Genomic DNA, 56,835 nt, shown 5'->3' with positions numbered 1-56,835 from the left:
CGAGGGGACACCCTTGAAGTACCAGATGTGCGTGACCGGGGCGGCGAGTTCGATGTGGCCCATGCGCTCACGGCGCACCGACGACTTCGTGACCTCGACACCGCAGCGCTCGCACACGATGCCCTTGAAGCGGACCCGCTTGTACTTGCCGCAGGCGCACTCCCAGTCGCGGGAAGGACCGAAGATCTGCTCACCGAACAGACCGTCCTTCTCGGGCTTGAGGGTGCGGTAGTTGATGGTCTCGGGCTTCTTGACCTCTCCGTGCGACCAGGCACGGATGTCGTCTGCGGTGGCCAGACCAATGCGAAGCTCGTCAAAAGTTGTGACGTCGAGCAATGTATCTCCTATGAAAGGTTTCGTCAGTCTCTACAGTGGTCAGGCTTAGATCTCGTCGATGGACGACGACTCGAACCTGGAGGAAATGTTGATCCCGAGCTCCTCGGCGGCGCGGAACGCGTCGTCGTCGGTGTCGCGCAGGCTCACCGCGGTGCCGTCGGCCGAGAGGACCTCGACGTTCAAGCACAGCGACTGCATCTCCTTGATGAGCACCTTGAAGCTCTCGGGGATACCCGGCTCCTGGATGTTCTCGCCCTTGACGATGGCCTCGTACACCTTGACGCGGCCGAGGATGTCGTCGGACTTGATGGTCAGGAGCTCCTGGAGCGCGTACGCGGCTCCATAGGCCTCGAGGGCCCAGACCTCCATCTCACCGAAGCGCTGTCCACCGAACTGAGCCTTACCACCGAGCGGCTGCTGCGTGATCATCGAGTAGGGACCCGTCGAACGCGCGTGGATCTTGTCGTCCACGAGGTGGTGCAGCTTGAGGATGTACATGTAGCCGACCGAGACCGGCGCCGGGAACGGCTCGCCGGAGCGGCCGTCGAACAGACGGGCCTTTCCGGAGGAACCGATGAGGCGGTCGCCGTCGCGGGTGACGTTGGTCGAGTCGAGCAGACCGGCGATCTCCTCCTCGGAGGCGCCGTCGAACACCGGGGTCGCGACCTTGGTGTTCGGCTCGGCCGAGTGCGCGGCAGCCGGGAGCTTCTTGGCCCAGCTGGGCTTGCCCTCGACGTTCCAGCCCTGCTTCGCGATCCACCCCAGGTGGATCTCGAGGACCTGACCGAAGTTCATTCGACCGGGGATGCCGAGCGGGTTGAGGATGACGTCGACCGGCGTGCCGTCCTCGAGGAACGGCATGTCCTCGACGGGCAGGATCTTCGCGATGACACCCTTGTTGCCGTGACGGCCGGCGAGCTTGTCGCCCTCGGTGATCTTGCGCTTCTGGGCGATGTAGACGACCACACGCTGGTTGACGCCCGAGCCGAGCTCGTCGTCGCCGTCCTGTGCGTCGAACACCTTGACGGCGATGATCGTGCCGGCTTCACCGTGGGGAACCTTCAGCGAGGTGTCGCGGACTTCGCGGCTCTTCTCGTTGAAGATGGCGCGGAGCAGGCGCTCCTCGGCGGAGAGCTCGGTCTCACCCTTCGGCGTGACCTTGCCGACGAGGATGTCGCCGGGGCGGACCTCGGCACCGATGCGGATGATGCCGCGCTCGTCGAGGTCCTTGAGCAGCTCCGGGCTGACGTTCGGGAGATCACGGGTGATCTCCTCCTTGCCGAGCTTGGTGTCGCGGGCGTCGACCTCGTACTCCTCGATGTGGATCGAGGAGAGGACGTCGTCCTTCACCAGGTTCTGGCTGAGGATGATCGCGTCCTCGAAGTTGTGACCCTCCCACGTCATGAAGGCGACGAGGAGGTTCTTGCCGAGCGCGAGCTCGCCGTTCTCCGTGGCGGGGCCGTCGGCGATGACCTCGCCGGCCTCGATGCGTGCACCCTCGGAGACGATGACGCGGTTGTTGTAGCTCGTGCCCTGGTTGGAGCGGTCGAACTTGCGCAGGTAGTAGGTCTGCGTGCCACCCTCGTCGAGCTGGACGGTGACGGACTCGGCCGACACCTCCTGGACGACGCCGGCCTTGTCGGCGGTGACGACGTCACCCGCGTCGATGGCTGCGTAGCCCTCCATACCGGTACCGACGAGCGGCGAGTCCGACATGAGGAGCGGGACGGCCTGACGCTGCATGTTGGCACCCATGAGTGCGCGGTTCGCGTCGTCGTGCTCGAGGAACGGGATGAGGGAGGTCGCGACCGACACCATCTGGCGCGGGGAGACGTCCATGTAGCCGATCTCCTCGGACGGGATGAGGTCGACCTCGCCGCCCTTCTTCCGGGCGAGGACGCGGTCCTCCTGGAAGTGGCCGTCGCTCTTCAGCGGAGCGTTGGCCTGCGCGACGATGTAGTTGTCCTCTTCCATCGCGGTCAGGTAGTCGATGTCCTCGGTGACCCGGCCGTCGACGACGCGGCGGTACGGGGTCTCGATGAAACCGAACGAGTTGATCCGCGCGAACGATGCGAGCGAACCGATGAGGCCGATGTTCGGGCCTTCCGGGGTCTCGATCGGGCACATGCGGCCGTAGTGCGACGGGTGGACGTCTCGCACCTCGACGCCTGCACGCTCACGCGACAGACCACCGGGGCCGAGCGCCGAGAGGCGACGCTTGTGGGTCAGACCCGCGAGCGGGTTGTTCTGGTCCATGAACTGCGACAGCTGCGAGGTCCCGAAGAACTCCTTGATCGCGGCGACGACGGGGCGCACGTTGATCAGGGTCTGCGGCGTGATGGCCTCGATGTCCTGCGTGGTCATGCGCTCGCGGACGACGCGCTCCATGCGGGACAGACCGGTGCGGACCTGGTTCTGGATGAGCTCGCCGACGGCGCGGATGCGACGGTTGCCGAAGTTGTCGATGTCGTCCGTGTCGAGACGGAGGTCGACGGGCTTACCGTTGCGGACACCCGGGAGGGTGGCCGTGCCGCGGTGCAGGGCGACGAGGTACTTGATCGTGGCGACGATGTCGTCGGTCGTCAGGACGGAGTCGCTGAGCGGCTTGTCGAGACCGAGCTTGTTGTTGATCTTGTACCGGCCGACCTTCGCGAGGTCGTAGCGCTTCGAGTTGAAGTAGAAGTTGTCGAGGAGCGCACGCGCGGCCTCGGCTGCGACCTGCTCGCCCGGACGGAGCTTGCGGTAGATGTCGCGGAGCGCGTCCTCCTTGGTGAGGATCGTGTCCTTCTCGAGGGTGAGCTCGATCGACTCGTAGCCCTTGAACTCCTCGAGGATCTCCTCGCTCGTCATGCCGAGCGCCTTGAGGAACACGGTGACGGACTGCTTGCGCTTGCGGTCGATGCGGACGCCGACCTGGTCGCGCTTGTCGATCTCGAACTCGAGCCAGGCCCCGCGGCTCGGGATGACCCGAGCGGAGAAGATGTCCTTGTCGGAGGTCTTCTCCTGAGCCGACTCGAAGTACACGCCCGGGCTGCGGACGAGCTGCGAGACGACGACACGCTCGGTGCCGTTGATGATGAAGGTACCGCGCTCGGTCATGAGCGGGAAGTCGCCCATGAAGACCGTCTGCGTCTTGATCTCACCGGTGAGGTGGTTCATGAACTCGGCCTCGACGTAGAGCGGGGCCGCGTACGTCTTGCCGCGCTCCTTGCACTCGTCGATGGAGTACTTCTCGGGCTCGAGGTACGGGTTGGCGAAGGAGAGCTGCATCGTCTCGCCGAGGTCCTCGATGGGCGAGATCTCCTCGAAGATCTCGTCGAGGCCGCTCTTCGTGGGCAGGTCCTGTCGGCCGGCCTGGGTGGCTTCTGCGACGCGTGCCTTCCACACGTCGTTGCCGACCAGCCAGTCGAAGCTCTCGGTCTGCAGAGCCAGGAGGTCTGGAACCGTGAGCGTGTCGGTGATCTTCGCGAACGAGAGGCGGGATGCTCCGCGGCCGTTCTTGGGTGAGTTGGTGGTTGCGTTGCGCGCAGCAGCCAAGGGGATAACCTCCGGAGGCCTGTTGGGGGCCGAGTTACTGGTCGTCAGTGGAGTTACTCACCAGAAAGAGAACATGTGGCGGGTTGGACCCGCACACCAGCCGACCGCAATATGAAGGCATAGAGATTCTGGGAGCGCAAAGAACAACTATAGGACGGAATCTTCGGCGTGTCTACTCTTTCCTTGACGAGTTTTCGACTTTCCGGTATAACCGCCGCGTCGCCCCCGGTGTTCCCGTCAACCCGTGCTGAACCGCAGGCGCTGACCGGGCCGGAGTTGCGCCAGGAGGTCGCGGTCCGCGACACGCACGACCGCGACGACCGGATACCCGCCGGTGACGGGGTGGTCGGCCGCGAGGATCGTCGGCAGACCGCTCGGCGGCACCTGGACCGCCCCGGCGACCATGCCCTCACTCGGCAGTTCACGACCGGGATCGAGTCGCTCGAGCGGCGTCCCGTCGAGGCGCATCCCGATGCGATCGGCGTCGGCCGTCATGCTCCACGGCTGCTCGACGAGGCGTTGCAGGGAGGCGTCGTCGAACCAGTCCCGGCGGGGCCCCGGCGAGACCCGCACGAGACGCTCCCCGGCGTCGGGCCGCGTCCACGGGGCGATGTCGAGCGGAGGGACGCGGCGGCGCGGGGTGGGGAGGACGGGGAGTCGATTGCCGGCGTCGACCGGTGCCGGACCGAGGCCGGCCAGGGTGTCGGTCGACCGCGAGCCGAGGACTTGCGGGCCGTCGAAGCCGCCGCGGACGGCGAGGACGTACCGGAGCCCGTGGGTCGCCGAGCCGAGTTCGAGCCGGGAACCGGCCTGCACGAGGACGGCGCGGTGCCCGTCGGACGGCCTGCCGTCGACGGTGATTGGACCCCACGCACCGGTCACGGCGATCCAGAGGTCGACGTCGGGGACGGCCACGAACGGGCCCAGGACGACCTCGAGCGCCGCACGGCCCTCCGGGTTGCCGACGAGACGGTTGGCGAGGCGCAGGGCGCCGCGGTCGAGCGCGCCGGACGGACTGACCCCGAGGGCCGCGGCCCCAGGTCGACCCAGGTCCTGCACGGTGGTCGCCGGTCCCGCCGCCTCCACGAGCAGGGTCCCGCCCATCATGCGGCGACCTGCACGAAGCGCACCCGGCCGCCGGGGACGAGGAGGGCGGGCGGGTCCGCTGCGTCGTCCCACAGCACGGCGTCGGTCGTCCCGATGATGCGCCACCCGCCCGGGGAGGCTCGCGGGTAGACGCCGCTGAACGTTCCGGCGAGCGCCACCGAACCGGCGGGGACGGTCGTCCGCGGCACGCTCAGGCGCGGGATCTCGAGTGGCCGGCCGATCGCCTCGTCCTCCCGCTCCGGCACGAGGTACGCGAATCCCGGCGCGAAGCCGCTGAAGGCGACGGTCCAGGCGTGAGCGGTGTGCCAGGCGATGAGACCGTCGGCGTCCATGCCGAGCAGCGCCGCCGTCTCGGCGAGGTCCTGGCCGTCGTAGCGGACGTGGATGAGGACGTCCGGCCGCCCCACCTCCTCTTCGACAGCGCCCGTCGAGCCTCCCGCGCCGGGTGCGAGCGCCCGTTCCGCGGTCGCGAGCAACCAGGCCCGCACCGCGGCGAGCGCCGGGCCCCGCGCGTCCGTCGCGGCGAGCACGGTACGGGCGGCCGGGACGAGGTCGACCAGCCCCGCCGGGCGTGAAGCGGCGAGCGCCCGGTGCACGAGCAGGACGTCCTCGAGCGATCCGAGTTCGAGGAGTACGGCCTCCTCCCCCATCGCTCGGAGCACGGGGCCGGTCGAGGTGTCCGCGTTCACCACGGCGCGACCAGTTCGACGCCGGCGTCCAGCAGGGCGGCCCTGACCGCCGTGGCGAGCGATACGGCCCCGGGGGTGTCGCCGTGCACGCAGAGCGAGACCGCGTCGAGTTCGACGTCTGCACCGTCGACACTGGTGATGCGTCGGTCGAGGACGAGGGAGACGGCGCGGCTGGCGGCGGCCGCCTCATCGGTGACCAGTGCCCCGGGGGTATCGCGCGGGACGAGCGAACCGTCGGAGCGGTAGCCGCGGTCGACGAAGGCCTCCGCGACGAAGCGGAGTCCGGCGGCGAGGGTCTCGCGTTCGATCACGGAGCCGGGCATCCCGAGCACGGGAAGTGGTCGCCCGAGCTTCTCGGAGGCCGTGACCACCGCCCGGACGACCGCGCGCGCCTGGACCCGGTCGTGCGCGATCCGGTTGTAGAGGGCACCGTGCGGCTTCACGTAGGCCAGCCGTGCGCCGGCCCCGTCGGCCTCGCCGACCTCGTCGACCTCGTCGACCGCTCGCTGCAGGGCGCGGAGCTGCTCCAGGACCTCGGCCTCGAGCACCTCGGCCGGTACGTCCTGGTCGCGTCGACCGAAGCCCGCCTCGTCCCGGTAGGAGGGGTGGGCGCCGAGCGACACCCCGTGGGCCATCGAGCGGCGGACGGCGTCGCGCATGGACGCGTCGTCCCCGGCGTGGAAGCCGCAGGCGATGTTCGCGCTCGTGATGAGGGCGAACATGGCGTCGTCGTCGGCGGTCGGCGCACCGCGCCAGACCTCGCCGAGGTCGCTGTTGAGGTCCGCCTGCGCCACGGCCGCACCCCTTCCGCTCCGCCTCCCACCACTGCGGGAAAGTCTAGGGTGGGGGTATGGACGAGGCACAGGTACGACTCGGCGTCAGCGGATACCTGGCCAGGATCGAGGCCGACCGCTTCGTGCCGGGCACCTATCAGCTGGTGGTCGACGGCACGCCGCAGTCGCACGTCAACCTCGATCAGCCCGAGGAACTCTTCTTCGAGTACATCCAGCGGATCGGTCACATCATCGACGAGATCGCCGACCCCGGTCAGCCGATCACGGCGGTGCACCTCGGTGCCGGCGCGCTCACCCTCCCCCGTTACGTGGAGGCGACGAGGCCGGGCTCGCGGCAGCAGGTCGTCGAACTCGAGCGCGAACTCATCGATCTCGTGCGCGAGCACCTCCCCTGGTCGAAGCGCGCCCAGATCCGCGTCCGATACGGCGACGCCCGCGAGATCGTGGCGAAGCTACCGCCCGGCCTCCGCGGCACCGTCGACCTCGTCGTCGTCGACATCTTCAGCGGCGCCAACACGCCGGCCCATGTCACGAGCACGGAGTTCTATGCCTCGGCGGTCGAGCTGCTGTCGCCGACCGGCGTCATCGTCGTGAACGTCGCCGACGGCCGCGGACTCGCGTTCGCCCGCGGACAGGCCGCGACGCTCGCCGACTCCGTGTCGCACGTCGCCGCCCTCGCGGAGACGCAGATCCTCAAAGGCCGCCGCTTCGGCAACGTCGTCCTCGTCGGATCGAACACCGCCCTCCCGCTCGACTTCCTGCCGAGGCTCCTCGCGGCCGGACCCCACCCCGCCAAGGCGGTGGCGGGCGCCGAGCTGCGAGCCTTCATCGCGGGGGCACAGGTCGTGACGGACACGACCGCCGTCCCCTCCCCGAACCCCGCCCAGGGCATCTTCCAGACGAAGGGCTGACCATGGCCACCACGCAGACGCCGCGACGACGGGGCCTGCGTGCGCCCGCCTCGCTCACCACTCTGCTCGCCGCCACCGCCCTGGCGCTCGTGGCCTGCACCGACGGGGAGCCACGATCACCGGGTACGGCCTCCCTCTCGCCCTCCCCCGAGCCGAGCGCGTCCGCATCGACGCCCACATCCGCGGTCCCCACCGGACCGGTCGCCCCGACCGGTGAGGCCACCACGGTCGTCGGCGGCCTCGATGCGCCCTGGTCGATGGTGCGACTCGCCTCGGGCAGCACGCTGGTGAGCCAGCGCGACGCGGGCGACGTCCTCGAGGTCGTCAGCGGCGGCGCGGTGCGGCAGGTGGGCGTGGTCCCCGGGGTGGCCGCGGGAGGCGAGGGCGGGCTGCTCGGGCTCGCCGTCCTCGCCCCGGCCGGATCGGAGACCACGGAAACCTGGCTCTACGCCTACCTGACGACCTCGTCCGACAACCGCATCGTGCGGTTCCCGCTCACGGGAGCGGCCGGGTCGTACGCGCTCGGCGGCGTCGAGGAGGTCCTCGTCGGCATCCCCCGGGCCGGGAACCACAACGGCGGACGCATCGCGTTCGGACCGGACGGCATGCTCTACGCCACCGCGGGTGACGCCGGTGACCGCAGCCTGGCTCAGGACGTGGACAGCCTCGGCGGGAAGATCCTGCGGCTCACACCCGACGGTGCGGTGCCGGGCGACAACCCGTTCCCGGGGTCGCCCGTCTACTCCCTCGGCCACCGCAACCCGCAGGGCATCGCGTGGGATCGCGACGGCGGCCTGTGGGCGAGTGAGTTCGGGCAGAACACCTGGGACGAGCTCAACCGGATCACCCCCGGTGGCAACTACGGCTGGCCGGTCGCCGAGGGCATCGCCGGAGCACCGGGCATGATCGACCCGGTCGCGCAGTGGGCAACGGAGGACGCGAGCCCGAGCGGTCTCGCGATCATCGACGACACGATCTTCATGGCCTCGCTCCGTGGCGAGCGCCTGTACGGCATCACCGACGGCGTGCACGTGCCGGCGGGGAGCAGCGCGCTCGTGGGCGTGATCGACGCGGTGCCCTACCTCGTCGGCGAGTTCGGACGGATCCGCGACGTCGTGGCCGGCCCGGCGGGGACCGCCTGGATCCTCACGAACAACACCGACGGCCGCGGTTCGCCCGGAACCGAGGACGACCGGATCGTCGAACTCCCCCTCGCCCCGCTCGCAGCCCGCTGAAGGTCCACCGCCACACCTGTGGGTCATCCCGCGCCTGCGGTCCGGTGTCGGTCGCCGGGAGTACCATCCAGGCATGGCAGAACTCAGTCGGGTCACGGCGTGGGCACAGGCGCTCATCGTGCTGCACCTCGACCCGACGGTCTGGACCTTTGGCTTCGACAACGCCAAGCGACGCGCCGGCCTGTGCAACTTCACGACGAAGCGCATCACCGTCTCGCGCTATCTCGCTGCACGCTACGACGACGACGAGATCCACCAGATCCTCCTCCACGAGGTCGCGCACGCCCTCGCAGGGGCGCGCGCCGGGCACGGACCCAAGTGGCGCAAGGTCGCCGAGGAGATCGGCTACGAGGGCTCGCGTCTCCACGAGGGCCAGACGGCCGACGAACTCGCCCCGTGGGTCGGCACCTGCCCCTCGGGCCATGTCCTCTACCGGCATCGGCGCCCGAGCCGGGCGACCTCCTGTGGCAAGTGCTCGCGCTCCTGGGACGAACGCTTCCTCCTCAGCTGGGTGCACCGGGAGGTCACGCCGGCCATGCGGCGTCGGGCGGCCGCGTTCGACGGCTCCACCCAGCCCGAACCGGGCACCGGGTCATGACCGCCGGAGCGGTTCCCACCGACAGCTGGATCGCGCTCCTGCGCGGGGTCAACGTCGGCGGCGTCACGATCCGCTCCGCCGACCTCGCCGAGGTGTTCCGATCGGCCGGGTTCTCGGGAGTCCGCACCGTCCTCGCGAGCGGCAACGTCGTCTTCGACGACCCCGAGCACGTGCCAGGCGAGACGTCGCACGATGCACGCGGTGCGCTGAAACGGCGCATCGAGCGGTCGCTCGCGGAGGCCTTCGGTTACGAGGCGTGGATCGTGCTCACGCATCAGCGCGCACTCGCCGACGTCATCGAGGCCTACCCCTGGCCGGAGGCCGAGCAGGTCCAGCCGTACGTCATGTTCTCCTCCGAGCAGAGGTCGCTCGACGCCCTGCTCGCGTTCTCGGCGGGAGCCGGGGAGCAGCCCGACCGCGTCGCACCCGGCGACGGCGTCCTCTACTGGGAGGTCCCGAAGGGGTCGAGCACCGACACCGCCTTCGCGAAGGAGTCCTCGAAGGCCCGGTTCAAGCCGCACGTCACCACGCGCAACCTGCGGACGCTGCGCAAACTCCTCTGAGCAGGCTGTTCCGCGGCACTGGCGCAAGCCCCTGCGAGGTGCTCCACGGTGGCGTACGCTGAATTGATCAGCTAGCTGCACAATTCTGGAGGCACCGTCATGACCGGCACCGATTCACCCACCACCGCGGACCGCGTCCGGCAGATCGCCGTCGCCGTCAGCGCGGTCCTCGCGATCATCGGCTCCTACATCGGGTCGGGAGCCGCCGGGGGGACGCAGGTCCAGAACGCGGCGAACGGCGCATTGAGCGCCTCGTCGACGCCGATCGCACCGGACGGGCCCGCGTTCTCCATCTGGAGCATCATCTACCTCGGGCTCGTCGCCTATGCGGTCTGGCAGTTCCTGCCCTCGCAGACGACCCGTGAGCGCCACCGTCGTCTCGGTTACTGGGTCGTGGCGAGCCTGCTGCTGAACGCGGCATGGATCCTCGTGGTGCAGGCGGGGTTCCTGATCCTGAGCGTGTTCGTGATCATCGCCCTCCTCGGTGTCCTGGCCCGCATCTTCGTGATCGTGCTCCGGACCAGGCCGTCCGGCGTGGTCGACACGATCATCACGGACGGCACGATGGGCCTCTACCTCGGGTGGGTGTGCGTCGCGACGGCGGCGAACATCACCGCAGCACTCGTCGGATCCGGGATCGGGAGCGCGGACGGCCCGGCCGCCGGTGTCTGGGCGATCATCGTCCTCGCGGTCGCCGGAGCGGTCGGGATCCTGCTCGCGGTCACCGGCCGTGGACGTATCGCCCCCATGCTGTCGCTCTGCTGGGGGCTCGCGTGGGTGGCCGTGGGCCGATTCACCGGCGAACTGCTCTCGACCGAAGCCGGGGTCACGGCGCTGATCGTCGCGGTCGTGGTGGCCGTCGTCACCGTGGTCGTCCGCGTCTCGCGGGGACGCGACCGAGCCGCGCTCGTGAGCGCCTGACGCTCCGCACGCTCGACGGCCGCGGCGCTACTTGCCCGTGCGGCCGTCGAGCTGTTCGCGGAGGACGTCGATGTGCCCGAGATGCCGAGCCGTCTCCTCGATCATGTGGAGCTCGATCCACCGCAGCGTGAACCGTTGGTCGTTGCCGAGGCAGACATCGTCGAGCTGATACCGCGACGCCACCTCGCGGGACTCCGCACAGGCCGCCTCGTAGTCGGCGATGATCTCGGCCAGGCTGTCGTCGGCCGTGACGCGCCATTCGCCGTCCGGGTCGTCGTCGGTCCACCGTGCCGGGACGTCCGACTGCCCGTCCATGTCCTCGCGGAACCAGCTGCGCTCGACATCGGCGAGGTGTCGGATGACGCCCGAGACGGTCGTGATGCTCGGCAACAGCCGCTTGGCCGCGAGCTCGTCGGTGAGTCCGCGCGCCTTCCAGACGATGCTCGCGCGCTGCAGATCGAGGAAACCCTCGATCGTCTCGCGCTCGCCGCCGCGCTCAGGCGGCTGCGGGCGGTCGCCCCAGTCGGCCATCAGTCGACGACCTCGACCTCGTTCCCGAAGGCGACGTAGCCGGAGAAGTCCTTGCCGACCCGGTCGAACGCGGTCGGATACGGGGTCGGGTACGACCAGGCCACATCGGGCTTGACCTCGCCGCCGTCGGTGACGCCCCAGTACTGGGCGTCGCCCTTCCACGGGCAGTGGTACTGGGTGTCGGTCTCGACGAAGCGCTCGCGGTTGAGGCTCGACGGCGGGAAGTACCAGTTGCCCTCGATCTTGATGAGCTCCGATTCGGGGGCTTCGGCGAGGACGGTGGTTCCGAGGAGTGCGCGCATGCGCCGAGACTACGCCCGGAACACGGCTCCGTCCAGGACCGGGACGACGCTTGACACGTCGACCGCGCGTGCCGCCTGGACGTGCTGCGTGGCACCCGCCTGCGCGAGCTGCTGGGCGGTGGCGGACGCGGACAGCAGGTGCCCGACGCCGTTGCGCAGGCCCTCGTATGCGGCGGCGGCAGCAGCGGCCTCCGGTGAGGTGAAGTCGATACCGCGGAGTCCCAGCGCCTCGATCACGGCGCCGGCCCCGAAGAGGTCCTCGACGGCGAACCGGGTCTCGGCCGTGTCGTCGAGTTCGCCGACCGCGATGACGACGATGCTCGTGCGCCGACGGAGCTCGGCCTGCTTCGCGATGATCCAGTCCGCGACCGCCGACCGGTTGCGCAGGCACCCGGCGACGACCGTCGCACCCGCGTCGGCGAGGAGCGTGGCGATCTGCGCCGTCTCACCGCGGTCGTCCAGCTCGGCGACGGCGACGGTCTCCCCGCCGCTCACGCGCTGCTCGACGGAGGTCGTCGCGTGGAGCACGTCCACGACGACCGCGACGTCCGCCGTCTCGACCCGCCCGGCTCCTGCGACGCCCCAGTCGAACCTGACCTGGTACTTGGTCTGGGCGAACGGCGGGTGGACGGGCGGCGGTGTGGCGGCTGCGGTACTCACCCGTTCATCGTATCCACGCGCACCCACCCACCCCACGACTGTTGCGCCCGAAGACCTCCGTGGGGGGGGGGGGTGGTCGCCAGCGCGGTGCGCTGACGCGAGCGCGGGTCATCGTACGTGAGCGCGGGCCTCCGGAGGGGCGCGCTCACGCGCCAGACACGCGGTGACGTCAGCGCACCGCGCTGGCGTCAGGCCAGCAGGGGGTCAGCGGGAGGCGGTGGGGAAACGACGGTCGTCGGGGTGGGGCGGGCGCATCTCGTTGCGGATGAGCTCGAAGTCGTGACGACTGAGCTCGAGGAAGCCCCGGCGGAGCTGGACACCCCAGTTCCGGGTGAAGCTCGTGAAGTCGAGGAGCGCGAGCATCGGACGGATGGGCGCCTCGACCGCGTCCGGGTACCAGTCGACACTCCGCCGCCAGGGCCGCCAATCGGCACCGTCGGGTCGCGGTACAGCCGCCTGGTAGACGGTGTCGTCGGAGACCCGCCCGATCGCGGTGAACGCCTTGAGCGGCTCGCCGTCCGGAGTGCTGACCCGCGGCGAGTAGTACACGAACCCGTCGGACTCCCGCATCTGGTCGAGCCCGCCGCGCTGCCCGTGGTTGATCTGCACGAAGCCCTGCCGGACGCCGAGGACGACGTGATCCCGCTGGATCACGCCCAGCCAGTACCGGATCGCCATAGGCACAGTCTTCCCTACCGGCGCACCCCCTGCAGCCGCCGAGCCGCACATGCGACACTGAGGCATGCGCGTGATGCTGAAACTCGTCCTGGACTGTGATGTCGACGTCGCCTGGCGGGCACTCCGCTCCCCGGCCGTCCTGCGGGAGCTCTACAGCCCCGTCATGGGACTCGAGGCGCTCGACGCCGACGGGTTCCCGACCATCTGGGAGCCGGGAGCGCACCGCGTCCGCGTGAAGGCCGCCGGCGCGATCCCGGTCGGCGACCAGATCATCGACCTCGAGTTCATCGAGCGCCGCGACGGCACCCGCATCCTCCACGACCAGGGCGACCCGGTCAGCGGGCCGCTCAGCAAGCTCGCCGGGTGGGACCACCAGATGGCGGTCGCCCGCGACAAGCACGACCCGACGAAGACCCTGTACCGCGACCGACTCGTGATCACCGGCGCGATCGCCCCGCTCTACTGGTACCCGCTGTGGGCGACGTGGCAATGGCGCGGTGCCCGCATCAAGGCGCTCGCGCCGAGCTGGGCCTACGACCCGCCGCTCCCCGGCGATGAGGAGGACGACGAAGTCGGCGCGACGGTCGAGGGCGCCATCTGACGCCTCGCCGTCCGGAAGCCCGGCCGGCCGCGCGTCAGCGCTGAGCCGCCTCGCCCCAGTGCGTCGACTCGCCCGCGGGTGCGACCGTGCGCGGGACACCCGCGGCCGACGACCGCAGCACCTCCGGCAGGAACCGGTCCGGCATGTTCTGGAACGCGACCGGCCGCAGGAAGCGGGTGATCGCGGCAGTCCCCACCGAGGTGCTCGAGTCGTTCGTCGTCGCCGGCCACGGTCCGCCGTGCTGCATGGCGGGCGTGACCGCGACCCCGGTGGGCCAACCGCCGAACAGCACCCGGCCGGCGTGCGCCGAGAGCTGCTGGACGAGCTCCACGAGGTCGTCGCTCGTCTCGTCGGCACCGGCGTGCAGGGTGGCCGTCAGGTTGCCCTCGCAGAACTCCGGCACGAGCGGTGCGAACGCCGTACCGGCCGGGACCTCGACAAGGATCGACAACGGACCGAAGGCCTCGTCGAGCAGGGCGTCCCGACCGGCCCGCAGCGCGTCGAGTGGGACCGCGACGATCGTGGGGGTCGCCCAGCCGTCGCCGTCCTCGTCGACCCGCAACGAACCCTCGGCGATGACCCGCACGCCGTCGGTGCCGAGGATCGTGTCGCGCCTCGCCTGGTACCCGGCCGTGATGCGGTCGTTCAGGAGTCGGTGCTCGGGGACCGCGGCAGCAGCCTCGCGGATCGACTCGTCGAGCCCCGCGCTGTCCGGCAGGTAGACGAAGCCGGGCTTCGTGCACAGCTGACCCGCCGAGCCCGCGACACTCGTGACGAATCCCGTCGCGATGGCCGTTGCGGACTCGTCGAGGGCGGTCTGCGTCACGAACACGGGGTTGACGCTGCCGAGCTCGCCGAAGAACGGGATCGGGACGGGGCGTGCCGCCGCGAGGTCCGCGAGGATCCGGCCGGCCCGGAGGGAGCCCGTGAAGGAACCGGCCCGGACGCGCTCGTCCTGCAGGGCGACGACGCCGGCCTCCTGGCCGATGATCGACTGGAAGACGCCGTCAGGAGCCCCGGACGCCCGCAGCGCGGCCTCGACGACGGCCGCCGTCGCGAGCGAGAGCCGCGGGTGCCCGTCGTGCACCTTGAGGATCACCGGGCATCCGGCCGCGAGGATCGACGCGGTGTCACCACCGGCGACGGAGAATGCGAAGGGGAAGTTGCTCGCCGCGAAGTTCACGACGGGGCCGAGCGGCACGAGGACGCGCCGGAGTTCCGGGCGTGCCCCGAGGGCGAAGTCCGGGTCGGCCTCGTCGATCCGGACGTCGAGGTAGGAGCCGTCGACGATCGTCTCCGCGAAGAGCCGCAACTGCACGGCGGTGCGGAGGAGTTCGCCGCGGAGCCGGGCCTCGGCGAGCCCCGTCTCCACCATGCCGACGGGGATGAGCTCGTCCGCGTGGGCCTGCAGGGCGTCGGCGACGGCGACGAGCGCTCGCGCACGGGCGTCCGCCGGCGTCGCAGCCCACGCGGGTGCCGCAACGGCGGCCCGACGGAGGACCTCCTCGAGCTCCTCGGGGGTGGTCTCAGCGATGGTGGCGTCGGGGGCTGGCGTGGTCGTCATGTGATCCTCCGGGATCGTGATGTGGTTCAGAACTGGAAGCCGGTCGGGAACGGATCGGCGGGGTCGAGGAGGTAGGAGCCGATTCCGGTGACCCAGGCCCGACCGGAGATGGTCGGGATGACGGCCGACCTGCCCGCCACCGTCGTCTCGGCGATCAGCCGGCCAGTGAACCGGCTGCCGATGAAGGACTCGTTGACGAAGTCCTGGTCGAGCGGCAGCTCACCGCGGGCCCAGAGCTCGGCCATGCGCGCCGAGGTTCCGGTTCCGCATGGCGAGCGGTCGAACCACCCCGGGAAGATGGCCATCGCATGCCGGGACAGCACGGCGTCGGATCCCGGTGCGATGAACTCGACGTGGTGGCAGTGGTCGAGCCCGGCGATCTCGGGGTGCACGGGCGGCGCCTGCTCGTTGATCGCCGCCATGATGCGCAGTCCTGCGTCGAGGATGTCCTGCTGGCGGTCGCGGTCGAAGGGCAGGCCCACGTCGTCGAGGTCGACCATCGCGTAGAAGTTGCCACCGAACGCGAGGCTGTACGGCACGGCGCCGAGGCCCGGCACCTCGATCGTGGCGTCGAGGCGGTCGACGTAGCTCGGGACGTTCTCGATCGTCACGCGGTCGGCGTGCCCGTCGCTGACGTCGACCCGCGCGATCACGAGTCCGGCGGGGGTGTCGAGCCGGATCGTCGTGACCGGCTCGACCACCTCCACCATGCCGGTCTCCACGAGGACCGTCGCGACCCCGATGGTGCCGTGCCCGCACATCGGCAGGCATCCGGACACCTCGATGTACACGACGCCCCAGTCGCAGTCCGCACGCGTGGACGGCTGCAGGATCGCCCCGCTCATCGCCGCATGACCGCGTGGCTCGTTCATGAGGAAGAGCCGCAGGTCGTCGAGGTGCTCCATGAAGTGCAGGCGCTTCTCGTTCATGGTCGCGCCGGGGATCACGCCGACCCCGCCGGTGACGACGCGGGTCGGCATGCCCTCGGTGTGCGAGTCGACCGCACTGATCATGCGGGAGGACTTCATGGTGTGCCTCTCAGGACTGGTGGTCGTGGTCGGGGTGTCGCGTCGGCCGCCAGGCTCAGCGTGCCGCGAGGTAGTCGAGTGCGCGACGCGTCTGCATCGTGACCTGCTCCGTCTGGAGCGCGTTCAGCGGACCGCGCGGCGGACGCGTCGGACCACCGTAGCTCTCGCCGGCGATGTCGATCGACAGCTTGATGGCCTGGACGAACTCCGTCTTCGAGTCCCACCCGAAGACGGGCACGAGCTCGCGGTAGAGGGTGCGGGCCTCGTCGACACGTCCCGAGGTGACGAGCGTGTACAGCTCGACGGCCTCGCGCGGGAAGGCGTTCGGGTAGCCGGCGAACCAGCCGACCGCGCCGGCGACGAGGGACTCGAAGAGGAGGTCGTCCGCCCCCGCGATGACGTCGAGGTCGGTCTTGTCCTGGATCTCGAGCACACGACGGATGTCGGCCGAGAACTCCTTCACGGCGACGACGTGCTCGAGCTTGGCGAGCTCGACGAGCAGGTCGGGCGTGAGGTCGACCTTGGTGTCGATCGGGTTGTTGTAGGCCATGATCGGCAGGCCGACCTCGTCCACGCGGCTGTAGTGCTCGATGACCTCGTCGTCGTTCGCCCGGTAGATGGTGGGCGGCAGGAGCAGGACGCCGTCCGCGCCGTCCTCCTTCGCGTACTCGGCCCACTGCTGGGCCTGGTGCCAGCCGACGCCGTGCACCCCGGCGACGACGAGGCCGCGGTCGCCGACGGTGTCGACCGCGACCTGGATGACCTTGCGACGCTCGGCGTCCGTCAGCGACGAGTACTCGCCGAGCGAGCCGTTCGGGCCGACGCCGCGGCAGCCGTTCTCGATGAGCCAGTTGCAGTGCTCGGCGAAGCGGTCGTAGTCGACGGCGAGGCCTGCGGGCGCCGAGGCGTCCTCCTTGAACGCGAGGGTGGTCGCGACGATGACGCCGCCGAGGTCGAACTGCTTGGCCATGGGTGGTTCCTTTCCGAGGGAGTGGTGCGGAGACCGGTCGGTCATCCTGGGTGTTCGGCCGTCGGGGTCGACGGCGGTTCGTGGGGAGGGTGTCCCGGTGCCTGCGCGGCGAGTTCGCCGATGCGCAGCGGGGAGGCGATGGGCCGGCGGTCGCTCGAGACGCCGTCGATGAGGCCGTCACCGCCGGATTCGGAGGCGACGCGGTGGAGGAGCTCCTCGACGGTGCGACCGCACATGCGGCCCTGGCAGATCCCGAGCCCGGCACGCGTGCTGAGTTTGAGCGAGCGCAGGCCGGTCGCGCAGGTGGCTGTCGCCGTCGCTCGCAGGGAGCCGTAGTCGACCTCCTCGCAGCGGCAGATGGTGGTGTCGTCGTCGAGCCAGTCGCTCCAGCCGGCGCGGATGCCGTGGGCGCGTTCGAGCCGGTCGGCGAAGGCGAGGAACGTGTCGCGTCGACTCACGGCGGCACGGATCCCGGAGGCACCGGGGAGTCCGCCGGCCGCGGCGTGTCCCGCGATCGCGCCCTCGGCGAGCGCGGCGTCGACGCCCCCGATCCCGGTGATCTCGCCGGCCGCGAAGACGGTCGGGACGCTCGTGCGCTGCTCGGCGTCGACCTGGACGAACCGGGCGTCGGTGAGCGCGCAGCCGACCGCGACGGGCAGTTCGAGCCGCGGGGTGAACCCGTGGCTGACGCACACGGCGTCCGCTTCGACCGTGCGCTCGGTCCCGGGGATCGGCGACCAGTCGGCGTCGACGGCGGCGATGGTCACACGCTCGACCCGGTCGGTGCCGTGCGCGGCGACCACGGCGTGACCGACGCGGTACGGGATCCGGTGGCGGAGGTGGCCGCCGACGTAGCCGAGCAGCTCTCCGGCCTTCCCGGTCACGCCGAGCAGTTGCCAGGGCTTGGGGAGCCAGCCCCTGGCGAGTCCGCCGACGGTCGTGGCCTCGTAGACCCCGAGGACGCGTGATCCGGTCGCGGTCAAGGACGCGGCCACCGGCAACAGGAACGGTCCGGCACCGGCCACGACCACCCGCTGACCGACGGCGACCCGCTCGCCCTTCGCGAGGGCCTGGGCGGCACCGGCCGAGAACACGCCGGGGAGGTCCCAGCCGGGGAACGGCAGCGTGCGGTCGTGCGCGCCGGTCGCGAGGACGAGCGCGTCCGGCCGAAGGGTGAGCGGCGTGCGGTCGGTGCCGTCCGGCGATCCGACCAGGACGTGCAGACGCAGGCCGGTCGCCCCGGAGGTGTCGTCGGAGCCGTGGTCGGCGGCGGCACGGTCGACGTCGATCGCCCACACCTGCGCCTCGGTGATCACCGTGCAGCCGTCGTCGGCGTCGAGCGCCGCGCGCATGGCGACGAAGCGCTCGAACCCGTGATGCAGCGAGGCCTCGGCCGCGGACGGCCGGCTGGCCGGCAGGTGCCGCCAGTACTGACCGCCGAGCTCGTCCGAGGCGTCGAGCAGCGTGACGGACGCGCCGAGGGCTCGGGCGGCCAGCGCGGCCTGGAGGCCGGCGGGACCTGCACCGACGACGACGACCTCACGCTGCCGGGCGCTCATGTCCGGTCCCCGAACGGGTCGTTCTCCGTCGTGGGTTCCGGGAGGGCGTCGTGCTGTGTCTCGATGCGGTCGCCGTCCGCGGCGCGACGCTGGCAGGCACGGACGTCCCGCTGGCCGTTCACCGTGACGATGCAGTCGAAGCAGACCCCGATGCCGCAGAAGACGCCGCGCGGCTTCCCGGACCCACTGGTGCGGCGCCAGGCGAGGACGCCGGAGCCCAACAGGACACCGGCGATCGTCTGGCCGCGGAGTCCGTCGAGGGGCGTCCCGTCGAGGTCGATGCGCAGCGCGTCCTCCGTACCGGGCACGATCCGGTCGTCCGTCGCGGGCAGTCGTCTCGAGACCATCAGGCCACCTCCGCCGGCCGGTCGACGCGCAGGTGCGGGGCGAGCCCCGGGCGGTCGAGTTGGAACGGGGCGTCGTCGAGGTCGGTGGATCCACCGAGCAGGCGGGCGGCGATGAGTTCAGCGGTCGCGAGGGCCAGTCCGATGCCGGCGCCCTCGTGGCCCGTCGCGTGCCACAGGCCGTCGACGCGGTGGTCGGGGCCGATGACCGGGAGGTGGTCGGGCATGTACGGCCGGAAGCCGCCGTAGCTGCGCATGACCGAGGCGTCGCGGAGGAACGGGAAGAGGCGCAGCGACTTCGCCGCGACCTCGCGGAGCACGTCGACGTCGAGGCGCGCGTCGAATCCGATCTGCTGCCGGCTCGAGCCGATGAGGACAGTGCCCGCGGCGGTCGACTCGACGACGCTCGAGGTCTGGAGCGAGGCGTCGCTCGACTGCGTGGCCCCGAAGTAGTCGCCGTCGTAGACCTTGTGGTGCACGCGGTGCGGCATGCGGGTGGTGACGAGGACCATGCCGCGTCGGGGACGGACCGGGACGGGTGCCCCGAGCAGGTCGCCGAGCTCGGCCGACCACGGTCCGGCGCAGACGAGGACCGCGTCGCCCGAGACGTCGCCCACGGAGGTCCGGACACCCGTGAGGCGTCCGGTCGCGCTCCGGACGCCGCCCGTCACGGTGACGCCGGTGCGCACGACAGCGCCCGCCCGCCGGGCCGAGGCGAGCAGGGCCTCCGTGGCGATGACGGGCTGGACCTGTGCATCCTCGGGATAGTGGACGGCCGCCGTGGACGAGCGGGTGATCGACGGCTCCGCCGCGAGCAGCTCGTCCTCGGTGAGGGGTCTGGCGTCGACACCGGCCGCGCGCTGGGCGGCGGCGAAGTCGAGCAGGGGCTGCGCGCCGGCCTCGGTGGTGGCGACCACGATGCCGCCCTTGCGCTCGAACTCGATGCTCGGGAAGGTCGGTCCCAGTTCGGCCACGAGTTCGGCGGTGACGACGGGCCAGAGGCGCGAGGCGTACCGGGCGAGGTCGAGTTCGGGGCCCGGCCCCTTGTCGGAGACGAGGAGGTTCCCCTCCCCCGAGCCGCTCGTGCCGCCGGCGGCCGCCGAACGGTCGAGCACGACGACCTCGGCACCGCGTCGGGCGAGGATCCGCGCGCAGGCCGCACCGACGATGCCGGCGCCGACGATGACGATGCGGGTCACGTGCGGTCCTCTCGGTCGATGCGGGGAAGGGCTTTCAGTAATGTGTCACACATTCAATGAACAGGCAAGCGTGCACCATCGCGGGTCCTGGTCGAGGTCCGCGCACGCACGCCCGGGGCTACTCGGCGTCGGATTCGGGCTTGCCGGCCCACCAGCCGGTGGTGTGCCCGATGTGTCGGTGCATGAGCTCGCGCGCGGCGACCCCGTCACCCCGCTCGAGGGCGTCGAGGAGCTCGTGGTGCTCCACGGCCGAGCGGTCGAGCTGCTGCGAATCGAGCATGGCGGCCAACCCCACGAGGCGGGTACGTCCGCGGAGGTCCGCGACGAGCTCGACGAGCAGCGGGTTGCCGAGTTTCGCGGTGAGCGCGAGGTGGAACGCCTGATCGGCTTCGAGGTATCGGGTCAGGTCGCCGTCGCGGGCACCGGCCACGATGTCGTCAGCCTGCTGCCGGAGCTCGGGCAGTGACCCGTGGTCGAAGACCTCCGCCAGGTCCGCCATCGCGGGCGGCTCGAGGAGCTGGCGGATCTGCGCCGTGTTGCGGAGCGAGGCCTCGCTGACGACCGTGACGCGGAACCCCTTGTTCCGGACCGCCTCCACGAAGTCGCGCTTCTCGAGGTCGAGCATCGCTTCGCGGACGGGCGTCGCCGAGACGTTGAACTGCACCGCCAGCGTCGGTACCGAGATCATCGTCCCCGGCGCGAGCTCGCCCGAGATGATCGCCGCGGACACCGCCCGCTCCACCTGCGCCCGCAGGCTCAGGCGCTGCTCGGCCGGTCGGATCGCCGACATGCTCATCGCGACTCCCATCCTTCGTCTCCCACCACGGTCCGCTCAGGTTACTGGGCGCGCATCCACGCTTCGATCCCCGACGCGTCGATGGGCAGCGCATCCGACAGCACCTCGGCGCCGCCGGCCGTCACGAGGAGGTCGTCCTCGAGCCGGACGCCGATACCGCGCAGTTCCGGCGGCACCGTCTCGTCGAAGGCGTGGAAGTACAGCCCCGGCTCGACCGTGAGCACCATACCGGGCGCCATCGAGCCACCCTGGTAGGCCTCATAGGAGGACTTCGCGCAGTCGTGCACGTCGAGGCCGAGGTGGTGACCGATGCCGCACACGAGGTACCGCCGGTGCTGTTGCCCCATCGGGCTGAGCGCCTCGTCGACGGACACCGGCAGGAGGTCCCAGTCGTGGAGTCCTTGCGCGATGACCTCCATGGCGGCGTGGTGGAAGTCGGTGAAGTCGCGGCCCGGACGGACGGCGGCCATCCCGGCGCGGTGGGACGCCTCGACGAGGTCGTGGACGCGCCGCTGCTCCGGGCTGAAGGTGCCCGAGACGGGGAAGGTCCGGGTGACGTCCGCCGTGTAGAACGCACGCGTCTCCACGCCCATGTCGAGCAGGATCGCGTCCTCGGGTCGGACCGGGCCGTCGCAGCGCACCCAGTGGAGCGTCGGTGCGTGCGCGCCGCTCCCGACGATGGTCGAGTAGCCGGGGCCGTTCCCGGTGGTGCGGGCGTGTCGGTCGAAGGTCCCCTGCAGCCAGCGCTCACCGCCGCCGGCGACGGCTGTCGGCAGCTCCCGGATCACGGCGGAGAACCCACCGACGGTCGCGTCGACCGCTCGCCGCAGCTCCACGATCTCCCACGCGTCCTTGATCATGCGCAGTTCCGAGAGCACGCGGCCGAGTTCCGGCGCGACCGTCAGCGGCTCGAGCGCGCGGTGCCGCGAGGTCAGGGTCCCCGCCAGGAGCGGTCGTTCGACGCCTCGGAGCGCGTCGGGCAGCGCGGCGAGCACCTCGACGCGGAGGTCGAGGACCGCCGACCAGTCGGCCGGCCCTGGCGCCGAACCGACCCAGAGCTCGCCGTGGTTGGCGTCGGCGAAGAACCCGGTCTCGCCCGGGTGTGCCGGTGCAGGGACGTACAACGTGGCGTCGTGGCCGGCACCGCTCGGACGCAGCACGAGGACCGCGTCCTCGGCGGAGCAGCCGGTGAGCCAGAAGAAGTCGCTGTCGGGGCGGAAGTCGTAGTTCGAGTCGTTGGCCCGGACGGGCGCGCGACCGGCGGCGACGACGAGCGTCCGCCCGACAAAGGCCTCGCTCAGCCGACGACGGTGCTCGGCTGCGGCCGCGGCGATCCCGGGCTCGACCGGCGGCGTGCGGTCGGGGGTGCCCCAGCCGGTGCCGAGGAACTCGCGGAACGCCGGCACCTCTGCCAGGCGGGGCAGCTTCGGGTCCGGGTTCGCCGGGCGCGGCATGGACGTGGCCGGTGCCTCAGTGGTGGCGGGCGCGAGGCCCGCCGTCTGCTCGGGTGCCTGCTGCTGCGTGTCGGTCATGCCTGCTCCTCGTCCGCGCGACGGCCGCCGCGCTCGTCCACCATCGAGAACAGGCGGCGCACCACGGCGGCGTCCTGGATCCCGTCGTGCTCGTACTCGTTCGTGACCCAGGCGGTCGCCCCGCAGACGGCGTCGACCGTCTCCAACTGCAGCTGCGCGTCCACATACATGTCGTCGAAGTACACGGCCGCGGCGAGCGGCACCGTGCTCGCCTGCAGGACCGCGGGGTCGTACAGCGGGTCCCAGTCGGTCTTGGCCGCCAGTCGCTCCACCGCACCCTGGAAGGGTCGGAGCGATCGGATCTCCTCGAACATCCAGGGGTAGACCATCTCGCCCGTGAACAGCAGCGGCCTGGCCGTCTCGGCGAACGCCGGCCGTGCATCGCGCTCGGCCTGCGCCGCCCACGCGGTCGCCCCCGAGCCGGCGGCACCGTAGATGCTCTCCTGCAAGGCGATGAAGAGGGGGTTGTCGACGTAGGACGTCCTCCCCCAGACCTGCGCCAGGAAGGTGTCGCTCAAGCGGTCGCCGCTGTCGAACGCCTCGTCGAGCAGCCAGTGGAGGCGCTCGTAACCGGGCTTCATCCCGAAGTCGATCCCGAGGTTCTGGAAGCGCCGCACGGTGAGTCGGTCGCCGTCCGGCAGGAGCACCTCCTCGGCGGCGAGTCGGTCGGCGATCCGCGCGACGGTGTCGACGTCCTGGGGGTACCGCTCGGCGAAGGCCCGGTTCTTGCGCTCCGTGCGCGGATAGGTGCGGCGGTAGACCTCAGCCGCCGACGGGTGGATGCCCGCAAGACCGCCCGTGACGTAGCAGGCTGCCAGTCCCTCCGGGGCTCGTGAGAGGTAGGTGAGGGTGAGGAACCCGCCGTAGCTCTGACCGAGCGTCGACCAGCGACGGCCACCGAAGACGGTGCGGCGCAGGTACTCGGCGTCGTCGACGATCGAGTCGGCCCGGAAGCGTTCCAGGTACTCGGCCTGTGCGGCAGCGTCACCGACGGCCGCGATGGACCGCCCGTCGATCCTGGTGCTCCGGCCGGTGCCGCGCTGGTCGAGCAGCACGAGCCGGAAGGTGCGGAGGGCCTCGGCGACCCAGCCGTCCCTGGACACCGGACGCGGGCCTTTGCCGCCCGGTCCGCCCTGGAGGAACACGAGGACCGGGAGCTGCTCGTCGCGACGCAGGGGGTCGACGAGTTCGCGGGCGAACACGCTGATCGTGCGGCCGTCGTCGGGCCGTCGCCAGTCGAGCGGGACGTCGACCGTGTGGTCGGTCACGTGGATCCCCGGCAGCAGGGAGGTGGTGGTGCGGTGGGTCATACCTCTGTCCTTCCGGCGGCCGATCCGTGCGTCCGCTCCTGTTCGAGCATGGTGGCACGCGCGGCCTCCCAGCTCGGGTCGATCGTGGGCACGGCGGCGAGCAGGGTCTTCGTGTACTCGTCCTGCGGGTGGTCGAAGATCGCCTCGCGGTCACCCTGCTCGACCACCTTGCCCCGGTGCATGACGGCGACGTCGTGGGCGATCTGCCGCACGACGGCGAGGTCGTGCGCGATGAACAGGTAGCTCAGGCCGCGCTCGGCCTGCAGGTCGCGCAGCAGGTCGATGATGCGTGCCTGCACCGACACGTCGAGCGCCGACACCGCCTCGTCGCAGATCACGAGCTTCGGGGAGACGGCGAGCGCCCGGGCGATCCCGATGCGCTGGGCCTGGCCGCCGGAGAACTGCCGCGGGTAGCGCTGGAGGTGGTCGGGGTTCAGGCCGACGCGGTCGAGCAGGTCGCGCACGAGGGCGCGCTTGCCCTGCTTCGGGGTGATGCCCTGGTAGTCGAGCGGTGCCGACACGATGCGCTCGACGGTGTGCCTCGGGTTGAGGGAGGAGAACGGGTCCTGGAAGACGACCTGCACCTTCGTCCGGAACGCGGCGAGCGCCGGCCCACGCGCGGCGGTGACGTCCTCACCGTCGAAGGTGATCGTGCCGGCGGTGGGTTCGATGAGCTTCGCGATCATCCGCGCGGTCGTCGACTTGCCGCTGCCCGACTCTCCGACGATGCCGAGCGTCTCGCCGGAGCGGACGGTGAACCCGACGTCGTCGACGGCGCGGAACTGGGTGGTGCGTGCGCGGAACGCCCCGTCCCCCTTGGTGGTGAAGTCCTTCGTCAGCCCGGTGGCCTGCAGGAGCACGGGTGCGTCGTTCATGCCTGTCCCTCTCCGGTCGTGGCGGGTGCCGTCGGCCGCTCGGTGAACGGGTCGTCGATCCGCGGAAGGGCGTCGAGCAGTGCCCGGGTGTACGCCGCCTGCGGCCGGGAGAAGATCTGTTCGGCGGTGCCCATCTCGACGGGGTCGCCGCCGCGCATGACGAGCACGTCGTCGGCGACCTGACTGACGACGGCGAGGTCGTGGGTGATGAAGATCATGCCGGTGCCGGTCTCCCGTTGCAGCTCGGAGAGCAGGTCGAGGATCTGCGCCTGGACGGTGACGTCGAGCGCCGTCGTCGGTTCGTCCGCGATGAGCAGGTCGGGTTCCAGGCAGAGCGCCATGGCGATCATGATGCGCTGCCGCATGCCGCCCGAGAACTGGTGCGGGTAGTGGTCGACTCGCCTGGAGGCGTCGGCGATGCGGACCCGTTCGAGGGCTTCGATCGTGACGGCCCTGGCGGCCTTCCGGGAACCGCCGCGATGGGCGCGGTACGCCTCCTCGATCTGCAGCCCGACGGTGTAGTACGGGTTGAGCGAGGAGAGCGGGTCCTGGAAGACCATCGCGATCCGGTCGCCGCGCACACGGCGCATCTCGCGGTCGCTGCGCCCGACGAGCTCGTGTCCGCTCAGCCGGACGCTGCCGGTCGTACGCCCACCGTTCGGGAGCAGCCCCATGATCGCGAGCGAGGTCATGGACTTGCCGGAGCCGGACTCGCCCACGATGCCGAGGGTCTGGCCGTGCTGGACCGCGAACGACGCCTTCCGCACCACATCGACGTCGCCGGAGGTGGTCGGGAAGGTGACGGTGAGGTCGTCGACCTCGAGCAGCGCTGCGCCGGGGACGGGCAGGGAGATGGTCCTGGTGACGGTGGGGCTCATGCGTTCTTCACTCTCACTCTCGGGTCGAGGAACGTGTACACGACGTCGACCACGACGTTGCCGATGACCACGAAGAACGCGGCCAGGAGGGTGACGCCCATGATGACGGGCTGGTCGTTCTTCGCGATCGAGTCGGCGGCGAGCTTGCCGACGCCGTTCAGTCCGAACACCGTCTCGGTGATGAGGGCGCCTCCGAGGAGGCCCGCGAAGTCCATGCCGAAGAGCGTGACGACGGGCGTGAGCGCGGGCCGCAGCGCGTGGCGGCGCAGGATGAGGGGCGCGGGCAGGCCCTTCGCCCGGGCGGTCCGCATGAAGTTCTCACCGAGGGTGTCGATGACGTTCGCCCGGACGAGCCTCGCGTACATCGACGCATAGCCGAGGGCGAGCACGATCCACGGCATGAGGTAGTTCTGGAACCACCGGACCGGGTCCTCGGCGAAGGGCACGGCCTGCGGGAACGGCAGGATCTGCAGTTGCACCACGAGGACGTACTGCAGGAGGAGCGCGAGGAAGTAGTTCGGCAGGCTGATGCCGGCGAGCGCGACCATCATCGCCCCACGGTCCCAGCCGGTCCCCTGCTTGACGGCGCTGAGCAGGCCACCGCTGACGCCGACGAGCAGCCAGAGGACCGCCGCACCGATCGCGACCGTCGCGGTCACGGGGAAGCGCGCGGTGATCATGTCCATGACGGACTCGTTGGTCTGGAAGCTGAAGCCGAGGCACGGCGCCGCGCAGGAGACCGCCGAGGCGCCCTCCCCGTAGCTCCGGCCCATGACGATCCCCCGGATGAACTCGAGGTACTGCTGCCAGAACGGCTGGTCGAGCCCGAGCTGCGCCCGGATCTGGTCGATGCGGTCGGGGGTGCAGGTCTTGCCGCAGATCTGCACCGCCGGGTCGGGCGACAGCAGGAAGAAGATGACGTAGGTGAAGAGGCTGATGAGCAGCAGGATGCCGATCGCCGACGCGATCCGGCGCAGGAGGTAGAGGGTCATGAGGCGGCGTCTCCCGAGTCGAGGGCCTTGCGCAGGCGGTCGCCGAGCACGGTGAAGGACAGCACCGTGAGGAACAGGAAGGTGCCGGGGATCAGGAAGTACATCGGGTCGACCGCGTACCAGCCGACCGCGGTCGCGATCATCTGACCCCAGCTCGGCGTGGGCGGGGTGACGCCGACGCCGAGGAAGGAGAGGCCCGCCTCCGTGCCGATGTAACCGGGAACGGCGAGGGTGGCCAGGACGATGATGGTGCCGCGGAGGTTCGGCAGGATCTCGCGGAAGACGATGCGGATGCCCCCAGCGCCCGACGCGCGCGCCGATTCGACGAACTCGCTCGTCCGCAGCGACATCGCCTGACCGCGCACCACCCGGGCGGTGTACGGCCAGCCGAAGAGGCTCAGCACCACGACGAGCAGGACCGGTCGGTTGCCGGCGGGCAGGGCCGACAGGAGCGCGATCATGAAGATGAGCGACGGGAACGCCATGAGGAAGTCCATGACGCGGGAGACGACCTGGTCGACCCACCCGCCGTAGAAGCCGGCGAGCATGCCGAGCACGACGCCGAGCACGGTCGTGACGATCGTCGCCGAGACGGCGATCGACAGCGACACCTGCGCACCGAAGGCGATGCGCGCGAAGATGTCGCGTCCGTTCCCGGGTTCGACCCCGAACCAGTGCTCGGCGGAGATCCCGCCGAGGTTGCCGATCGGCACGCCGCCGAGGTCGGAGTCCACCGCCGACTTGTCGAAGGTGTACGGACCCCAGCCGCTGATCGCGGTGATCAGCGGGGCGAGGATCGCGAGCAGCACGACGAGCACGATGAACGCGACGCTGAGCAGCACCGGTGGGCTGGAACGGAGGGTGGCGATCACCCGCCGCGCGGGGGTGGGCGCACCGACCGGCGCACCCACCTCCTCGGCGACGGTGGTCAGCTCACTGGGAACGGACGACGACATCTGCGGCTACCGGCTTTCCGACTACTTGCCGGCCGAGGACAGGCCGACGGAGACGTAGTCGATGCCACCGGAGTACCCGGCGTGCGAGTACGCACCGGCGACGTTGGCTCCGACGACCATGACCGTCTTCTCGAACAGCAGCGGCACCGTCGGCACGAGCTTCTGGATCTGCTCGTCGAGCGCGCCCCAGGCGGCGTTGGCCTCGTCGGTGTCGGTCATCGCGCGGATCTCGGCGATGCGCTCGTTGACGGCGGGGTCGTTCAGCTGCGCGATGTTCGAGTTGCCCTTCGGGAAGATCTGCGAACCGTCGAAGAGCGGCGGCAGGAAGGTCGAGCCCGAGGCCCAGTCCGGGCACCAGCCGGTGATGGCGGCGTCGTTCTGCTGCGACGTCGTGCCGATGACCTCGTAGTAGGTCGAGGTGTCGATGAGGTTGAAGTTCACCGTGATGCCGGCCTTCGCGAGCGCCTGCTGCACCGCCTCGGCCTGCGCCTGCATCTTGGGCTGGCTGCGGATGTCGAGCGTGAAGGAGAAGCCCTCGGGGAGGCCCGCCTCGGCGAGGAGTTCCTTGGCCTTCTCCGGGTCGCCTGCGTTGTCCTTGCTCGGGTAGAGGTCGAACTCGGTGTGACCGGCGACGGTGGGCGGCAGCATGGTGGTCGCGATGTCCGCGAGCTGCGATCCGCCCGAGGCGTCCTTCACCGACTCGCGGTCGATGGCGTAGGCGATGGCCTGGCGGACCAGCGGGTTGTCCATGTTCGGCTTGGTCGTGTTCAGGCCCATGTACGTGGTGCAGCCCTGGAGGCCGGCGATGGTCCGTGCCTTGAGTGCCGGCGTCTGGATCCGGGAGATGGAGGCCGCCTGGACGGACCCGGCGATCGCGTTCGCGTCGTCACCCTGGCCGGCGATCATGCGCTCGTCGATGGTCGAGGCGTCGAGGCCGAAGGTGAAGTCGAAGCCGTCCGGGTAGGCCTTGCGGACGTCGTCCGTCTTCGGGTCCCACGAGTCGTTGCGGACGAGCTTCAGCTGCGAACCGCGCTCGTAGCTGTCGACCTTGTAGGGGCCGGAGGCGATCGGCATCTTGTCGAGGCTCGTCGTCGTCACCCGCTCGGTGTCGGCCGGGAAGGGCGTGAAGCTGTTCTGCCCGACGACGCTCGCGAAGTCGGCGAACGGCTCCTTGAGCGTGAAGACGATGGTCTGGTCGTCCGGCGTCTGGATGGACGGCAGGTCACCCGTGATGTACGGGCCCTCGTACGAGTCCGTGCCGGCGATGGTGAGTCGGGCGTAGGGCGATCCGACGGCGATGGCCGGGTCGAAGGAGCGCTCGACGCCGAACTTCACGTCCTTGCTCGTGATCGGCGTGCCGTCCTCGAACTTCAGGTCGTCCTTGAGCGTGAACGTCCACTGGAGGCCGTCGTCGCTCACCGTGCCGAGGTCGGTCGCGAGGTCGGGGACCATCTCGGTGCCCTTGGCGCCCTCGCCCGTGGACTGCGTCGTCAACGTGCGGTAGATGAGGCGGTAGAAGTTGTTCACGCCGCCGTCGAAGCCCTGGACCGGGTCGAGGTGCGAGAAGTCCGCGTTCAGGAGGACGTCGACGGTGCCGCCCTTCACCGGGGTGCTGGACGGTCCGTCACCTCCCGAGCCCGAACCCGCGGAGGTACACCCCGCGAGGAGGAGGACGGCCGCCGCCGCGAGGGCGGGGATGGAGAATCGTTGCTTCATGACGCTCTGCTTTCGTGTCGATCGGGCGGGTCGCCCGCGGGTGGAGAGGGTGGAGCGGGGTCGGGGGACGGGAGGAGGTCAGTGGGCGCGGAACCAGACGCGCATGGCGCCCGGTTCGCGGTTGCCCCAGAGGGCGTAGGGGATGAGGGTCGCGGTGGTCTGCGTCACCGTGGCCGGCGGCGCGACCTCGGCGAGCGGTGCCGTGGCGGGCTCGGCGTCGGGCGCACCGGACAGGACCGGGTAGAGCACGGCCGGAGCGGGGGCGTCGACGGCCGCCGGGACGAGGAGCGCGACGGCGTCGATCCCCTCCCGGTCCAGGATCCGACGGTGCTCGACGACCGCGCGATCCGCGTCGGCGCCGGAGAACCGCAGGAGGTCGAGGTCCGCCGTCGTGTCCTGCTGCTCGGCGCAGGAGACGATCGGTCCGCGGACGAAGGCGATCGAGCCGCGGAGGGCGTCGACGGAGGGGTGCGCACCGTGCGCCCGGACGGGCATCGGGAGGTCGAGTTCCACGGTGTCGCCGGCACGCCACCACCGCCGGACACGGATCCACCCGTCGACGGGTTCGAGCGGCGCGGTCGATCCGCCCACGCGGATGGAGCCACCGACGACCCACGCGGGGATGCGGATGGCGAGCTCGACCTCGTCGTCGGCGGCGGTGTCCACCGTCACGGTGACCGCTCCGTCCCACGGATACGCGGTGTCGACGGTGACGGAGAGTCGCTCGGTCGTGATCGACGCCGCGGTGAGGTGGGCGACTTCGACACCGGCGGGGGTCGACGTCGCGAGGTGATCCTGCAGCTCCGCGGTCCAGCGCACGATGTTCGGCGGGCAGCACGGGCAGCCGAACCAGCTCCGCCTGAGGAGTTCACCGTCCGCCTCCGCCCCCGACCGCTGGAGGTGGTCAGGGCGACGCTGCAGTGGGTTGTCGTAGAAGAAGGCCATGCCGTCCGCGGAGAGCCCGGCGGCGTAGGCGTTGTAGAGGACGGTCTCGACGGTGTCGAGGACGGCCGCCGACCCGGTCGCGAGGTACAGGCGCCAGCCCCACTGCATCACGGCGATCGCGGCACACGTCTCGCTGTAGGAGCGTTCGGACGGCAACTCGTAGCGGTCGCCGATCGCCTCGTCGGAGTGTCGACTCCCGAGGCCGCCCGTGAGGTAGAGCTTCGTCTCCACCATGTCGTCCCAGAGCCGCTGCAGCGACGCGAGCAGCTCCTGGTCGCCGCGTTCGAGGGCGACGTCGGTCGCTCCGGCTGCCAGGTACGCCATGCGGACGGCGTGTCCGGTCACGGAGTCGAGGTCGCGCAGTGGGGCCGAGTCCTGGAAGTACTCGGCGGCGAAGACCCGGAGCTCGACCGTGCCGTGGCCGCGTCGGTCGATGAACGCGCTCGCGAGCTCGAGGTAGGACGGCTCGCCGGTCTCGCGAAAGAGCTCCACCAGGGCCATCTCGACCTCGGGGTGCCCGCACACCTGCGGGTCGCCGTCCGGTCCGAACCGTTCGACGGCGAGGTCGGCGAAGGCCCGTGCGACGTGCAGCAGACGGTCGTCGCCGAGACGACGCTTCGCGGCGACCGCCGCCTGGATGAGGTGCCCGAGGTTGTACAGCTCGTGGCCCCAGGCGAGGTCCTCCCAGGGTTCCTTCTCGATCTCCGGAGCCTGGAAGTAGGAGTTGAGGTAGCCGTCGTCGCGCTGCGCGGCTTCGATGACGCCGACGGCCTCCTCGTAGAAGTCGCGGACGTCGCCGGGTGCCGCCCCGACGACCTCGTCCTCGGCGAGCAGGTAGGCGAGGCCTTCGAGGGTCTTGAAGACGTCCGTGTCGAGGAACGGGTAGCGTCCGCGGAAGCGTGACGTGCCGTCCCCCGGGTCGGCGATCCGGGCGAGGTTGTCGAGGTTGCCGGCCAGGCGGAGCTGCTCGATCGAGTGCGGGACGGTGGCGTCCCGGTTCCGACGCTGCCACGCACCGAGTTCGCCGTCTCCCAGCGCGACCTGTCCGGCGCCCAGCGGGATGCGGACTCCTGCGATCGGTGCGACGGCGGCGTACCGGCCTCCCGCGTGCACCGCGGTGCTCGCTGCTCGGGCGTCTTCGTCGAAGCTCATGGGCGACAGGCCTTTCTGTACCGTGTGACACAGTACACGGATCCGGGTTTGTGGTGGGTGACACATTACTCACCTGTTCCAGCGGACTGTCAAGCGCCGACGACCGATTCCAGGAGATGGAAACACAGCCGTAACGCGCCACTCCCAGCAGACTCCTCGCCGGATGCGCTACGCTGGAGGAACTTGCGTGCGATCGCACCCTCCGGTGCGGTACTCGCTTGCGTCGTAGAACGCTCCCTCTCTCCCCTGCGCGGCACCCAGCGGTGCATGCCAGGGTCGATGACACTTCATACGGCGAACGGATGCGCGACCTGCGCCTTCGCCACCTCCCACCAGCGACGACGCCGACGGAAGCACGCCGTACCATCCACGTGAGTCATCACGTGCGTGGTCATCCCGGCAGTGCCCGCTACCGCACACGAGTGCGCCGGCAGCCGTCATCGAAGCTCGTGGCCGTGCCTGAAAGAGACACACACCCATGACCGAAGCAACCATCACCTTCGACGCCCTCGGCGTCCCGGCACCACTCGTCGCCTCCCTCGCGAAGGACGGCAAGACGAGCGCGTTCCCCATCCAGATCGACACGCTCCCCGACACCCTCGGCGGACGCGACGTCCTCGGCCGCGGCAAGACCGGCTCCGGCAAGACCCTCGCCTTCAGCATCCCGATGGTCGCCCGTCTCGGCGGCGCCCTCGCCGGTGGCAAGCGCCGCCCGGGTCGCCCGCTCGGACTCGTCCTCGCACCGACGCGCGAGCTCGCCACCCAGATCGCCGCGGTCATGCAGCCGCTGGCCGACGCCTACTCGCTGAAGACCACCACGATCTTCGGCGGCGTCTCGCAGAAGCGTCAGGAAGAGGCGCTCCGCGCCGGCGTCGACATCGTCATCGCCTGCCCCGGCCGCCTCGAGGACCTCATGAAGCAGGGCTTCGTGAACCTCGACGCCGTGGAGATCACCGTCCTCGACGAGGCCGACCACATGGCCGACCTCGGCTTCCTGCCGGTCGTCACGCGCATCCTCGACAAGACGCCTCGCGGCGGGCAGCGTCTGCTCTTCTCCGCGACGCTCGACAACGGCGTGGACAAGCTCGTCCGCAAGTTCCTGCAGAACGAGGTGCTCCACTCCGTCGACGAGGCGAACTCGCCCGTCGCCGCGATGACGCACCACGTCTTCACGACCCCCTCGGTCGAGTCGAAGAAGGACCTCATCCAGGCCCTCGCCTCGGGTAGCGGCCGTCGCATCCTCTTCATGCGCACGAAGCACCACGCCAAGAAGCTCGCGAAGCAGCTCACCGACTCCGGCATCCCCGCGGTCGACCTGCACGGCAACCTCTCGCAGGTGGCCCGCGACCGCAACCTCGCGGCCTTCAGCGCCGGGACCGCCAAGGTCCTCGTCGCCACCGACGTCGCCGCCCGCGGTGTGCACGTGGACGACGTCGAACTCGTCATCCACGTCGACCCGCCGACCGAGCACAAGGCGTACCTGCACCGCTCGGGCCGCACGGCTCGTGCGGGCAGCGCCGGTGACGTCGTCACCCTCGCGATCCCCGGCCAGATGGAGGACCTCAAGAAGCTCCTCCGCAAGGCCGAGATCAACGTCACCCCGCAGGCGGTCACCGCGACCTCCCCGGCGGTCCTCGAGCTCATCGGCGACGTCGCCGCCTACGTGAAGCCCGCGCCGCGTGCGGCCGTGCAGCAGCAGGGTGGTGGCGGTGGTCGCTCGCAGGGTGCCAACGCGCAGCGCAAGCGCGCAGCCCGCGACGGCAACGGCCTCGGCAACGGTCACCGCGACCGCGACGGCGCCCGTGCCGGCGCGAGCCGCGACAGCGCTCCTCGCGAGGGCGGCCAGGGCGGCGGCGGTCGTCGTGGCGGTCGTCCCGCCGGCGGCAACGGTGGTCAGGGCGGACAGCGCTCCGGCGCCGGTCGCTCGGGCGGTGCCCGTGCCGGTGCCGGTGCCGCCACCGGTGGCAGCCGCACGCACTACAGCACCGGCTACGCCGCGAACTCGGGCGCTCCCACCGAGTCCTCGCGTCCCCGGACCAACCGTCGCGCGTCCAGCGGCAACTAGCAGCGAACCGCTCGAACGAAGCGCCGTCCACCGCAGGGTGGGCGGCGCTTCGCCGTTCGTGGACCCGCTCGATTTCGCGAGACGGGGGCGCTCGGGATACGGTTCCACCATGAACGTCAACGCAGTCGTCCGCCCCGTCCGCGACGTCGATGCCGAGTCGCTGGGACGCGTCCACGCCACGTCCTGGCACGAGACCTACGACCACCTCATCAGCGCTGCGACGCTCGCGAAGCTGTCGCCGCGTCGCATGGCCGAGCTCTGGACCCACTGGGCTGCACAGGGCCCCGAGTACACGCACTTCGCGGCCCTCGTCGACGGCGAGATCGTCGGGTTCTCCGGTTCAGGTCCGGCCCGCGAGGAGGACGCACCCCGCGAGCGCGAGCTCTACTTCATCTACCTGCTCGACGCGTGGCACGGCACCGGGATCGGTCAGCAGCTGTTCGACGCCGCCATCCCCGACGGCCAGCCGTCGTTCCTGTGGGTCGCCGCGGACAACCCGCGTGCGCACCGCTTCTACCAGCGCAACGGGTTCGTCCTCGACGGCGGAGCCAAGACCGAGCCGTTCCTCGGCGAGATGATCGACGAGGTCCGCTACACCCGCTGACGCGCCCCGGTCCCTGAGCCGCTCCCCCGGTCCCTGAGCCTGTCGAAGGGCTAGCGCAGCCGGCCGACGGAGGCGAGGGCCGCGCGGAGGAGCGTGCCTCGGCCGCCCTCCATCTCGGCGGCGATGGCGTCGGAGGACGCCGCCTCGGGCGTCATCCACGTGAGTTCGAGCGCGTCCTGGCGGGGTTCGCAGGTGCCGGTCACCGGGACGACGTACGCCAGCGCGACGGCGTGCTGCCGGTCGTCGGAGTACGGCGACAGGCCCGGCAACGGGAAGTACTCGGCCACCTGGAACGGCACGGGCGACGCAGGGAGCAGCGGGAACGCCATCGGACCGAGGTCCTTCTCCAGGTGACGGAAGAGCGCGTCGCGGATCGTCTCGCCGTACATGACGCGACCGGAGACGAGCGTGCGCGTCATCTCGCCGAGCGCGGTGGCCCGGAGCAGGACGCCCACCTCGGTGACGACACCGAAGCCGTCGACGCGGACCGGCACGGCCTCCACGTACAGCAGCGGGAGCCGGCGGCGGATCTCCTCGAGTTCGACGTCCGACAGCCAGCCCGGATTGGAATTGCCGGGGAGATCGGGTTCCGGGTTGGGATCAGGGGTGCGAACGCTCATAGCTCCTTCATACCGTATGGAGCCGAGCGGCGATCCAGGTGGGCGGCGGTTCGACCGGACACCGCGCCCGACCCGCGGCGGGATCATACGGGGCCACGCGGCCGCGCGCGACGCCGGTCGCGGTGTCGGTGGGGTGCAGGATGATGGAACCCATGACCGAGGTGCTCGAGCGCTTCTCCCCCGCGACGCGCGACTGGTTCGAGGGGGCGTTCGTCGCGCCCACGCCGGCGCAGGCGGGTGCCTGGGACGCGATCTCCCGCGGCGCCAACGCCCTCGTCGTCGCGCCGACCGGTTCGGGCAAGACCCTGTCAGCGTTCCTCTGGTCGATCGACCGCCTGCTCTCCGAGGCCATCGCCGAGCACGCCGTCCGGCCGCGCACCGGCGTCCCGCTCACCGGGCTCGAGGCCGACGAAGCGGAGGCCGCCGCCGCCCAACGTGAGCGCTCCCGCGGCACCCGTGTCCTCTACATCTCGCCGCTGAAGGCCCTCGGCGTCGACGTCGAGCGCAACCTCCGCACCCCGCTCGTCGGCATCGCCCAGGCGGCACGCCGCCTCGGCACCGAGCCACCCACCATCAGTGTCGGCGTCCGCTCGGGCGACACCCCGTCCGCCGACCGCCGGGCGATGGCCAAAGAGCCACCGGACATCCTCATCACCACCCCCGAGTCACTCTTCCTCATGCTCACGAGCGCGGCGCGGGAAACCCTCCGCACGGTCGACACCGTCATCATCGACGAGATCCACGCCGTCGCCTCGACGAAGCGCGGCGCGCACCTCGCGGTGTCGCTCGAGCGGCTCGACGCCATGCTCGAGAAGCCCGTGCAGCGCATCGGGCTCTCCGCCACGGTGCGCCCCGCCGAGGAGGTCGCGCGGTTCCTCGGAGGCCGCGCACCGGTCGAGATCGTGGCCCCGCCGGCCGCGAAGACCTTCGACCTGCACGTGGTCGTCCCGGTCGACGACATGACCGACCCCGACGCCGGCATGCGGACACCCGGCGAGGCCGACGACGACGGCAGCGGTGGCGGGTTCACCGGGTACACCCCGAACAGCGACGGCGGCGGCGAAGACCGCGTCGGCAGCATCTGGCCGCACGTCGAGGAGGCGATCGTCGACCGCGTGCTCGCGCACCGCTCCACCATCGTGTTCGCCAACTCCCGTCGGCTGGCGGAGCGGCTCACGGCCCGGCTCAACGAGATCAACGAGGCCCGACTCAGCGACGCCACCCTCACGACCCCCGGTGCCGGGCGTCCACCGGCGCAGCTCATGGCCCAGAGCGGCCAGACCCGAGGCTCGACGAGCGTCGCGGCCGCAGCCGCCCGGCCGGCAACCGAGGAGAGCGACGACGACATCCCCCTCCTCGCACGCGCCCACCACGGATCCGTCTCCAAGGAGCAGCGCGCGGGCATCGAGGAGGACCTCAAGTCCGGACGCCTGCGCTGCGTGGTCGCGACCTCGAGCCTCGAGCTCGGCATCGACATGGGCGAGGTCGACCTCGTCATCCAGGTGGAGTCCCCGCCGAGCGTCGCGAGCGGCCTGCAGCGGGTCGGCCGCGCCGGCCACCAGGTGGGCGAGGTCTCCCGCGGCGTCCTGTTCCCGAAGCACCGCGCCGACCTCATCAGCACCACGGTCGCGACCGAGCGGATGGAGGCCGGGCTCATCGAGGCGATCGAGGTCCCCTCGAACCCGCTCGACATCCTCGCGCAGCAGACGGTCGCTGCGGTCGCGCTCGACGAACTCGGCGTGGAGGACTGGTTCGAGACGGTCAAGCGCAGTGCCCCGTTCGCCTCCCTGCCCCGCTCGGCCTTCGAGGCGACGCTCGACCTCCTGGCCGGACGCTACCCCTCCGACGCCTTCGCCGAGCTGCGTCCGCGGATCGTCTGGGATCGCGACGCCGGGGTCCTGACCGGTCGGCCGGGAGCGCAGCGCCTCGCCGTCACGAGCGGCGGCACCATCCCCGACCGCGGGCTCTTCGGCGTCTTCATGGTCGGCGAGTCGGGTGCCGGCGCGCGCGTCGGCGAGCTCGACGAGGAGATGGTCTACGAGTCCCGCGTCGGCGACGTCTTCGCCCTCGGCGCCACGAGCTGGCGCATCCAGGAGATCACCCACGACCGCGTGCTCGTGACGCCGGCGTTCGGCCAGCCGGGGCGACTGCCGTTCTGGAAGGGCGACGGCATCGGTCGCCCGGCCGAGCTCGGTCGCGCCATCGGCGCCTTCGTGCGCGAGCTCGACACCACCGGAACGGGCTCCACCCCACGTCTCGAAGCGGCCGGCCTCGACGAGCGAGCCATCAGCAACCTCGTCGCCTACGTCCGCGAGCAGCGCGAGGCGACGGGCGTCGTCCCGAACGACACGACCCTCGTCGTCGAACGTTCACGCGACGAACTCGGCGACTGGCGGGTCATCCTCCACTCCCCCTACGGACTCCGTGTGCACGCCCCCTGGGCGCTCGCGGTCGGCGCCCGGGTGCAGGAGCGGCTGGGGGTCGACGGCTCGGCGGTGGCGAGCGACGACGGCATCATCGTCCGCCTACCCGACACCGAGAGCGAGCCGCCGGGAGCGGAACTCTTCGTCTTCGAACCGGAGGAGCTCGACGCCCTCGTCACGCAGGAGGTCGGCGGCTCGGCATTGTTCGCCTCGCGGTTCCGCGAGTGCGCCGCCCGTGCCCTCCTGCTCCCGAACTACTCGCCGCAGAAACGCTCGCCCCTCTGGCAGCAGCGCCAGCGGTCGGCGCAGCTCCTCGAGGTCGCGAAGCAGTACCCGACGTTCCCGATCATCCTCGAGACGCTCCGCGAGTGTCTCCAGGACGTCTACGACCTCCCGGCACTCGACCACCTCGCCCGCGAGCTGCAGTCGCGCGCGATCCGCATCATCGAGACCACGACGGATCAGCCCTCGCCCTACGCCCGTTCGCTCCTGTTCGGCTACGTCGGCGCGTTCATGTACGAGGGCGACAGCCCGTTGGCCGAGCGCCGGGCCGCGGCTCTCGCGGTCGACAGCACCATGCTCGGCGAGCTCCTCGGTCGGGTGGAACTCCGCGAACTCCTCGACCCGGGCGTCATCGAGCAGACCGCGCTCGAGCTGCAACGTCTCGACCCCGACCGACGACTCAAGGGGGTCGAGGGCGTCGCCGACGCGCTGCGGATGCTCGGCCCGCTTACCATCGACGAGATCGCGGCCCGGACGACCTTCGACGGCGTCACCGTCTCCGCCGACGGCGAGGCGAGTCGTGGCGACGACCCGCAAGCCTGGGCCCCCGATCCGGCTCGCTCGGCTGCCGCCGTCGCCGAACTCGAACGCTCGAAGCGCGTCATCCGCGTCCCGATCGCCGGCGAGGAGCGCTTCGCCGCGATCGAGGACGCCGGCCGACTCCGCGACGCGCTCGGCACCCCGCTGCCCATCGGCGTGCCGGTCGCGTTCACCGAGCCGGTCGCCGATCCGTTGGGCGACCTCCTCGCCCGCCACGCGCGCACGCACGGGCCGTTCACGACCGGGCAGACCGCCAGGCGCTTCGGTCTCGGGACCGCGGTGGTCCAGCACACGCTCGCCCGGCTGGCCGACGCCGGCCGCGTGGTCAAGGGTGAGTTCCTCCCCGCAGGTCGGCAGCAGGTGGGCGAGGACGAAGATACCGACCGCAGCCCCACCGATGCGACGGAGTGGTGCGACGCCGGCGTGCTGCGCAAGCTCCGCATCCGTTCGCTCGCCGCGCTGCGGCACGAGGTCGAGCCCGTCGAGCAGCAGGCGTTCGCCCGGTTCCTGCCGGTGTGGCAGCACCTCGGCGGGACGCTCCGCGGCGTCGACGGCGTCGCGACGGTCATCGACCAGCTCGCCGGCGCGCCCATCCCGGCGTCGGCCTGGGAGTCGTTGATCCTCCCCTCGCGCGTCGCCGACTACAGTCCCGCGATGCTCGACGAGCTCACCGCGACGGGCGAGGTCGTGTGGTCGGGCAGCGGTTCGATCCCCGGCAACGACGGCTGGGTCGCGCTCCACCTCGCCGACACGGCACCCCTCACGCTGCCGCTCGCTCCGACACCGCACACCCCCGACGCCCTGCAGACCGAACTGCTCGCAACGCTCGGCGGGGGCGGCGCGTACTTTTTCCGGCAGCTCGCGGAGTCGGTCGGCTCGACGGACGACAAGCTCCTCGTCGACGCCCTCTGGGAGCTCGTGTGGGCCGGGCTCGTCACCAACGACACCTTCTCACCGCTCCGCACGCTCGTGGGTTCCGGCTCGGGGAACTCGGCGCACCGGGTGCAACGGCAGACCCCGCGCTCGAAGCTGTACCGCGGACGCAACCTGCAACGTCCCTCGATGTCGACGCGCGCGAGCCAGACCCTCGGCGGCCGGTGGTCGATCCTGCCGCTGGCCGAGCAGGACGCCACCATCCGTGCCGTCGCCACGGGCGAGACCCTGCTCGAACGGTACGGCGTCGTGACGCGCGGCTCCGTCGTCGCGGAGGGCGTGACGGGCGGCTTCGCCCTCGCCTACCGGGTGCTGAAGCAGTTCGAGGAGAACGGTCGCTGCCGCCGCGGGTACTTCGTGGAACGCCTCGGCGGCGCGCAGTTCGCCTCCTCCGGCACGGTCGACCGCCTGCGCGGGTTCATCCGCTCCGACGACGAGCCACCGCTCGACGCCGTCACCCTCGCCGCGACCGACCCGGCGAACCCCTACGGCGCGGCCCTCGGGTGGCCGGGCCAGGAGGTCACCGGGGTGAAGCACCGGCCAGGACGGAAGGCGGGTGCGCTCGTCGTCCTCGTCGATGGAGCACCGGTCTACTACCTGGAACGCGGTGGCAAGACGGCGCTCGTGTTCTCGGAGGACGACGACCAGCTCCGCGCCGGGGCGCGTTCCCTGGCGGCGACGGTGCGGGCCGGTCGCATCGAGAAGCTCGGCATCGAGCAGGTCAACGGTGCCTTCGTGCTCGGCACCCCGACCGGACACGCCCTGCGCGACGCCGGATTCGTCGAGACGCCACGTGGATTGCGACTCCGGCGTGGGTGAACCGGCGCACGGCCGTTCCGCCACGGGTTGCGCCGGACACCGTGCCGGTGGCACCGTAGCCGGAACGGACGGAGCGGTTCATGCCAGAGGGTGACACGGTCTTCCAAGCCGCGCACCGGTTGCGGCAGGCGCTCGCCGGTGAGGTCGTCACCGGCTTCGACCTGCGGGTGCCCGCCTTCGCGACCGTCGACCTCCGGGGCGACGTCGTCCACGACGTCATCCCGCGTGGCAAGCATCTCCTGCACCACATCGGCGACCACACCCTCCACACGCACCTCAAGATGGAGGGGCTGTGGCACGTCTACCAGCCGGGCGAGCACTGGCGGCGACCGGCGTGGAAGGCCCGCGCGATCGTGTCGACGCAGCACTGGGTGACGGTCGGGTTCGAACTCGGCCTCGTCGAGGTGTTCCCCTCCCGCGAGGACGAGGAGCGCTTCGGCTGGCTCGGTCCCGACCTCCTCGGTCCGGACTGGGACGAAGAGCGCGCCATCCACAACCTCGAGGCCGACGGCCGCGAGATCCACGTCGCGCTGCTCGACCAGCGCAACCTCGCCGGACTCGGCAACGAGTACGTCAACGAGCTGTGCTTCATCCGCGGCGTCCTCCCGACGAGGCCCACCGCCAAGGTCGACCTGCCGGGTGCCGTGCGGCTCGGCTACCGGCTCATCAACGCCAATCGCGACCGCCGCAACCGGGTCACGACCGGTGACACTCGGCCCGGTCGGAAGACGTGGGTGTACGGACGCGACGGCCAGCGCTGCCTGCGGTGCGGCACCCGGATCCAGCGCGGCAAGCTCGGCGCCGACCCGACCGCCCTCCGTGACACCTACTGGTGTCCTCACTGCCAGACCTGACCCGACTGCAAGCTGCCGGTCCCTGAGCCACCATCACCGGTCCCCGAGCCCACCACCACCGGTCACCGAGCCCACCACCACCGGTCACTGAGCCCGCCACCACCGGTCACTGAGCCTGTCGAAGTGCAACCCCACCCGACGCACCCCACCCTTCGACAAGCTCAGGGACCGGAACACGCTCACGGACCGAAGGGTCCCCGGTCCCCGAGCCACCACCACCGGTCTCCGAGAGCCATCACCACCGGTCACTGAGCCTGTCGAAGTGCAGCCCCACCCGACGCACCCCACCCTTCGACAAGCTCAGGGACCGGAATATGTCCACGAACCAGAAGGTCACTGGTCCCCGAGAGCCATCATCATCGGTCACTGAGCCTGTCGAAGTGCAGCCCCACCCGACGCACCCCACCCTTCGACAAGCTCAGAGACCGGAAGGTTCCCCGGTCCCTGAGCTTGTCGAAGGGGCGTCCCGGTGCCGCCGGCCACTGATCCACCCGATCGGGAGCGACAGCAGCAGGAGGTAGAGCGCCTGGGCACCGAGCCCCGGCACCGTCGCGGCCAGGATCCCGGCGAGCAGCATCAGGCCGATCGGGAACCACACGAGCACCCATGGTTGGCGTGGCGCGGCTGCCGCCTCGTCGCTGAGCAGCCCGTCCCGCTCGACGACCACCTGCTGGAGTCGCACCGCGACCATCGACACGAGCATCGTCGCGATGTAGAGCGTGGGGGCGCCACGGTCGTCACCCGTCCCGTCGAAGAGGAGCACCGTCGGGAGCGGCAGGAACACGATCCCGGCGAGCCAGAGGAAGTTCAAGGTCACGAGCCGCGTCGAGTACTTGGCGGTGCGCTCGAACAGGCGGTGGTGGTCGCGCCAGAAGTTGGCGATGACGACGAAGCTCAGAGCCGCTGCGGCGAGGCCGGTCCAGTTGTCGCCGAGGAACACGGCCACGGGGCCGCCGTCGTCCTCCTGCGCGAGGTCGACGAGCGGCAGGATGATGAGTGTGATCGCGATGGCGACGACGGCGTCGCTGAAGTTGACGACGCGGTCGAGCCCGCGCTCCGTCGTCGGACCGGGTCGACGGCGGCCCGTCGGACGCCCCTCCTCGCCGGCCATCGTCAGCTCACGTCGGCGTCGTCGGTCGCGGTCCCCTGCACCATGGCGACCCACCGGGCCAGGAAGGCCGCGCCCGCCTCGTCGTGGATGAGCGTCGGGTGGGTCAGCACCGGGTAGGGCTTCTCGGGCACGCCGTCGGCGGGACGGACGTCCACGTGCGCGACCTCGTATCCGTGCTCGAACAACCAGTCGGCCATCGCGTAGTCGCTCCGGGAGTCGCCGACCGTGCGCCAGGCGAGCGGGAGCGCACCGCCGTCGGCCTCGAGGAGTTCGAGCGCGCGCTCGGCGCCGAGGTCCTTGCCGAGCCGGACCGACTCGATGTCGGTGGAGATGATCGTCGGGTCGATGCGGTACTGCACGAGGCCGGCGTCGTCCGGGTAGCGGCCTGGGGCGTGCTCGACCCCGAACCCGCGACGGGCGAGCTCGGCCCGGGCGTCGTCGTCGAAGTGCTTCCGCACGACCGCGTAGTCCGCTGCCGGCACCTCGACGTGCTGCTCGACCGAGACCATCGCGCGCTTGGTGTGGTCGAAGAACACCGTCTCGGCGTACCGTTCGTCGACGAGGCGCTCGATGACGTCGCCGTAGCCCTCCGGCATCGCGACGTCCTGATCGAGGCTCAGCTCGTCGACCCCGGCCGCCGAGAACCCGAACCACACGGCGCCCTTCTCGCAGATGCCGTAGAGCCGGACGTCGTCCGCGAGCCCGGCAGCCAGGAGCGGTGGGACGACCACCTCGCGGAGGAACGCGTCGCTCCGTCCGGTGTTGAAGGCGATCGGGACCCCGGCGTTCGCGAGCGTCGCGAGGTCCTGCGCGATGCTCGGGAGATTGATCGTCCGGGTGATCGGACTGGCGATGGGGCCGTCGACGTCGAGCAGGAGACCGAGGATGGGGCGGGACGCGTTCACGGGTTCAGCCTAACGAGCACCCGGCGTGGATAGACTCACTCCACCATCACCGGTGTTCGAAGGAGATCACTCGTGTTCATCAGCCCGCATCCCGACGTCGAGATCCCCGACCTGAGCGTCTACGACACCCTGTTCGGCGGCATCGCCCCGAGCGACCTCGACCGCATCGCCCTCCGCGACGGCACGACCGGCGCCGAGACGAGCTATCGACAGCTCATCGGCCAGATCAACGCCCTGGCCGGCGCCCTCGCGGCGGCCGGCATCGGGGTCGGCGACGTCGTGGCCCTCCACGCGCCGAACGTCCCCGCCTTCGCGACCGTGTTCCACGGCATCCTGCGCGCGGGCGCGACGGCGACGACGGTGAACGGCCTCTACAACGCCGAGGAGATCGAGGCGCAGCTGCGCGACGCCGGCGCGACGATGCTGTTCACCGTCTCCCCGCTGCTCCCCCAGGCCTGGGCTGCGGCGAGCGCCTGCGGCATCCCCTCCGACCGCGTCGTCGTCCTCGACGGCGCGGAGGGGCACGCGTCGCTGAGCGACCTCCTCATGCGCCGCCTCCCCGCGCCGGACGTCTCGTTCGATCCGGCCACGCACGTGGCGGTGCTGCCCTACTCCTCCGGCACGACGGGTCGGCCGAAGGGCGTGATGCTCTCGCACCGGAACCTCGTCGCCAACGTGCAGCAGTCGATCCCGCAGCTCGGCATGGTCGCCGACGACCGGATCCTCGCGGTCCTGCCGTTCTTCCACATCTACGGCATGACGGTGCTGCTCAACCTCGCGCTGTCGCGGCGCGCCTCGCTCGTGACCATGCCGCGGTTCGACCTGGCTGAGTTCCTCCGGATCATCCAGGACTTCCGCTGCAGCTACGTGTTCATCGCCCCGCCGATCGCGGTGGCGCTGGCGAAGCACCCGCTCGTCGACGAGTTCGACCTCTCGAGCGTCCACACGATCTTCTCCGGTGCCGCGCCCCTGGACGCGACGCTCGGGCGGGCGGTCGAGGAGCGTCTGGGCTGTCGGATGCGACAGGGCTACGGCATGACCGAACTCAGCCCGGTCAGTCACGCGATCGCGTTCCAGGCCGAGGGGGCGTCCCTCGACAGCGTCGGCACGACGCTGCCGAACATGCAGTGCCGGATCGTCGATCCCGAGACCGGCGCCGAGGTGGACTACCCGGCCGAGGGCTCGGACGAGGAGAGCGCAGCGGGCGAGCTGCTCTGCGCGGGGCCGAACGTCATGCTCGGGTACCTCGGCAACGAGGAGGCCACTCGCGAGACCCTCGAGGCCGACGGCTTCCTCCACACCGGCGACATCGCGACCGTCCGCGGTGACGGCACCGTGCGCATCATCGAGCGGTTGAAGGAGCTCATCAAGTACCACGGCTACCAGGTGGCGCCGGCGGAACTCGAAGCGCTGCTGCTCGGCCACCCGGCGATCGCCGACGCGGCCGTCATCGGGGTACTCGACGATGAGGGCCAGGAGGTGCCGAAGGCGTTCGTGGTCCTGCAACCGGGCCAGGACGTCACCGCCGAGGCGCTCATGGCGTGGGTCACGGAGCGGGTCGCCCCGCACAAGAAGATCCGGCGCGTGGCGTTCGTCGACGCCATCCCGAAATCCGCCTCGGGCAAGATCCTCCGGAAGGACCTCCGGGCCGCGGAGGCCGCCCCCGCCGGTTCCTGAGCCGGTCGAAGGGCGCCCTTCGACACTTCGACAGGCTCAGTGCGGCGCAGCTCAGGGACCGAAGGCCGGTCAGGATCGAGGGCAGCTCAGTGACCGACGGCGGCGACCATCCGGTCGAAGGCCGCGTCGAGCTCCGGTTCGGCCGGCTGCCAGTGCGGGTTCGCGTCGTGGAAGGCGACCATCTCCGCCGCGCCGTCCCAGAACGGGATGGTGGGCCGGAACTCCGGGACGAGACTGCGGATGCGGGTGTTGTCGAAGACCATCGGGAACGCCTTGTCGCCGAGGAGCGTCGGCCCGAGCGGTGGGTGGACCTCCGCGATGACGTCGGACGGCACGTGCACGATGTCGGCCTCCACGCCCGCCGCCTCCGCGATCCACCGGGTGATGTCGTTCCAGCTCGGCGCGTGGTCGCCCGTGATGTGGAAGGCCTCCCCGAGCACGTCGCGACGGCCCAGGAGGCCTACGAACCCGACCGCGAAGTCCTCGGTGTGGGTGATGGTCCAGCGGGTCGTCCCATCGCCGTGCACGACCACCGGCTTGCCCGCACGCATGCGGTCGAGGTCGGTGCGCCGTCCCATCGTGGGGATGAGCGTCCGGTCGTAGGTGTGTGACGGGCGCACGATCGTCGCCGGGAACCCCTGCTCGCGGTAGGCGTGGACGAGGACGTCCTCGCAGGAGATCTTGTCGCGCGCGTACTGGGAGAACGGGTTCCGGAGCGGCGTCGACTCCACGACGGGCAGGCGCTGTGGCGGCTTCTGGTACGCCGACGCGGAACTGATGAACACGTACTGGCCGATCCGCCCGGCGAAGCGGTCGATGTCCGCCTGCACCTGCGGTGGCGTGAACGCGGTGAACTGCGCCACGACGTCGAACTGGCGCGAGCCGAGCGTCTCGGTCACCGCGTCGGTGTCGCGCACGTCCGCGCGGAGCAGCTCGACCTCCTCGGGGAGGGGGCGGACGTGGGACAGGCCACGGTTCAGGACGGTGACGTCATGGCCGAGCGACACCGCTCTGGCGACCGACGCCGAGGAGATGATGCCGCTGCCGCCGATGAACAGGATGCGCTTCGTCGTCATGGCTCCATCCTCGCGCACCAGAGACCGACTCGCCCAGGCCTGGACAGGATAGGGAGGTCCCTTCTGGCACTTCGACAAGCTCAGTGACCGGGAGAGGTCTACCCGGACTGGGTCAGCGCTCGCGCTTGACGAACGCCATGGCACCGACGACGAGGGCGAGCAGCACCCCGGAGACGAGTCCCCACACGACCGGCGCCTCGGGTCCGAGGACCACGAGCATCAGCAGCGCGGCGAGCGCGAGGATCCCGGCGACGACGAGCGCCGTCGTCCATTCGTTCCATCGCATCCCACCAGCCTAGGCTCCCGTCACCACGACCCGGTGACGCGGGAGCCGCTGCGGTGAACCGGCGGGCCCGCTCAGCGGTGCTCGGCGAGCAGCTCCTCGGTCCGTTCCCAGAGCCCGCGGGCGAGGGCGACGTCGTCGGCGAGCTTGTTCGTGCGTGCGGGCTTCCGCTTCACGAAGTAGCCGCCCGAGGTCCAGTCGAGTCCCGGCTGACTCTCGGCGAGCCAGAAGAGCGTGTCGGCGCCCTCCTCGGGGGTGTTCAGCAGGCGACGCCCGAGCGGGTTCGCATAGAGGAACCGCATCGCGCCGTCGGGCGAGCTGGAGAAGTTCGTCGAGATGACCCCCGGGTGGAACGCCGCCGCGGACAGTCCACGCGGACCGTACCGACGGTCGAGTTCCTTCGTGAAGAGGATCTGCGCCAGCTTCGCGTTGCCGTAGGCGCGCGTGGGCGAGTAAGACCGTTCGGCGTCGAGGTCGTCGAGGTCGAGCTTCCCGAACAGGCGGTTGGCGACACTCGAGGTGTTGATCACCGTCGCTTCGGACTCGACGAGGCGGTCGAGCAGGAGATGGGTGAGGAGCGCGGGTGCCAGGTAGTTGATCTGGAACGTCTGCTCATGGCCGTCCGTCGTGACCTGGCGGTCGGCACCGAAGATGCCGCCGGCGTTGTTGGCGAGGACGTCAATCCGCGGGTACTGCTCGAGGAGCTGTTCGGCGAGGAGCCGCACCTGCGCCAGTTCGGCGAAGTCGGAGATGAACGAGGCGGCCCCGATCCGCTGCGCGACGGCCGCGGTCTTCTCCGGTGACCGCCCGACCACCACGACCTGCTCGCCCGCGTCCGTCAACGCCTTCGCGGCCGCAGCACCGATGCCGTCGCTCGCGCCGGTGAGGACGATCACCCGGTCGCTCACGCGGACGACTTCCGGGGGCGGGGCTCGCTGACGTTGGTCGGGCGCGCCCGCTCAGCGATGTCGGGGACCTCACGGCCGATCGCGAGGTCGCCGGTCTTGTTGGCGTCCTGCATCATCGACTCGAGCCAGCTGCGGTTGAGCTCCGGACGCTCCTCCTGGTCGAACTCGAACTGCAACGAGATCGACGGGTGCACCCAGATCGTCACGCGTCCGCCACCGGTCTCGAGCGAGCGCGGCCAGGAGATCGTGAAGGACTCGTTGCGCCGCAGCTTCATGACCGCGATCGACTTCACGTGCGCGAGCATCCGGTCGTCGAGTTCGAGTTCTCGCGATGAACTCCCGTAGATCAGCTTTCCCACCAGATGTCTCCTCTTGTGCCGGTCGTCCTCGCGCACCCGGGAATCAGGGCGACGCGACGCCCGAGCACACCGGGCGTTGCCCCCATCGTAGGCGACCGAGGGATCGCCGTCGTGCCGGTTGACGGGCGGGCGGCGGCCCAGTTCAGGGGGCCGCGGTGTTGTCCCCCACGGCCTCGCGAATACGTCAACTTCCGCGGAAAATCAAGGGATTTCGGCGCTGTTTCGTGAACCTGGCAAAGCCCTGGGCGGTGTCGCCGCCGACCAAACCGCGGTTGGCGCCGCCCCCGAACGGCGTGCATGACCGTGAAGCCCGAATCTTCCGTCGTGCACCCGAGCCAACCGTCCGTCCCCGAACGATCCGTCGCTCCGGGAACGCGTCCCCGCCGTGCACGCCAGCCGTTGCGTCTCCCCAAGCTCGTCTCCCAGCTGGTCACCTTCGGCCTCGTCGGTGGCACCGCGTTCGTCGTCGACGTCGGTGTGTACAACCTCCTCCGGTTCACCGTGCTCGACGACAAGCCGATCGGCGCGAAGGTGATCTCCGTCGCCGTCGCCACGATCGTCGCGTGGCTCGGCAACCGGGCGCTGACGTTCCGGACCGAGCACCGCCGCGCGGTGTGGAAGGAGGGCGCGCTCTTCGCGCTCATGAACGTCCTCGGCCTCGGGATCGCCGCCGGGTGTCTCTTCGTCTCGCACTACGTCCTCGGCTACACCACGCCGCTCGCAGACAACATCGCGGGCAACGGCGTCGGTCTCGTCCTCGGCATGGTGTTCCGATTCCTCGCCTACCGGTTCGTCGTCTTCCGGCCCGCCGAGTCGGCGACCGATCGCCGTCGGAGCACGACGACGCAGGAAGCGCCCGTCTCGAACCCGGCCGCATCGGCACCCGCCGCCGCACCGCGCACCACGACCCCTCGTCGCCCCGCACCGACCCACGCACTGCCGACCTCTGGAGGCCTGTCCTGATGGCACCCGCACTCGCACCGCTGCTCGGAGCGCTCGCGCTCATCCCCTCCCGCCCGTTCGCCGCCGCGGACGAGCCCGCTCCCCTGCTGACCCCGCAGCCCGCGGCACCCACGGAACCGCTGCCGAACCGCGGCACCCTGGTGGACCCGACGTCGGCGGCCGACCCCGGCTCCTGGAGCATCGGTGAGTGGCTCGGCTACGGCACCATGCTGCTGTTCGCCGCCGCGCTGACGATCATCGCCGTCACCACGCTCTACTGGATGCTCCACGCCTGGCGGTCGACCGGCCACCTGAAGAACACCGGGTTCGCCGCGGTCCCGCTGCCGGCGAAGCACTCCTTCACCCTGCTCGTCCCCGGTCGGCATGAGGAGGAGGTCATGGGCCAGACCCTCGACCGCCTCGCCGAACAGGACCACCCCGACTTCGAGATCATCGCGATCGTGGGCCACGACGACCCGGGGACCGAGCGCGTCGTCCGCGAGGCCGCCGCACGGCACCCCGATCTGATCAAAGTCGTCGTCGACGACAGCGTGCCGAAGAACAAGCCGAAGGCCCTCAATCGGGCGCTGCAGATCGCCCGGGGCGACGTCGTGGGCGTGTTCGACGCCGAGGACGAGGTGCATCCGCGCCTGCTCACGCTCGTGGACTCCCGCTTCACCGAGAGCGGCGCCGACGTCGTCCAGGGCGGCGTGCAGCTCATGAACTTCCAGTCGAGCTGGTGGTCGCTCCGGAACGTGCTCGAGTACTACTTCTGGTTCCGGTCGCGCCTGCACTTCCACGCGAACTCCCGCTTCATCCCGCTCGGCGGCAACACGGTGTTCGTCAAGAAGACCTGGCTCGACTGGTCGGAAGGCTGGGACGACGGCTGCCTCGCCGAGGACTGCGAGCTCGGCGTCCGACTCTCGAGCGCCGGCGCGACGGTCGTCGTGGCCTACAGCCCGGAGGTCGTCACCCGCGAGGAGACCCCAGGGACCCTCAAGTCGCTCTACAAGCAGCGCACGCGCTGGAACCAGGGGTTCCTCCAGGTGCTGAAGAAGGGCGAGTGGCGCAAGCTGCCGACGTTCCGTCAGCGCATGTTCGCCCGGTACCTCCTCTCGATGCCGTTCCTCCAGGCGGCGACCGGCCTCCTCATCCCCGTCTCGGTCCTGCTGGTGCTGTTCGCGAAGGTCCCCGCGCCGATCGCGCTCCTCACCTTCATCCCGCTCGCGCCGACGATCGTCACCCTCGCGGTGGAGGCCTCCGGGCTCGGTGAGTTCGGCCGCCTCTACGGCCAGAAGGTCCGCCTCCGCGACTACGCCCGGCTGATCCTCGGCACCTTCCCGTACCAGATCTTCCTCGGCCTGGCCGCCGTCCGTTCCGTCTTCCGCGAGTGGAAGGGCGACCACTCCTGGGAGAAGACGGAGCACACCGGCGCCCACCGCAGCGAGGAGGTCGCCGAAGCCACCGAGGCCGCTCCCGTCTCCGTCGACCTGCCCGACCGCGCACCCGAGCTCGTCCTCCAGAACGGAGCAACCCGATGACCGGCATCCTCGAACGACCGGCCGCCCCCGGCCGACCAGAGCTCCACCTGGAGAGCGACCGCCTCGGCTGGCTCACCTCAGGGCCACCGGCACAGCGAGGCCCCGGCGTCGTGCGCCGCTGGCTCTCGCGCCACGGTCGCACCCTGGCCTTCCTCCTGCCCGTGCTCGCCATCGCCGCCGTCGTGCAGGCCATGAATATGGGCGGATCCCCGCAGCGCATCGACGACGAGGGCACCTACACCGCCCAGGCGTGGAGCGTGCTGAAGCTCGGCGAACTCGCCCACTACACCTATTGGTACGACCACCCGCCGCTCGGCTGGCTGCAGATCGCGGCCTACACGGGGCTGACCGGTGCGTTCGACCGCTACGACATCGCCGTGGTCGCGGCACGTGAGGCCATGCTGGTCGCGACGCTCATCTCCGTCGTGCTCGTGTGGGTCCTCGCCCGCCGCCTGCACCTCAGCCGGTCCATGGCCGCCGTCGCCGCACTCGTGTTCGCGATCTCGCCACTCGCGGTGCAGTTCCACCGCACCGTCTACCTCGACAACGTCGCGGTGCCCTGGCTCCTCGGTGCCTTCATCCTCGCGACGAGCCGCAAGCACCAGCTCGTCGGCTTCGCGGGTTCCGCCGCCGCGTTCGGCATCGCCGTGCTCAGCAAGGAGACCTTCCTGCTCGCCCTGCCCTTCCTCGCCTGGACCATGTGGCGCGCGGCTCGGAAGGAGACCCGCCGGTACACGCTGCCGGTCGCCGCGACGATCGTCGTCGTCATCGGTTTCACGTACGTGCTCTTCGCCGCCATCAAGGGCGAACTCATCCCCGGCCCTGACCGGGTGAGCCTCCTCGGCGGCGTCTTCTTCCAGCTCGGATCGCGCGTCGCCAGCGGCTCCCTCTTCGACCCCGAGAGCCTGTCGGCCAAGACCCTGAGCATGTGGTGGCAGTTGGACGCGGCGCTCCTCGTCACCGGGGCGGTGGCCGCCGTCGCCGCGCTCTTCATCTCGCGGCTGCGTGTCATCGCCGCGATGACCGTCTTCCTCGGCCTGTTCATGCTGCGCCCGGGCGGCTACCTGCCGGTGCCGTACGTCATCATGCTGCTGCCGTTCATGACGATCCTCATCATGGGGGTGACCGGCGCGGCCATCCGCCGGTTCCGTCGCCGCTCGACCGTCGAGGCCGGTGCACCGCGCCGTCGTCTTCTCGGCGGACGCGCGGCCGGAGCCGTCTGGGTCGCCGCCGTGCTCGCAGCAGCCGTCGTCGCCGTCCCGAACACGGCGACCCAGCTCCGCGGCTTCCTCCTCGCCGACCTCGACAAGCCGGTCCGGCAGGCCCAGCAGTGGGTCCAGACCAATGTGCCGAAGGAGTCCCGCGTGATCGTCGACGACGCGATGTGGGTCGACCTCGTCGAGAGCGGCTTCGATCGCGACAACGTCATCTGGTACTACAAGATGGACACCGACTCGGCCGTCCAGGCCCAGTCCCCCAACGGTTGGCGCGACGCCGACTACATCGTCACGACCGACTCGATGCGGACCTTCCCGACCACTTTTCCCGAGGTGAAGGGTGCGATCGACAACTCCGAGCTCGTCGCGACCTTCGGCTCCGGGACGCAGGCCGTCGAGGTCCGCCGCATCGACGCCGACGGTCTGGACGCTGCGGCCGATCAGGCTGCCGGACGCACGGCGGCTCGGGCGGCGCTCGGCGCGCAGCTCCTGCTGAACCCCTCGCTCAGCGTCTCGGCGGAGGCCGCGCAGACCGTGAGCGATGGCCAGCTCGACTCCCGCGCCCTGCTGGCCCTCGGACAGGTGCTCGCCACGACGCCGGTCCGGCTCGAGAGCACCCCGGTGCTCGACGGTGAGACGGGCGACGTGCGCCGGACGATGGTGCTCCGCACCGGCACCGAGGCGGGCGACAGCCGTCTGGCCGACTCCATCCGCTCGATCCAGGGCGACTACGCAGCCGACCGCGTCGAGCAGACGGCGTCCGGCGTGCGGGTCACCTACTCGGTCGTCGAACCCGACGTCGTCCGCTGACCGGCCTCCCGAGCACCGGCTCGAGCCAAACGCCCGAACCATCCGAACCCTCGAACCACCCGAAGAACAGGAGTTCCACCATGCGAACCACCACCACGAGGCGACTCGCCCTCAGCGGCCTCGCCGCCGTCGTGACGGCAGCACTCATCGGCTTCGGCACCACCGCCGCGAGCGCCGCCACCACCGATGCCGCAGGCACCGGCTGGATCCGCGTCGGGCACCTCTCGGCCGACACCAAGACCGTCGACGTGAAGCTGTCGGCACTCTCCGGCGGCGCGACCGTGTTCGAACTCGACGACGTCGCCTACGGCCAGGTCTCCCCCTACACCGACCTCGCGGCCGGCACCTACGTGGTGTCGATGGTGCCCGCCGGGTCGCCCGACAGCACGAAGCCGGTCATCAGCACCAACGTGACCATCACGGCCGGGGAAGCGGCCACCGTCGCGGCCTACGGTCCCAACAAGGACCTGCAGACGAAGGTGTTCGAGGACGACCTCACCGGTCCGGCCGAGGGTGCGGCGCGCATCCGGCTGATCCAGGCGTCGACCGATGTGAAGAGCGTCGACGTCAGCACCTCGACCGGCATGCCGATCGCGAAGGGCGCCACCACCGGCACGGCGACCGACTACGCGAGCGTCCCCGCCGGCCCGTGGGATCTTGAGCTGACCGGCGGCAAGCAGGCGGCGGAAGCCTCCGTGAACCTCGCGCCCGGCACGGTGAGCACGCTCTTCGTGCTCGACAACGCCGCAGGTGGCGTCACCCTCATGCCCGTCCTCGACAGCTCAGCGGCCGGCGACGCTCCCGAAGGTCCGGTGGAGACCGGTGGCGGTGGACTCGCCAAGGAGTCGTCGACGCTCGGGTCCGTCCTCGACGACCTCGACGCGAAGCTCGCCCGGCTCGTGCGCGACCTCGGGACGGCGGTGAGCTGACCATGAGCGCCAAGAAGACGATCGGCATCGCCGCGACCGCGGTCGCCGCGGTCACCGCGACCGCCGTGATCGCCTCGCTGGCGACCGGGTTCCCCGCGAACCTCCTCCAGGGTCCGACGGCTGCGTCACCCGGCTCCGCCGACGCCGGCGATCAGCCTGGCCCGACGTCGACGGTCACGGACCGGACCACCACCGAGGCCGCCGACGCGTTCCTCGCCGACTGGGTCGACGACGGCCGCGTCGTGCGCCGGGACCAGGGTGACGACACGGTCAGCGAAGGGCAGGCCTACGGACTGCTCGTCGCGGCCGGGGTCGGGGACGAGCAGTCCTTCACCGAGATCTGGGATTGGACCGAGCAGCACCTGCAGCGCCCCGACGGGCTGCTCGCCTGGCAGTGGCGCGATGGCGAGGTCGTCGACGACGAACCCGCCAGCGATGCGGACCTCGACGCCGCCCGCGCGCTCGTCATCGCCGGTACCCGCTTCGACGAGCCGCGGTTCACCGAGGCCGGCGTCACGCTTGCCGGTGTGATCGCGGACCGCATGACCGCCGAGACCGCCGCGGGCCGGATCCTGCTGCCCGGCGTCTGGGCCGCAGCGACCGAGCCCTACGCGTACAACCCGTCCTATGCCTCCCCCGTCGCCTTCTCGGTGCTGGGTGCGGCGACGGGTGACCCTCGGTGGGCCGAACTGCAGGCGGGTTCCGCAGCGGTCACGACCACCCTGCTCGACGAGAGCCCGCTCCCGCCCGACTGGGCACAGGTGCACGCCGACGGCACCGTCGACGCCATGCCGGGTGCGGCAGGGACCGGGCAGAGCGTCCGCTACGGCTACGACGCGGCCCGACTCCCGATCCGCTACGCCGAGTCCTGCGACACCGCCGACCGGGCGACGGCCGCCCGCCTCGCCTCGACCCTCGCGCGGTCGAAGGAGCTGCGGGCGGAGACCGACCTCGGCGGATCACCGCTGACCTCGGACGTGCACCCGCTGGCCCTTCAGGCCCGAGCAGCCGCGCGCGCAGCCGTCGGCAACCTGCCGGAGTCGGCGGACGACCTCCGAGCCGCCGACGAACTCGCGCAGGAGGTGCCGAGCTACTTCGGCGCCGCCTGGGCAGCCCTCGCGCCCATGATGCTCACGACCGGTGAGCTGGACGGGTGCCCGCCGCTCACCGAAGGAGCCACCTCATGATCCGCGCACACCGCCGGACGATCGGCACGCTCGCCGCGGCCGGAGCACTCCTCACGGCGCTCGCCCTCTCGGGCTGCGCCACGACGCACGCCGGGCAGACGCCGACCTCGCCGAACGCCGCCGACGGGCCCATCACCTCCTCGGAGGCGACCGACCGTGGCGCCGCCGGCGCGAAGCAGGACCCGGTCGCCCAGGCGCCGGCCGCCGATGTCAGCGCACTGAGCGTGAGCCGGGTGCAGATCCCGTCGATCGGGGTCGACGCGGCGGTCGAACCGCTCGAGCGCGATGCGTCCGGTGTCCTCCTGCCGCCGGTCGAGTGGGAGGACGCCGGGTGGTACCGCGCCGGCGTCCTGCCCGGCCAGGTGGGGCCCGCGGTCATCGCCGGTCATCTCGACACGACCCTCCGTGAGGCGGTGTTCGTCCACCTCAAGCAGCTCGTGGCGGGCGACCAGGTGACGGTCACGATGTCCGACGGCTCGACCGCCACCTACGCGGTGGACCGCGCCATCGACGTCGAGAAGAAGACCTTCCCCACCGAGGAGGTCTACGGGCCGACGCCCGACGCGCAGCTCCGGCTCATCACCTGCAACGGCCCCTTCGACGACGCCGCGAACACCTACGCGAACAACTACGTGGTCTTCGCCTCGCTCGTCGGCACGACCCCGTAGCGCTGCTCCTCGCCGCTCCCCACCCCTCGCTCCTGTCGAGGGGCCGCCCCGCTCCGAACCACTCCCAACGACCCGAAAGGAACCGACGTGAACCGCTCCCTCGTCGTCATCCCCACCTACAACGAACTCGACAACCTGCAGCCGATCGTGAACCGCACGCTCGCCGTCGCCGGGGTCGACATCCTCGTCGTGGACGACTCCTCCCCCGACGGCACCGGGTTCCTCGCCGAGCAGCTCGCCGCGCAGCACCCGCAGGTGCACGTGTTCCACCGGGCCGTGAAGGACGGGCTCGGCGGGGCGTACCTCGCGGGCTTCGCCTGGGCGCTCGCCCGCGGCTACGAGGTCATCGTCGAGATGGACGCGGACGGCTCCCACCACCCCGAGGACCTGCCCCGTCTGATCGCACTCCTCGACGATCACGACCTCGCGCTCGGCTCGCGCTGGGTCCCGGGTGGCGTCGTCGAGAACTGGCCCGCGCACCGGCTCGCGCTGAGTCGCGGCGGCAACCTCTACACGCGACTCGCCCTCGGGATCGGTGTCGCCGACGCGACCGGCGGGTTCCGCGCGTTCCGCAGCGAGGCGCTGCGCCGGATCGACCTCGCCGACGTCGCGTCGCAGGGGTACTGCTTCCAGGTCGACCTCCTCTGGCGGGCGCTGCAGCGCGGGCTCCGGGTCGTGGAGACGCCCATCGTCTTCACCGAGCGGGTGTCGGGTGAGTCGAAGATGAGCGGTGGCATCGTCTCCGAGTCGCTCAAGAAGGTCACGATGTGGGGCGTGCGTCGCCGCCTGCAGGAGGTCCGCGCGCTGCTGCACGGCCACCCGCTGCCCTCCGTGCGGGTGCTGTCCACCCGCTGAGACCAGGTGGTGCGGGCGACGACGACCACGGGCTGACGAGGGCTGCACATCTTCCCAGGTCCTTCCGGTTCCGCCGCCCTCCCCGGAGTCGTAGCGTGAGGGCATGACCAATCGCACGCGCACCCCGCAGCACCCCATCGGTTCCGGCTTCGGCCACTCGAGCACCGCGGCGGAGGTGCTCGAGGGCATCGACCTCACCGGCAAGCTCGCCATCGTCACCGGCGGCTACTCCGGTATCGGCCGCGAGGCCGTCCGTGCCCTGGTCGCCGCGGGTGCCCAGGTCATCGTCCCCGCGCGGCGCCCGGAGACCGCTCGCGAGGAGCTCGCCGGCATCGACGGTGTGGAGGTCGACGAACTCGACCTGGCCGACCTCGCGAGCGTCGAGGCGTTCGCCGACCGCTTCCTCGCCACGGGCCGGGGCATCGACCTCGTCATCACGAACGCCGGTGTCATGGCGGCTCCCGAGACGCGTGTCGGTCCCGGCTGGGAACTCCAGTTCGCGACGAACCACCTCGGCCACTTCGCCCTCGTCAACCGCCTCTGGCCCGCCATCGTCAAGGGCGGCTCCTCGCGGGTCGTCGCGTTGTCCTCCAGCGGCCACAAGCGCTCGGGGATCCGCTGGGACGACGTCCAGTTCGAGCACGGCTACGACAAGTGGGAGGCCTACGGGCAGGCGAAGACCGCCAACGCGCTCTTCGCCCTCCAGCTCGACACGCTCGGTGCCGAAGAGGGCGTCCGTGCGTTCTCCGTCCACCCCGGTGGCATCCTCACGCCGCTGCAGCGGCACCTGCCGCGCGAGGAGATGATGGCGCTCGGCTGGGTCGACGCCGACGGCAACCTCCTCGTCTCGGGGTTCAAGTCGCCCGAGCAGGGTGCCGCAACCGAGGTCTGGGCCGCGACCTCACCGTCGCTCGACGGCCTCGGCGGGGTGTTCTGCGAGGACTGCGACATCGCCGGCCCGGCCGAGACCGCGGTCTCCCCGGCCTCCGGTGTCGCCGACCACGCGACCGATCCGGAGGAGGCGGCCAGACTCTGGGCGCTCTCCGCAGAACTCACCGGAGTCGACGCCTTCGCCGCCCGCGACTGATCGGCCGGCGCCACCCCTTGCAGCCACCCGCCCACGGACCTACCGTGAGAGCGGATCAGCGCGACGATGCGCGAGACGGAGACCGCCCAGGCGGATCTCGGAAGGAGCACCCCATGAGTGACCAGAACGCCGACATCAACAACCCGGGCCCACACGACGAGGCCGTCGACGACGCGGCGGCCGAGCGCGTGGCGTCCACGACGAACCCCGGCCCGCACGTCGCCGCCGACGACCCCGCGGCGAGCGGCGAGGCCGACATCACGAACCCCGGTTCGGAGACCGAACGCGACGCTGCGGCCGAGCGCGAGGCGGAGCGCGTCGCGAACATCACCAACCCCGGCCCAAGCTCCTGACCCCACCGACCCTTTCTCAGGAGTTCGCCGGCGCGTCGGTCCGTTTCCCGGGCGGCGCGCCGGAGGACTCCTGAGAACGGTCAAGCAGCTTCAGCGGTCGGCGCGAGGCGGAGTGCGTCGCCGACATCACCAACCCCGGCCCGAGTTCCTGACCGCAACGTCCCTTTCTCAGGAGTTCGCCGGCGCGTCGGTCCGCCCACCGGGCGGCGCACCGGAGGACTCCTGAGAACGGTCACCCAGCTCTAGTGGTCGGCGCGGGGCGGCCGCAAGCGCGTCTCCTCGATGTCGAGCATCGTCTGCGCCTCGGCGAGGATGCGCGACGGGTACGCACCGCGCGCCCGGGCGTCGAGGAGCCGCTCGCGCTCGGCCTGCACGACGGCCAGGCGCAGCTGGCGGTAGAGCCGGTGCGGTGTCTCGGCGTGCGTCTCACTGGGCGAGACCGACTCGCGCGAGCGTTCCCAGGCGGCTTCCGCCCGCAGGAACGTCGACTGCCTGACGCGTTCGAGCA

The 56,835-nt window shown here is 70.8% G+C and carries 52 protein-coding genes (2 of these 52 running past the window's edge); 20 read left to right on the top strand and 32 right to left on the bottom strand.

Features of this window, described 5'->3' with window-relative positions:
* The 5 genes from IFR14_RS06425 to IFR14_RS06405 all read right to left on the bottom strand — a co-directional run.
* Positions 1-336: the 5' end (the start) of a DNA-directed RNA polymerase subunit beta' gene (locus IFR14_RS06425; protein ID WP_079001673.1), read on the bottom strand. Its footprint begins 3,546 nt before the window's first position; the window shows 336 of its 3,882 coding nt (coding positions 1-336); its start codon is at positions 334-336; its stop codon lies beyond the left edge, outside the window.
* A 45-nt stretch (positions 337-381) separates the two neighbouring features.
* Positions 382-3,873 carry a DNA-directed RNA polymerase subunit beta gene (rpoB, locus tag IFR14_RS06420; RefSeq protein ID WP_079001671.1) on the bottom strand — a complete coding sequence of 1,164 codons (3,492 nt, stop codon included), beginning with the start codon at positions 3,871-3,873 and terminating at the stop codon, positions 382-384.
* A 237-nt stretch (positions 3,874-4,110) separates the two neighbouring features.
* A complete protein-coding gene (locus tag IFR14_RS06415) occupies positions 4,111-4,980 on the bottom strand; it encodes a 5-oxoprolinase subunit C family protein (RefSeq protein WP_191940608.1) in 870 nt (289 codons plus the stop codon).
* Positions 4,977-5,672: a 5-oxoprolinase subunit B family protein gene (locus tag IFR14_RS06410; protein ID WP_240043939.1), complete on the bottom strand. Its 696-nt coding sequence runs from the start codon at positions 5,670-5,672 to the stop codon at positions 4,977-4,979. Before IFR14_RS06410 ends, IFR14_RS06415 begins: the two co-directional genes overlap by 4 nt.
* Positions 5,666-6,463: a 5-oxoprolinase subunit PxpA gene (locus IFR14_RS06405; protein ID WP_191940607.1), complete on the bottom strand. Its 798-nt coding sequence runs from the start codon at positions 6,461-6,463 to the stop codon at positions 5,666-5,668. Before IFR14_RS06405 ends, IFR14_RS06410 begins: the two co-directional genes overlap by 7 nt.
* Positions 6,464-6,519: 56 nt before the next feature.
* Between IFR14_RS06405 and IFR14_RS06400 the strand changes: the two genes are divergently transcribed.
* The 5 genes from IFR14_RS06400 (at position 6,520) to IFR14_RS06380 (ending at position 10,691) form a co-directional block, all read left to right on the top strand.
* On the top strand, positions 6,520-7,374 hold the full coding sequence (locus IFR14_RS06400) for a spermidine synthase (RefSeq protein WP_071259566.1): 855 nt from the start codon (positions 6,520-6,522) through the stop codon (positions 7,372-7,374).
* Positions 7,375-7,376: 2 nt separating this feature from the next.
* The gene (locus IFR14_RS06395) at positions 7,377-8,609 is read left to right on the top strand and encodes a PQQ-dependent sugar dehydrogenase (protein ID WP_191940606.1); all 1,233 of its coding nucleotides are present in this window, start codon (positions 7,377-7,379) and stop codon (positions 8,607-8,609) included.
* 73 nt (positions 8,610-8,682) lie between these two features.
* Complete coding sequence (locus IFR14_RS06390; RefSeq protein WP_191940605.1) at positions 8,683-9,207, top strand: SprT-like domain-containing protein; 525 nt, start codon at positions 8,683-8,685, stop codon at positions 9,205-9,207.
* Positions 9,204-9,770 (top strand): DUF1697 domain-containing protein, encoded by a 567-nt coding sequence (locus IFR14_RS06385; RefSeq protein WP_191940604.1) that lies wholly within the window; start codon positions 9,204-9,206, stop codon positions 9,768-9,770. Before IFR14_RS06390 ends, IFR14_RS06385 begins: the two co-directional genes overlap by 4 nt.
* Positions 9,771-9,869: 99 nt before the next feature.
* A complete protein-coding gene (locus IFR14_RS06380; RefSeq protein WP_191940603.1) occupies positions 9,870-10,691 on the top strand; it encodes a TspO/MBR family protein in 822 nt (273 codons plus the stop codon).
* Positions 10,692-10,718: 27 nt separating this feature from the next.
* Here IFR14_RS06380 and IFR14_RS06375 read toward each other — a convergent pair whose 3' ends face one another.
* The 4 genes from IFR14_RS06375 to IFR14_RS06360 all read right to left on the bottom strand — a co-directional run bounded on the left by IFR14_RS06375 (position 10,719) and on the right by IFR14_RS06360 (position 12,862).
* Positions 10,719-11,222, bottom strand: a complete 504-nt coding sequence (locus tag IFR14_RS06375) for a DinB family protein (protein ID WP_191940602.1) — start codon at positions 11,220-11,222, stop codon at positions 10,719-10,721.
* Complete coding sequence (locus tag IFR14_RS06370; RefSeq protein ID WP_085510219.1) at positions 11,222-11,524, bottom strand: DUF427 domain-containing protein; 303 nt, start codon at positions 11,522-11,524, stop codon at positions 11,222-11,224. Before IFR14_RS06370 ends, IFR14_RS06375 begins: the two co-directional genes overlap by 1 nt.
* A 9-nt stretch (positions 11,525-11,533) precedes the next feature.
* Positions 11,534-12,184 (bottom strand): 2-phosphosulfolactate phosphatase, encoded by a 651-nt coding sequence (locus tag IFR14_RS20810; protein ID WP_191940601.1) that lies wholly within the window; start codon positions 12,182-12,184, stop codon positions 11,534-11,536.
* A gap of 204 nt (positions 12,185-12,388) precedes the next feature.
* Complete coding sequence (locus tag IFR14_RS06360) at positions 12,389-12,862, bottom strand: EVE domain-containing protein (protein WP_085510217.1); 474 nt, start codon at positions 12,860-12,862, stop codon at positions 12,389-12,391.
* A gap of 73 nt (positions 12,863-12,935) precedes the next feature.
* Here IFR14_RS06360 and IFR14_RS06355 point away from each other — a divergent pair, with 73 nt between their 5' ends.
* Positions 12,936-13,463, top strand: coding sequence for a hypothetical protein (locus IFR14_RS06355; RefSeq protein ID WP_229940281.1), 528 nt, complete (start codon positions 12,936-12,938; stop codon positions 13,461-13,463).
* A gap of 34 nt (positions 13,464-13,497) precedes the next feature.
* On the opposite strand, the gene IFR14_RS06350 is transcribed toward IFR14_RS06355, so the two are convergent.
* The 15 genes from IFR14_RS06350 to IFR14_RS06280 all read right to left on the bottom strand — a co-directional run bounded on the left by IFR14_RS06350 (position 13,498) and on the right by IFR14_RS06280 (position 31,279).
* Positions 13,498-15,027 carry an aldehyde dehydrogenase (NADP(+)) gene (locus IFR14_RS06350; RefSeq protein WP_191940600.1) on the bottom strand — a complete coding sequence of 510 codons (1,530 nt, stop codon included), beginning with the start codon at positions 15,025-15,027 and terminating at the stop codon, positions 13,498-13,500.
* A 26-nt stretch (positions 15,028-15,053) separates the two neighbouring features.
* Positions 15,054-16,055: a proline racemase family protein gene (locus IFR14_RS06345; protein ID WP_191940599.1), complete on the bottom strand. Its 1,002-nt coding sequence runs from the start codon at positions 16,053-16,055 to the stop codon at positions 15,054-15,056.
* A gap of 55 nt (positions 16,056-16,110) precedes the next feature.
* Entirely contained in the window at positions 16,111-17,025 is a 915-nt protein-coding gene (locus IFR14_RS06340; protein ID WP_191940598.1) for a dihydrodipicolinate synthase family protein, read from the bottom strand.
* A 41-nt stretch (positions 17,026-17,066) separates the two neighbouring features.
* On the bottom strand, positions 17,067-18,584 hold the full coding sequence (locus IFR14_RS06335; RefSeq protein ID WP_191940597.1) for an FAD-dependent oxidoreductase: 1,518 nt from the start codon (positions 18,582-18,584) through the stop codon (positions 17,067-17,069).
* Positions 18,581-18,931: a (2Fe-2S)-binding protein gene (locus tag IFR14_RS06330; RefSeq protein ID WP_137242192.1), complete on the bottom strand. Its 351-nt coding sequence runs from the start codon at positions 18,929-18,931 to the stop codon at positions 18,581-18,583. Before IFR14_RS06330 ends, IFR14_RS06335 begins: the two co-directional genes overlap by 4 nt.
* Positions 18,931-20,127: an NAD(P)/FAD-dependent oxidoreductase gene (locus tag IFR14_RS06325; protein ID WP_137242193.1), complete on the bottom strand. Its 1,197-nt coding sequence runs from the start codon at positions 20,125-20,127 to the stop codon at positions 18,931-18,933. Before IFR14_RS06325 ends, IFR14_RS06330 begins: the two co-directional genes overlap by 1 nt.
* A gap of 118 nt (positions 20,128-20,245) precedes the next feature.
* Entirely contained in the window at positions 20,246-20,923 is a 678-nt protein-coding gene (locus IFR14_RS06320) for a GntR family transcriptional regulator (protein WP_191940596.1), read from the bottom strand.
* A 41-nt stretch (positions 20,924-20,964) separates the two neighbouring features.
* A complete protein-coding gene (locus IFR14_RS06315; RefSeq protein ID WP_342365654.1) occupies positions 20,965-22,455 on the bottom strand; it encodes an aminopeptidase P family protein in 1,491 nt (496 codons plus the stop codon).
* Positions 22,452-23,765 carry an alpha/beta fold hydrolase gene (locus IFR14_RS06310; RefSeq protein ID WP_191940595.1) on the bottom strand — a complete coding sequence of 438 codons (1,314 nt, stop codon included), beginning with the start codon at positions 23,763-23,765 and terminating at the stop codon, positions 22,452-22,454. Before IFR14_RS06310 ends, IFR14_RS06315 begins: the two co-directional genes overlap by 4 nt.
* Entirely contained in the window at positions 23,762-24,640 is an 879-nt protein-coding gene (locus IFR14_RS06305; protein ID WP_137242196.1) for an ABC transporter ATP-binding protein, read from the bottom strand. Before IFR14_RS06305 ends, IFR14_RS06310 begins: the two co-directional genes overlap by 4 nt.
* Positions 24,637-25,518 carry an ABC transporter ATP-binding protein gene (locus IFR14_RS06300; RefSeq protein ID WP_191940594.1) on the bottom strand — a complete coding sequence of 294 codons (882 nt, stop codon included), beginning with the start codon at positions 25,516-25,518 and terminating at the stop codon, positions 24,637-24,639. The genes IFR14_RS06305 and IFR14_RS06300 overlap by 4 nt, the downstream gene beginning before the upstream one ends.
* Entirely contained in the window at positions 25,515-26,510 is a 996-nt protein-coding gene (locus IFR14_RS06295; protein WP_191940593.1) for an ABC transporter permease, read from the bottom strand. Before IFR14_RS06295 ends, IFR14_RS06300 begins: the two co-directional genes overlap by 4 nt.
* A complete protein-coding gene (locus IFR14_RS06290; RefSeq protein WP_064294392.1) occupies positions 26,507-27,442 on the bottom strand; it encodes an ABC transporter permease in 936 nt (311 codons plus the stop codon). The genes IFR14_RS06295 and IFR14_RS06290 overlap by 4 nt, the downstream gene beginning before the upstream one ends.
* A gap of 45 nt (positions 27,443-27,487) precedes the next feature.
* The gene (locus IFR14_RS06285) at positions 27,488-29,182 is read right to left on the bottom strand and encodes an ABC transporter substrate-binding protein (protein WP_191940592.1); all 1,695 of its coding nucleotides are present in this window, start codon (positions 29,180-29,182) and stop codon (positions 27,488-27,490) included.
* Between the two features lie 78 nt (positions 29,183-29,260).
* Positions 29,261-31,279, bottom strand: a complete 2,019-nt coding sequence (locus tag IFR14_RS06280) for a glycoside hydrolase family 127 protein (RefSeq protein WP_191940591.1) — start codon at positions 31,277-31,279, stop codon at positions 29,261-29,263.
* A 478-nt stretch (positions 31,280-31,757) separates the two neighbouring features.
* Between IFR14_RS06280 and IFR14_RS06275 the strand changes: the two genes are divergently transcribed.
* Entirely contained in the window at positions 31,758-33,344 is a 1,587-nt protein-coding gene (locus tag IFR14_RS06275; RefSeq protein WP_191940590.1) for a DEAD/DEAH box helicase, read from the top strand.
* A 109-nt stretch (positions 33,345-33,453) separates the two neighbouring features.
* Complete coding sequence (locus tag IFR14_RS06270; protein WP_085511004.1) at positions 33,454-33,948, top strand: GNAT family N-acetyltransferase; 495 nt, start codon at positions 33,454-33,456, stop codon at positions 33,946-33,948.
* Positions 33,949-33,998: 50 nt separating this feature from the next.
* Here the strand turns inward: IFR14_RS06270 and IFR14_RS06265 are convergent, their stop codons facing one another.
* Complete coding sequence (locus IFR14_RS06265; protein ID WP_064294286.1) at positions 33,999-34,568, bottom strand: NUDIX hydrolase family protein; 570 nt, start codon at positions 34,566-34,568, stop codon at positions 33,999-34,001.
* 152 nt (positions 34,569-34,720) lie between these two features.
* Here IFR14_RS06265 and IFR14_RS06260 point away from each other — a divergent pair, with 152 nt between their 5' ends.
* A complete protein-coding gene (locus IFR14_RS06260; protein ID WP_191940589.1) occupies positions 34,721-39,565 on the top strand; it encodes an ATP-dependent helicase in 4,845 nt (1,614 codons plus the stop codon).
* An 80-nt stretch (positions 39,566-39,645) separates the two neighbouring features.
* A complete protein-coding gene (locus IFR14_RS06255) occupies positions 39,646-40,419 on the top strand; it encodes an Fpg/Nei family DNA glycosylase (protein ID WP_191940588.1) in 774 nt (257 codons plus the stop codon).
* Positions 40,420-40,837: 418 nt separating this feature from the next.
* Here the strand turns inward: IFR14_RS06255 and IFR14_RS06250 are convergent, their stop codons facing one another.
* The gene (locus IFR14_RS06250; RefSeq protein ID WP_191940587.1) at positions 40,838-41,530 is read right to left on the bottom strand and encodes a TMEM175 family protein; all 693 of its coding nucleotides are present in this window, start codon (positions 41,528-41,530) and stop codon (positions 40,838-40,840) included.
* A 2-nt stretch (positions 41,531-41,532) separates the two neighbouring features.
* The gene (locus IFR14_RS06245; protein ID WP_191940586.1) at positions 41,533-42,435 is read right to left on the bottom strand and encodes a hypothetical protein; all 903 of its coding nucleotides are present in this window, start codon (positions 42,433-42,435) and stop codon (positions 41,533-41,535) included.
* A 72-nt stretch (positions 42,436-42,507) separates the two neighbouring features.
* Between IFR14_RS06245 and IFR14_RS06240 the strand changes: the two genes are divergently transcribed.
* Positions 42,508-44,112, top strand: coding sequence for an AMP-binding protein (locus IFR14_RS06240; protein WP_342365653.1), 1,605 nt, complete (start codon positions 42,508-42,510; stop codon positions 44,110-44,112).
* A gap of 86 nt (positions 44,113-44,198) precedes the next feature.
* Here the strand turns inward: IFR14_RS06240 and IFR14_RS06235 are convergent, their stop codons facing one another.
* From IFR14_RS06235 to IFR14_RS06220, 4 genes are all read right to left on the bottom strand, one after another.
* Positions 44,199-45,188 carry an SDR family oxidoreductase gene (locus IFR14_RS06235; protein WP_191940585.1) on the bottom strand — a complete coding sequence of 330 codons (990 nt, stop codon included), beginning with the start codon at positions 45,186-45,188 and terminating at the stop codon, positions 44,199-44,201.
* Positions 45,189-45,300: 112 nt separating this feature from the next.
* A complete protein-coding gene (locus IFR14_RS06230; protein WP_191940584.1) occupies positions 45,301-45,474 on the bottom strand; it encodes a hypothetical protein in 174 nt (57 codons plus the stop codon).
* Positions 45,475-45,545: 71 nt separating this feature from the next.
* Positions 45,546-46,379, bottom strand: coding sequence for an SDR family NAD(P)-dependent oxidoreductase (locus tag IFR14_RS06225; protein WP_191940583.1), 834 nt, complete (start codon positions 46,377-46,379; stop codon positions 45,546-45,548).
* Positions 46,376-46,738 carry a DUF7882 family protein gene (locus IFR14_RS06220; RefSeq protein ID WP_137242204.1) on the bottom strand — a complete coding sequence of 121 codons (363 nt, stop codon included), beginning with the start codon at positions 46,736-46,738 and terminating at the stop codon, positions 46,376-46,378. Before IFR14_RS06220 ends, IFR14_RS06225 begins: the two co-directional genes overlap by 4 nt.
* 297 nt (positions 46,739-47,035) lie before the next feature.
* Here IFR14_RS06220 and IFR14_RS06215 point away from each other — a divergent pair, with 297 nt between their 5' ends.
* The 9 genes from IFR14_RS06215 (at position 47,036) to IFR14_RS06175 (ending at position 56,327) form a co-directional block, all read left to right on the top strand.
* On the top strand, positions 47,036-47,701 hold the full coding sequence (locus IFR14_RS06215; RefSeq protein ID WP_191940582.1) for a GtrA family protein: 666 nt from the start codon (positions 47,036-47,038) through the stop codon (positions 47,699-47,701).
* Positions 47,701-49,221 (top strand): glycosyltransferase, encoded by a 1,521-nt coding sequence (locus IFR14_RS06210; protein WP_228501517.1) that lies wholly within the window; start codon positions 47,701-47,703, stop codon positions 49,219-49,221. Before IFR14_RS06215 ends, IFR14_RS06210 begins: the two co-directional genes overlap by 1 nt.
* Positions 49,218-51,248, top strand: a complete 2,031-nt coding sequence (locus tag IFR14_RS06205) for an ArnT family glycosyltransferase (protein ID WP_191940581.1) — start codon at positions 49,218-49,220, stop codon at positions 51,246-51,248. The genes IFR14_RS06210 and IFR14_RS06205 overlap by 4 nt, the downstream gene beginning before the upstream one ends.
* 80 nt (positions 51,249-51,328) lie before the next feature.
* Entirely contained in the window at positions 51,329-52,177 is an 849-nt protein-coding gene (locus tag IFR14_RS06200; protein ID WP_191940580.1) for a DUF4397 domain-containing protein, read from the top strand.
* Positions 52,178-52,179: 2 nt separating this feature from the next.
* Positions 52,180-53,364 carry a glycosyl hydrolase family 8 gene (locus IFR14_RS06195; RefSeq protein ID WP_191940579.1) on the top strand — a complete coding sequence of 395 codons (1,185 nt, stop codon included), beginning with the start codon at positions 52,180-52,182 and terminating at the stop codon, positions 53,362-53,364.
* Positions 53,361-54,032, top strand: a complete 672-nt coding sequence (locus IFR14_RS06190; RefSeq protein WP_138946478.1) for a class F sortase — start codon at positions 53,361-53,363, stop codon at positions 54,030-54,032. The genes IFR14_RS06195 and IFR14_RS06190 overlap by 4 nt, the downstream gene beginning before the upstream one ends.
* 87 nt (positions 54,033-54,119) lie before the next feature.
* Positions 54,120-54,887, top strand: a complete 768-nt coding sequence (locus tag IFR14_RS06185) for a polyprenol monophosphomannose synthase (protein WP_085510190.1) — start codon at positions 54,120-54,122, stop codon at positions 54,885-54,887.
* Positions 54,888-54,990: 103 nt separating this feature from the next.
* Complete coding sequence (locus tag IFR14_RS06180; RefSeq protein ID WP_191940578.1) at positions 54,991-55,974, top strand: SDR family NAD(P)-dependent oxidoreductase; 984 nt, start codon at positions 54,991-54,993, stop codon at positions 55,972-55,974.
* Positions 55,975-56,087: 113 nt separating this feature from the next.
* Positions 56,088-56,327, top strand: coding sequence for a hypothetical protein (locus IFR14_RS06175; RefSeq protein WP_086474520.1), 240 nt, complete (start codon positions 56,088-56,090; stop codon positions 56,325-56,327).
* A gap of 242 nt (positions 56,328-56,569) precedes the next feature.
* On the opposite strand, the gene IFR14_RS06170 is transcribed toward IFR14_RS06175, so the two are convergent.
* Positions 56,570-56,835, bottom strand: partial view of a cation:proton antiporter gene (locus IFR14_RS06170; protein ID WP_079705195.1) — the final stretch only. It continues 1,471 nt past the right edge of the window; 266 of the gene's 1,737 nt are visible here — the last part of the coding sequence; the start codon falls outside the window, past its right edge — the gene reads right to left on this strand; its stop codon occupies positions 56,570-56,572.

The organism is Plantibacter sp. CFBP 8775 (genome assembly GCF_014839505.1).
GTDB classification, from domain to species: Bacteria; Actinomycetota; Actinomycetes; order Actinomycetales; family Microbacteriaceae; genus Plantibacter; species Plantibacter auratus.
This window is presented reverse-complemented; position numbering and strand designations above follow the sequence as displayed.

What these genes read in the sequence shown, in the direction of transcription:
- IFR14_RS06415 (WP_191940608.1), bottom strand. Translation starts at nt 4,980, where the DNA reads ATGATGGGCGGGACCCTGCTCGTGGAGGCGGCGGGACCGGCGACCACC.
- IFR14_RS06400 (WP_071259566.1), top strand. Translation starts at nt 6,520, where the DNA reads ATGGACGAGGCACAGGTACGACTCGGCGTCAGCGGATACCTGGCCAGG.
- IFR14_RS06395 (WP_191940606.1), top strand. Translation starts at nt 7,377, where the DNA reads ATGGCCACCACGCAGACGCCGCGACGACGGGGCCTGCGTGCGCCCGCC.
- IFR14_RS06390 (WP_191940605.1), top strand. Translation starts at nt 8,683, where the DNA reads ATGGCAGAACTCAGTCGGGTCACGGCGTGGGCACAGGCGCTCATCGTG.
- IFR14_RS06385 (WP_191940604.1), top strand. Translation starts at nt 9,204, where the DNA reads ATGACCGCCGGAGCGGTTCCCACCGACAGCTGGATCGCGCTCCTGCGC.
- IFR14_RS06380 (WP_191940603.1), top strand. Translation starts at nt 9,870, where the DNA reads ATGACCGGCACCGATTCACCCACCACCGCGGACCGCGTCCGGCAGATC.
- IFR14_RS06375 (WP_191940602.1), bottom strand. Translation starts at nt 11,222, where the DNA reads ATGGCCGACTGGGGCGACCGCCCGCAGCCGCCTGAGCGCGGCGGCGAG.
- IFR14_RS06370 (WP_085510219.1), bottom strand. Translation starts at nt 11,524, where the DNA reads ATGCGCGCACTCCTCGGAACCACCGTCCTCGCCGAAGCCCCCGAATCG.
- IFR14_RS06360 (WP_085510217.1), bottom strand. Translation starts at nt 12,862, where the DNA reads ATGGCGATCCGGTACTGGCTGGGCGTGATCCAGCGGGATCACGTCGTC.
- IFR14_RS06355 (WP_229940281.1), top strand. Translation starts at nt 12,936, where the DNA reads ATGCTGAAACTCGTCCTGGACTGTGATGTCGACGTCGCCTGGCGGGCA.
- IFR14_RS06350 (WP_191940600.1), bottom strand. Translation starts at nt 15,027, where the DNA reads ATGACGACCACGCCAGCCCCCGACGCCACCATCGCTGAGACCACCCCC.
- IFR14_RS06345 (WP_191940599.1), bottom strand. Translation starts at nt 16,055, where the DNA reads ATGAAGTCCTCCCGCATGATCAGTGCGGTCGACTCGCACACCGAGGGC.
- IFR14_RS06340 (WP_191940598.1), bottom strand. Translation starts at nt 17,025, where the DNA reads ATGGCCAAGCAGTTCGACCTCGGCGGCGTCATCGTCGCGACCACCCTC.
- IFR14_RS06335 (WP_191940597.1), bottom strand. Translation starts at nt 18,584, where the DNA reads ATGAGCGCCCGGCAGCGTGAGGTCGTCGTCGTCGGTGCAGGTCCCGCC.
- IFR14_RS06330 (WP_137242192.1), bottom strand. Translation starts at nt 18,931, where the DNA reads ATGGTCTCGAGACGACTGCCCGCGACGGACGACCGGATCGTGCCCGGT.
- IFR14_RS06320 (WP_191940596.1), bottom strand. Translation starts at nt 20,923, where the DNA reads ATGAGCATGTCGGCGATCCGACCGGCCGAGCAGCGCCTGAGCCTGCGG.
- IFR14_RS06315 (WP_342365654.1), bottom strand. Translation starts at nt 22,455, where the DNA reads ATGACCGACACGCAGCAGCAGGCACCCGAGCAGACGGCGGGCCTCGCG.
- IFR14_RS06310 (WP_191940595.1), bottom strand. Translation starts at nt 23,765, where the DNA reads ATGACCCACCGCACCACCACCTCCCTGCTGCCGGGGATCCACGTGACC.
- IFR14_RS06305 (WP_137242196.1), bottom strand. Translation starts at nt 24,640, where the DNA reads ATGAACGACGCACCCGTGCTCCTGCAGGCCACCGGGCTGACGAAGGAC.
- IFR14_RS06300 (WP_191940594.1), bottom strand. Translation starts at nt 25,518, where the DNA reads ATGAGCCCCACCGTCACCAGGACCATCTCCCTGCCCGTCCCCGGCGCA.
- IFR14_RS06295 (WP_191940593.1), bottom strand. Translation starts at nt 26,510, where the DNA reads ATGACCCTCTACCTCCTGCGCCGGATCGCGTCGGCGATCGGCATCCTG.
- IFR14_RS06285 (WP_191940592.1), bottom strand. Translation starts at nt 29,182, where the DNA reads ATGAAGCAACGATTCTCCATCCCCGCCCTCGCGGCGGCGGCCGTCCTC.
- IFR14_RS06280 (WP_191940591.1), bottom strand. Translation starts at nt 31,279, where the DNA reads ATGAGCTTCGACGAAGACGCCCGAGCAGCGAGCACCGCGGTGCACGCG.
- IFR14_RS06275 (WP_191940590.1), top strand. Translation starts at nt 31,758, where the DNA reads ATGACCGAAGCAACCATCACCTTCGACGCCCTCGGCGTCCCGGCACCA.
- IFR14_RS06270 (WP_085511004.1), top strand. Translation starts at nt 33,454, where the DNA reads ATGAACGTCAACGCAGTCGTCCGCCCCGTCCGCGACGTCGATGCCGAG.
- IFR14_RS06265 (WP_064294286.1), bottom strand. Translation starts at nt 34,568, where the DNA reads ATGAGCGTTCGCACCCCTGATCCCAACCCGGAACCCGATCTCCCCGGC.
- IFR14_RS06260 (WP_191940589.1), top strand. Translation starts at nt 34,721, where the DNA reads ATGACCGAGGTGCTCGAGCGCTTCTCCCCCGCGACGCGCGACTGGTTC.
- IFR14_RS06255 (WP_191940588.1), top strand. Translation starts at nt 39,646, where the DNA reads ATGCCAGAGGGTGACACGGTCTTCCAAGCCGCGCACCGGTTGCGGCAG.
- IFR14_RS06250 (WP_191940587.1), bottom strand. Translation starts at nt 41,530, where the DNA reads ATGGCCGGCGAGGAGGGGCGTCCGACGGGCCGCCGTCGACCCGGTCCG.
- IFR14_RS06235 (WP_191940585.1), bottom strand. Translation starts at nt 45,188, where the DNA reads ATGACGACGAAGCGCATCCTGTTCATCGGCGGCAGCGGCATCATCTCC.
- IFR14_RS06230 (WP_191940584.1), bottom strand. Translation starts at nt 45,474, where the DNA reads ATGCGATGGAACGAATGGACGACGGCGCTCGTCGTCGCCGGGATCCTC.
- IFR14_RS06215 (WP_191940582.1), top strand. Translation starts at nt 47,036, where the DNA reads ATGACCGTGAAGCCCGAATCTTCCGTCGTGCACCCGAGCCAACCGTCC.
- IFR14_RS06210 (WP_228501517.1), top strand. Translation starts at nt 47,701, where the DNA reads ATGGCACCCGCACTCGCACCGCTGCTCGGAGCGCTCGCGCTCATCCCC.
- IFR14_RS06205 (WP_191940581.1), top strand. Translation starts at nt 49,218, where the DNA reads ATGACCGGCATCCTCGAACGACCGGCCGCCCCCGGCCGACCAGAGCTC.
- IFR14_RS06200 (WP_191940580.1), top strand. Translation starts at nt 51,329, where the DNA reads ATGCGAACCACCACCACGAGGCGACTCGCCCTCAGCGGCCTCGCCGCC.
- IFR14_RS06195 (WP_191940579.1), top strand. Translation starts at nt 52,180, where the DNA reads ATGAGCGCCAAGAAGACGATCGGCATCGCCGCGACCGCGGTCGCCGCG.
- IFR14_RS06190 (WP_138946478.1), top strand. Translation starts at nt 53,361, where the DNA reads ATGATCCGCGCACACCGCCGGACGATCGGCACGCTCGCCGCGGCCGGA.
- IFR14_RS06180 (WP_191940578.1), top strand. Translation starts at nt 54,991, where the DNA reads ATGACCAATCGCACGCGCACCCCGCAGCACCCCATCGGTTCCGGCTTC.
- IFR14_RS06175 (WP_086474520.1), top strand. Translation starts at nt 56,088, where the DNA reads ATGAGTGACCAGAACGCCGACATCAACAACCCGGGCCCACACGACGAG.